Annotated in this window: 44 protein-coding genes, 1 pseudogene and 1 riboswitch; of the genes and pseudogenes, 32 read left to right on the top strand and 13 right to left on the bottom strand. The window is 48.4% G+C overall.

The window, feature by feature from the left end; translation table 11 throughout:
• Positions 1 to 45 precede the first annotated feature (45 nt).
• From I8U17_RS11540 to I8U17_RS11515, 6 genes are read left to right on the top strand one after another with little or no spacing between them, the layout of a single operon-like run.
• Positions 46 to 1,440: an aspartate aminotransferase family protein gene (locus I8U17_RS11540; protein WP_198059435.1), complete on the top strand. Its 1,395-nt coding sequence runs from the start codon at positions 46 to 48 to the stop codon at positions 1,438 to 1,440.
• A 45-nt stretch (positions 1,441 to 1,485) separates the two neighbouring features.
• Positions 1,486 to 3,006, top strand: a complete 1,521-nt coding sequence (locus I8U17_RS11535) for an NCS1 family nucleobase:cation symporter-1 (RefSeq protein ID WP_198059434.1) — start codon at positions 1,486 to 1,488, stop codon at positions 3,004 to 3,006.
• A 13-nt stretch (positions 3,007 to 3,019) separates the two neighbouring features.
• The gene (locus tag I8U17_RS11530; RefSeq protein ID WP_370589246.1) at positions 3,020 to 4,354 is read left to right on the top strand and encodes an NAD(P)-dependent oxidoreductase; all 1,335 of its coding nucleotides are present in this window, start codon (positions 3,020 to 3,022) and stop codon (positions 4,352 to 4,354) included.
• 21 nt (positions 4,355 to 4,375) lie between these two features.
• Positions 4,376 to 5,635 (top strand): NAD-dependent dihydropyrimidine dehydrogenase subunit PreA, encoded by a 1,260-nt coding sequence (preA, locus tag I8U17_RS11525; RefSeq protein WP_198056325.1) that lies wholly within the window; start codon positions 4,376 to 4,378, stop codon positions 5,633 to 5,635.
• A gap of 19 nt (positions 5,636 to 5,654) precedes the next feature.
• The gene (gene hydA, locus I8U17_RS11520) at positions 5,655 to 7,046 is read left to right on the top strand and encodes a dihydropyrimidinase (RefSeq protein WP_198059432.1); all 1,392 of its coding nucleotides are present in this window, start codon (positions 5,655 to 5,657) and stop codon (positions 7,044 to 7,046) included.
• Positions 7,047 to 7,081: 35 nt separating this feature from the next.
• Complete coding sequence (locus tag I8U17_RS11515) at positions 7,082 to 7,972, top strand: nitrilase-related carbon-nitrogen hydrolase (protein ID WP_198059431.1); 891 nt, start codon at positions 7,082 to 7,084, stop codon at positions 7,970 to 7,972.
• A 46-nt stretch (positions 7,973 to 8,018) separates the two neighbouring features.
• On the opposite strand, the gene I8U17_RS11510 is transcribed toward I8U17_RS11515, so the two are convergent.
• The 4 genes from I8U17_RS11510 to I8U17_RS11495 form a co-directional block, all read right to left on the bottom strand.
• On the bottom strand, positions 8,019 to 9,677 hold the full coding sequence (locus I8U17_RS11510; protein WP_198059430.1) for a PucR family transcriptional regulator: 1,659 nt from the start codon (positions 9,675 to 9,677) through the stop codon (positions 8,019 to 8,021).
• Positions 9,678 to 9,981: 304 nt separating this feature from the next.
• A complete protein-coding gene (locus I8U17_RS11505; RefSeq protein ID WP_198059429.1) occupies positions 9,982 to 10,362 on the bottom strand; it encodes a hypothetical protein in 381 nt (126 codons plus the stop codon).
• Between the two features lie 11 nt (positions 10,363 to 10,373).
• Positions 10,374 to 12,383 (bottom strand): DNA sulfur modification protein DndD, encoded by a 2,010-nt coding sequence (gene dndD, locus I8U17_RS11500; protein WP_198059428.1) that lies wholly within the window; start codon positions 12,381 to 12,383, stop codon positions 10,374 to 10,376.
• A complete protein-coding gene (locus tag I8U17_RS11495) occupies positions 12,380 to 12,574 on the bottom strand; it encodes a hypothetical protein (protein ID WP_198059427.1) in 195 nt (64 codons plus the stop codon). The genes dndD (I8U17_RS11500) and I8U17_RS11495 overlap by 4 nt, the downstream gene beginning before the upstream one ends.
• Positions 12,575 to 12,709: 135 nt before the next feature.
• Here I8U17_RS11495 and I8U17_RS11490 point away from each other — a divergent pair, with 135 nt between their 5' ends.
• The 10 genes from I8U17_RS11490 (at position 12,710) to I8U17_RS11450 (ending at position 28,090) form a co-directional block, all read left to right on the top strand.
• Positions 12,710 to 15,550, top strand: a complete 2,841-nt coding sequence (locus I8U17_RS11490; protein WP_198059426.1) for a PD-(D/E)XK nuclease family protein — start codon at positions 12,710 to 12,712, stop codon at positions 15,548 to 15,550.
• A complete protein-coding gene (locus I8U17_RS11485; protein ID WP_198059425.1) occupies positions 15,547 to 17,601 on the top strand; it encodes a UvrD-helicase domain-containing protein in 2,055 nt (684 codons plus the stop codon). The genes I8U17_RS11490 and I8U17_RS11485 overlap by 4 nt, the downstream gene beginning before the upstream one ends.
• Positions 17,602 to 17,852: 251 nt before the next feature.
• Positions 17,853 to 19,343 carry a DNA phosphorothioation system sulfurtransferase DndC gene (gene dndC / locus I8U17_RS11480; protein ID WP_198059424.1) on the top strand — a complete coding sequence of 497 codons (1,491 nt, stop codon included), beginning with the start codon at positions 17,853 to 17,855 and terminating at the stop codon, positions 19,341 to 19,343.
• Between the two features lie 20 nt (positions 19,344 to 19,363).
• Positions 19,364 to 21,358 carry a DNA sulfur modification protein DndD gene (gene dndD, locus I8U17_RS11475; RefSeq protein WP_198059423.1) on the top strand — a complete coding sequence of 665 codons (1,995 nt, stop codon included), beginning with the start codon at positions 19,364 to 19,366 and terminating at the stop codon, positions 21,356 to 21,358.
• Positions 21,355 to 21,732 carry a DndE family protein gene (locus tag I8U17_RS11470; RefSeq protein ID WP_198059422.1) on the top strand — a complete coding sequence of 126 codons (378 nt, stop codon included), beginning with the start codon at positions 21,355 to 21,357 and terminating at the stop codon, positions 21,730 to 21,732. The genes dndD (I8U17_RS11475) and I8U17_RS11470 overlap by 4 nt, the downstream gene beginning before the upstream one ends.
• 2 nt (positions 21,733 to 21,734) lie before the next feature.
• The gene (locus tag I8U17_RS11465) at positions 21,735 to 22,856 is read left to right on the top strand and encodes a cysteine desulfurase family protein (RefSeq protein WP_198059421.1); all 1,122 of its coding nucleotides are present in this window, start codon (positions 21,735 to 21,737) and stop codon (positions 22,854 to 22,856) included.
• A 176-nt stretch (positions 22,857 to 23,032) separates the two neighbouring features.
• Complete coding sequence (locus tag I8U17_RS18355; RefSeq protein ID WP_370589244.1) at positions 23,033 to 23,473, top strand: family 43 glycosylhydrolase; 441 nt, start codon at positions 23,033 to 23,035, stop codon at positions 23,471 to 23,473.
• A 163-nt stretch (positions 23,474 to 23,636) separates the two neighbouring features.
• Positions 23,637 to 24,452, top strand: a complete 816-nt coding sequence (locus I8U17_RS18350; protein WP_232331053.1) for a family 43 glycosylhydrolase — start codon at positions 23,637 to 23,639, stop codon at positions 24,450 to 24,452.
• A gap of 400 nt (positions 24,453 to 24,852) precedes the next feature.
• Positions 24,853 to 26,346, top strand: a complete 1,494-nt coding sequence (locus tag I8U17_RS11455; RefSeq protein ID WP_198059420.1) for a class I adenylate-forming enzyme family protein — start codon at positions 24,853 to 24,855, stop codon at positions 26,344 to 26,346.
• A gap of 28 nt (positions 26,347 to 26,374) precedes the next feature.
• Positions 26,375 to 28,090, top strand: a complete 1,716-nt coding sequence (locus I8U17_RS11450) for an acyl-CoA dehydrogenase family protein (protein WP_198056335.1) — start codon at positions 26,375 to 26,377, stop codon at positions 28,088 to 28,090.
• 172 nt (positions 28,091 to 28,262) lie between these two features.
• Here the strand turns inward: I8U17_RS11450 and I8U17_RS11445 are convergent, their stop codons facing one another.
• The 8 genes and pseudogenes from I8U17_RS11445 to I8U17_RS11410 form a co-directional block, all read right to left on the bottom strand.
• Positions 28,263 to 28,862 carry a class D sortase gene (locus I8U17_RS11445; protein ID WP_232331052.1) on the bottom strand — a complete coding sequence of 200 codons (600 nt, stop codon included), beginning with the start codon at positions 28,860 to 28,862 and terminating at the stop codon, positions 28,263 to 28,265.
• A gap of 196 nt (positions 28,863 to 29,058) precedes the next feature.
• Positions 29,059 to 29,310, bottom strand: a complete 252-nt coding sequence (locus I8U17_RS11440; protein WP_198059419.1) for a hypothetical protein — start codon at positions 29,308 to 29,310, stop codon at positions 29,059 to 29,061.
• 375 nt (positions 29,311 to 29,685) lie between these two features.
• Positions 29,686 to 31,530 carry a tetratricopeptide repeat protein gene (locus I8U17_RS11435; protein ID WP_198059418.1) on the bottom strand — a complete coding sequence of 615 codons (1,845 nt, stop codon included), beginning with the start codon at positions 31,528 to 31,530 and terminating at the stop codon, positions 29,686 to 29,688.
• Positions 31,531 to 31,751: 221 nt separating this feature from the next.
• Positions 31,752 to 32,906 (bottom strand): mannitol-1-phosphate 5-dehydrogenase, encoded by a 1,155-nt coding sequence (locus tag I8U17_RS11430; RefSeq protein ID WP_033101512.1) that lies wholly within the window; start codon positions 32,904 to 32,906, stop codon positions 31,752 to 31,754.
• Positions 32,907 to 32,908: 2 nt separating this feature from the next.
• Entirely contained in the window at positions 32,909 to 33,340 is a 432-nt protein-coding gene (locus I8U17_RS11425; protein WP_033101513.1) for a PTS mannitol transporter subunit IIA, read from the bottom strand.
• Positions 33,341 to 33,345: 5 nt separating this feature from the next.
• On the bottom strand, positions 33,346 to 35,442 hold the full coding sequence (locus I8U17_RS11420; RefSeq protein ID WP_033101514.1) for a BglG family transcription antiterminator: 2,097 nt from the start codon (positions 35,440 to 35,442) through the stop codon (positions 33,346 to 33,348).
• Positions 35,443 to 35,488: 46 nt separating this feature from the next.
• Positions 35,489 to 36,928 carry a PTS mannitol transporter subunit IIBC gene (locus tag I8U17_RS11415; protein WP_198059417.1) on the bottom strand — a complete coding sequence of 480 codons (1,440 nt, stop codon included), beginning with the start codon at positions 36,926 to 36,928 and terminating at the stop codon, positions 35,489 to 35,491.
• Between the two features lie 250 nt (positions 36,929 to 37,178).
• A pseudogene (locus tag I8U17_RS11410) lies at positions 37,179 to 37,433 on the bottom strand (DeoR/GlpR family DNA-binding transcription regulator); the annotation flags it as partial.
• 379 nt (positions 37,434 to 37,812) lie between these two features.
• Between I8U17_RS11410 and I8U17_RS11405 the strand changes: the two are divergent.
• From I8U17_RS11405 to I8U17_RS11330, 16 genes are all read left to right on the top strand, one after another.
• A complete protein-coding gene (locus tag I8U17_RS11405; protein ID WP_198056341.1) occupies positions 37,813 to 39,411 on the top strand; it encodes an APC family permease in 1,599 nt (532 codons plus the stop codon).
• A gap of 286 nt (positions 39,412 to 39,697) precedes the next feature.
• A riboswitch (cobalamin riboswitch) is annotated at positions 39,698 to 39,892 on the top strand.
• Between the two features lie 315 nt (positions 39,893 to 40,207).
• Complete coding sequence (cobJ, locus tag I8U17_RS11400; protein WP_370589243.1) at positions 40,208 to 41,851, top strand: precorrin-3B C(17)-methyltransferase; 1,644 nt, start codon at positions 40,208 to 40,210, stop codon at positions 41,849 to 41,851.
• Between the two features lie 33 nt (positions 41,852 to 41,884).
• Positions 41,885 to 42,772, top strand: a complete 888-nt coding sequence (locus I8U17_RS11395) for a sirohydrochlorin chelatase (RefSeq protein ID WP_198059415.1) — start codon at positions 41,885 to 41,887, stop codon at positions 42,770 to 42,772.
• A 69-nt stretch (positions 42,773 to 42,841) separates the two neighbouring features.
• On the top strand, positions 42,842 to 43,609 hold the full coding sequence (gene cobK / locus I8U17_RS11390) for a precorrin-6A reductase (RefSeq protein WP_198056344.1): 768 nt from the start codon (positions 42,842 to 42,844) through the stop codon (positions 43,607 to 43,609).
• Between the two features lie 5 nt (positions 43,610 to 43,614).
• Positions 43,615 to 44,292 (top strand): precorrin-8X methylmutase, encoded by a 678-nt coding sequence (locus tag I8U17_RS11385; RefSeq protein ID WP_033101518.1) that lies wholly within the window; start codon positions 43,615 to 43,617, stop codon positions 44,290 to 44,292.
• 52 nt (positions 44,293 to 44,344) lie between these two features.
• The gene (locus I8U17_RS11380) at positions 44,345 to 45,481 is read left to right on the top strand and encodes a cobalt-precorrin-5B (C(1))-methyltransferase (RefSeq protein ID WP_033101519.1); all 1,137 of its coding nucleotides are present in this window, start codon (positions 44,345 to 44,347) and stop codon (positions 45,479 to 45,481) included.
• On the top strand, positions 45,444 to 46,688 hold the full coding sequence (cbiE, locus tag I8U17_RS11375) for a precorrin-6y C5,15-methyltransferase (decarboxylating) subunit CbiE (protein WP_198056345.1): 1,245 nt from the start codon (positions 45,444 to 45,446) through the stop codon (positions 46,686 to 46,688). Before I8U17_RS11380 ends, cbiE begins: the two co-directional genes overlap by 38 nt.
• Positions 46,685 to 47,389, top strand: a complete 705-nt coding sequence (cobI, locus tag I8U17_RS11370; protein ID WP_033101521.1) for a precorrin-2 C(20)-methyltransferase — start codon at positions 46,685 to 46,687, stop codon at positions 47,387 to 47,389. The genes cbiE and cobI overlap by 4 nt, the downstream gene beginning before the upstream one ends.
• Complete coding sequence (gene cobM / locus I8U17_RS11365) at positions 47,386 to 48,183, top strand: precorrin-4 C(11)-methyltransferase (RefSeq protein WP_198059414.1); 798 nt, start codon at positions 47,386 to 47,388, stop codon at positions 48,181 to 48,183. Before cobI ends, cobM begins: the two co-directional genes overlap by 4 nt.
• Positions 48,180 to 49,292: a cobalt-precorrin 5A hydrolase gene (locus I8U17_RS11360; protein WP_198059413.1), complete on the top strand. Its 1,113-nt coding sequence runs from the start codon at positions 48,180 to 48,182 to the stop codon at positions 49,290 to 49,292. The genes cobM and I8U17_RS11360 overlap by 4 nt, the downstream gene beginning before the upstream one ends.
• On the top strand, positions 49,285 to 50,691 hold the full coding sequence (locus I8U17_RS11355; RefSeq protein WP_198059412.1) for a cobyrinic acid a,c-diamide synthase CobB: 1,407 nt from the start codon (positions 49,285 to 49,287) through the stop codon (positions 50,689 to 50,691). The genes I8U17_RS11360 and I8U17_RS11355 overlap by 8 nt, the downstream gene beginning before the upstream one ends.
• Positions 50,688 to 51,266: a cob(I)yrinic acid a,c-diamide adenosyltransferase gene (gene cobO, locus I8U17_RS11350; protein ID WP_033101524.1), complete on the top strand. Its 579-nt coding sequence runs from the start codon at positions 50,688 to 50,690 to the stop codon at positions 51,264 to 51,266. Before I8U17_RS11355 ends, cobO begins: the two co-directional genes overlap by 4 nt.
• Before the next feature lie 15 nt (positions 51,267 to 51,281).
• Positions 51,282 to 52,787: a cobyric acid synthase gene (locus I8U17_RS11345; protein ID WP_033101525.1), complete on the top strand. Its 1,506-nt coding sequence runs from the start codon at positions 51,282 to 51,284 to the stop codon at positions 52,785 to 52,787.
• Positions 52,788 to 52,846: 59 nt separating this feature from the next.
• Positions 52,847 to 53,632, top strand: coding sequence for a HoxN/HupN/NixA family nickel/cobalt transporter (locus I8U17_RS11340; protein ID WP_033101526.1), 786 nt, complete (start codon positions 52,847 to 52,849; stop codon positions 53,630 to 53,632).
• A 200-nt stretch (positions 53,633 to 53,832) separates the two neighbouring features.
• Positions 53,833 to 54,693, top strand: coding sequence for an alpha/beta fold hydrolase (locus I8U17_RS11335; RefSeq protein ID WP_033101527.1), 861 nt, complete (start codon positions 53,833 to 53,835; stop codon positions 54,691 to 54,693).
• Between the two features lie 240 nt (positions 54,694 to 54,933).
• The gene (locus I8U17_RS11330; protein ID WP_152568579.1) at positions 54,934 to 55,428 is read left to right on the top strand and encodes a DUF6843 domain-containing protein; all 495 of its coding nucleotides are present in this window, start codon (positions 54,934 to 54,936) and stop codon (positions 55,426 to 55,428) included.
• Positions 55,429 to 55,699: 271 nt separating this feature from the next.
• Here the strand turns inward: I8U17_RS11330 and I8U17_RS11325 are convergent, their stop codons facing one another.
• Complete coding sequence (locus I8U17_RS11325) at positions 55,700 to 57,232, bottom strand: Na+/H+ antiporter NhaC family protein (RefSeq protein ID WP_198059411.1); 1,533 nt, start codon at positions 57,230 to 57,232, stop codon at positions 55,700 to 55,702.
• Positions 57,233 to 57,671: the final 439 nt, after the last annotated feature.

Here is a 57,671-nt window from a genome sequence, read left to right as displayed (position 1 = left end):
AAGAACGGTTGCCATTATCGCCTTGAGCGGAGAGGAGAAGGCAAGATGGAGAATTATTCTTCCCGACCTGCGAAAGCGTTGGGGAAAGAAGAGCGGGAACGTTGGCTCGACAAGGATCGTCAGTATGTCTGGCATCAGATGCAACCCTATGCTTCCAGCCTGAATCCTTTGGTGATCACGCAAGGGGATGGGGCATGGGTGATTGATCTGGAAGGGAATCGTTATCTGGATGCGATGTCGGGCTTGTGGTGTGTCAATCTGGGGTATTCTGAGCACGAATTGGCGCAGGCAGCTTATGAGCAGCTTTGCCGGATGCCTTATTATCCTTTGACGCAAAGCCACCTTCCGGCGATCGCTCTGAGCGAGAAACTGAACGAGTGGCTGGGTGGGCCTTACCGTATTTTCTACTCCAACAGCGGCTCGGAAGCAAACGAGGCGGCTTTCAAGATCGTTCGCCAATATCATGCCCAAAACGGCCAGCCAACCCGTTGGAAGTTCATTTCCCGTTACCGGGCCTATCACGGGAATTCCTTCGGGGCATTGGCCGCTACGGGTCAGGCTGTGCGAAAACAGAATTACGAACCCCTCTCCCCGGGATTTGTCCATGTTCCCCCGCCGTATTGCTACCGTTGTCCTTTCGGGAAGACGCAGGAATCCTGCCGCCTTGAGTGTGCCTCCATCATTGAAGAGGTGATTCGTTGGGAAGGTCCGGACACGGTGGCGGCAGTGATCATGGAGCCGGTGATTACCGGAGGTGGTGTGATCGTTCCGCCCCCGGAGTACATGAAACAGGTTCGGGAGATTTGCGACCGATACGGGGTGCTGTTGATCGTGGACGAGGTGATTTGTGGTTTTGGGCGGTCAGGGCGCCGGTTCGGTCATCAAAACTTCGGGATCCGGCCGGATGTGGTCACCATGGCCAAAGGAATTACGAGTGCCTATTTACCTCTGTCGGCGACAGCGGTCTGGGCCGAATTGTTTGATGCGTTCAAGGAAGATCATCCTTACGCTCATTTCCGGCATGTCAATACCTTTGGGGGGAATGCAACAGCCTGTGCGCTTTCCCTGAAAACACTGGAATTGATGGATGAACGGAAGCTGGTGGAACGAAGCCGGGAATTGGGAGAAAAACTGCAAGCGTTGTTAAAGCCTCTTTGGGATCATGACAATGTCGGGGATATGCGTTTCTTTGGTTTCATGGCCGGAATTGAATTGGTCGGGAACCGTAAAGACAAAAAACCGGCTTCTGCCGAATTCGTCGGACGCGTCATTGCCGCTTGCAAAAAGAGAGGGGTGCTGATCGGAAAAAACAGCGATACCGTACCGGAAATGAACAACGTGTTAACCTTGTCTCCTCCCCTGATCATCAGCGACCGGGATCTGGAATTTTTGGCCCGGGTGGTGATCGAGTCGGTCCAAGAGGCCGGTGCCTCCGGTTAAGCCGAGTCTGTCTGTGCGAGCCATGAAATGGATGGAGGAGATCCGATGAAGTCGCAAACTGAGAAAGACGGCATTGTCACGCTGACCGGCGATATGGCCCGGCAACTGAGTGATAGCCCGCTGTGGAATGAGGATCTTCGCCCCACAACCCGCAAGGAGCACCATTGGACTGCATGGAACTTTGCCGCTTTGTGGATCAGCATGTGCCTTTGCATCCCCGCTTATGCCCTGGCGGGAGGCATGATCTCGCTGGGAATGAACTGGTGGCAGGCTGTCCTCACCGTCTTGATCGGCAATCTTATCGTCTTGATCCCCATTTTGTTAAACGCCCATGCCGGAACCAAGTTCGGCATTCCCTATCCTGTATATGCCCGGTTATGGTTTGGATCAAGAGGGGCGCACATTCCCGCGCTGGCCAGAGCCTTGATCGCCGCGGGCTGGTTTGGGATCAACTGCTGGATCGGGACAACGGCGATCGACGGATTGCTTCAGGCGGTTTTTAAAGGTTGGAAGGAGGTGCCCGGGCATACCCCGCTCGTTTTCCTCATCTTTTGGGGATTGAACGTCTTCGTGGCCTACAAGGGACCGGAGAGCATCAAGAATCTGATGCGGTTTTCGGCACCGCTGTTGATGGTCGCGGTGATGGGACTGTTCATCTGGGCGGTGATAAAAGCGGGCGGGTTCGGGCCGATGCTCTCCGCTCAGTCGAAACTGAACACTCCGGGAGAGTTTTTGAAGGTGTTTTTTCCGTCCCTGATGGGGTGTATCGCTTTTTGGGCCACCATGGCGTTGAACATTCCCGATTTCTGCCGCTACGCCAAAAGTCAAAAGGCGCAAGTGGTCGGGCAGTCCCTCTCGCTTCCGTTGACCATGGGGGTATTTTCCTTCATTGCCATCGCCGTCACTTCGGCAACGATCGTCATTTTCGGAGAAGCGCTCTGGGATCCCGTGGCCATTCTCAACCGCTTTTCCGCTCCGGTCGTTTTGATTGGCGCCGTCATCATAACCCTTTCCAGTCTGACCATCAATGTGGGTGCCAATGTTGTGGCCCCGGCGAGAGCGATCGAGAATTTGTGGCCGCGCCGGATCACTTTTGCCACAGGCGCATTGATCACCGGCTTGCTTGGGATCGTTATTCAACCCTGGTATATCATGGAGAATTTCGGAAACTACATTTTTGGCTGGCTTGGCACCTACGGGGCGCTGCTCGGCCCGATCGACGGGATTGCCATTGCCGACTACTGGCTGGTTCGGAGGAGGCGGTTGGCGCTGGCCGAGCTTTACATGGCCCGTGGCCGCTATCACTACGCCAAGGGGGTGAACTGGAACAGCGTCATCGCTTTGCTCGTTGGGGTGGCTGTGCCGATTCTGGGCCGTTTCCTCCCGGGATGGGACTGGCTCTGGTCCAACGCGCTGGTGGTCGGACTCGTCGTGGCCGCAGTGGTCTACACCTTTCTGATGCACCGCCATGAATCGCTGGTTTCTCCTGCGGAATATGCGCGGATTACCCAAATCGAATCCCGCACCCCGACATCTGCTGTGTCCTTGCCGGAGGAGACAGAATAAGGAGGGAAAAAGCTTGTCCCAGGGAAAAAACAGCAGGTTGAGCGAACCGATCTACCGGGAACTGACCCGGATGGACGTGGTGAACGAGGCGAATCGATGTTTGTTCTGCTACGATGCTCCCTGCACCCGCGCCTGTCCCACCCATATCGATGTTCCTTCTTTTATCCGCAAGATCGCCACGGGAAATTTGAAAGGAAGTGCCCGTGTCATCATGGAAGCCAACCCCGTGGGTGCCAGCTGTGCACGGGTTTGTCCAACGGAAGAGTTATGCGAGGGGGCTTGTGTTCTTAAAGATGAAGAATCTCCCATCCGGATCGGCGATTTGCAGCGCTATGTCACAGATTGGGCCCGGCAGAACGGTGTGCAGCTGTTTCGCCCCGGACCGGCAACCGGGTACAGGGTGGCCGTGGTCGGCGGAGGGCCGGCCGGTCTTTCGGCGGCTCGTGAACTGGCACGCATGGGGCATGACGTAACGATTTTTGAGGCCAAGCCGGAACTTGGGGGGTTAAACACGTACGGCATCGTGCCTTTCCGTTTGCCCGGGGAGATCGCCCTGTGGGAGGCTGAACAGGTAGTCAAGCTGGGCGTGAACGTGCACACCGGGGTTACGGTGGGAAAAGATGTTCCTGCACAGGAATTATTGGAACGTTTCCATGCCATCGTTTTGGCTTTTGGCATGGGAACCGTGCCGCGTCTCGGCATCCCCGGCGAGGAACTGGAGGGTGTGTGGGATGCGATCGATTTCATTGAGCGGGTCAAAACAGGGGATGGTGTCGGGGAAATCGGGAAGCGGGTGGTCGTTGTCGGGGCCGGAAACACCGCGATTGATGCGGCAACATGTTGCAAGCGTATGGGTGCGGAACAGGTGACCATGTTTTATCGCAGGACGGAAGCGGAAATGACAGCCTATCCTTTTGAGTATGAATTTGCCAAACAGGAAGGCGTGGAGTTCCGCTGGCTCTCTGTTCCCCGGCGGATTCTCGGAGAAAACGGCCGTGTCAGTGCAGTGGAGTTTATTTGCATGCGACTCGACGCACCGGATCATTCCGGACGCCCCCGACCGGTGCCGGTTCCCGGAACGCAATTCACAGTGGAAGTGGATACGGTGATCCGGGCGATTGGCCAGTCGCGCCTGACCCGGTTGCTGAACGAACTCCGGATCAAATGCCGGAACGGCGTGGTTCAGGTGGATGAATGTTTCCGGACAAACCGGGCCAACATTTTCGCCGCCGGTGACTGCACCTTTGAGCGGGGCAAAGGGGAGGCGATGGTGGTCGAGGCAGCGGAGCAGGGAAAAATCGTGGCCCGGAGCGTTCACCAGTACCTGAAGCAAGTCAAGAAGGTTTAATCTGCGGGGAGGTGTTCCGAGATGGCCGATCTGTCCATCGATTTGGCGGGGATTCAAAGCCCCAACCCCTTCTGGCTGGCTTCGGCTCCGCCCACCAACAGCGGTTACCAGGTGATGCGGGCCTTTGAGGCGGGCTGGGGCGGTGCGGTATGGAAAACGCTGGGTGACCCGATCGTCAATGTCTCTTCCCGGTTTGCCGCTTTCAATTTTGGCAACCGCCGCATGTTGGGAATGAACAACATCGAATTGATCACCGACCGTCCGCTGGAAGACAATCTGAAGGAGATCCGGGAAGTGAAGCGAAAATTTCCCGACCGAACCATCGTCGCTTCTCTCATGATGGAACCAAAGAGAGAGCGGTGGCACGAGCTGGTAAAACGGGTTCAAGATGTCGGCGTGGATGGATTTGAACTTAATTTCGGCTGTCCCCACGGCATGTCGGAAAGAGGAATGGGATCGGCTGTCGGCCAGGTTCCCGATCTCGTCCGGCAAAATACCGAATGGGTCAAAGAAGTGGCCGAGGTCCCGCTCATCGTCAAGCTGACCCCCAACATCACCGATATCCGTCACACCGCCCGGGCAGCGGTGCAGGGCGGAGCTGATGCCGTCAGCATGATCAACACCATCAACAGCCTGATGGGAGTGGATTTAACGACCTGGAATCCGATCCCCCATGTCGACGGAAAAGGTGCCCACGGGGGTTATTGCGGTCCCGCCGTTAAACCGATTGCCCTCCATATGGTGGCGGATTGTGCACGGGATCCGGATATAGGCGTGCCGATTTCAGGCATTGGCGGAATTTCCACTTGGCAGGACGTGGTCGAATTTCTGCTGATGGGTGCGACGGGCGTGCAGGTGTGCACCGCGGTCATGCACCACGGGTTCCGGATCGTGGAAGATATGATCGATGGGTTGAACAACTATCTCGATGAGAGGGGGCTCTCTTCGGTCAGCGAACTGATCGGCAAATCCGTCCATCGCTACACGGAATGGGGAAATCTCAATCTGGAGTATAAAGTGGTGGCGAGGATCGATCCGGATGTCTGTATCCATTGCAACAAATGCTATATTGCCTGCGAGGATACAGCTCATCAATGTATCGACCGGATTGAACGGGAGTCTGGTCCGCCTCGACTGGTCGTCCGGGAGGAAGATTGCGTGGGCTGTAACCTTTGTTCAATGGTTTGTCCAGTGGATGGTTGCATCACGATGGTTGAAGTGGAGACCGGAAGACCGCCGCAAACATGGCGGGAACGGGCAATGGAAGGCGGAAACCAATAACCAGCGGGAGGTTCGCTTTATGGGTACATTGATCCGGGGCGGAACGATTGTAACCGCCAGCGACGTGATGACCGCCGACGTCCTGATTGAAAACGGCAAGATTACCCACATCGGAGAACGGATTCTTTCCATTGGTCATGAGATGATCGATGCAACGGGCTGTTATCTGTTTCCGGGAGGCGTTGATCCCCACACCCATCTGGATATGCCTTTTGGCGGAACGATCACGGCGGATGATTTTCAAACGGGAACAATTGCCGCCGCTTTTGGCGGAACCACGACCATCGTGGATTTCGCTCTGCACCAAAAAGGGGACACACTGGCCAACTCCCTGCAAACCTGGCATGAGAAAGCAGAAGGAAAAGCGGCCATTGACTACAGTTTTCACATGATGGTCGGGGACATGCGGGAAGCGGTTATGAATGAGATTCCTCACTTGGTGGAAAAGGAAGGCATAATGTCCTTCAAGGTGTTCCTGGCGTACAAAAATAATCTGCAGGTGGACGATGAAACCCTGTTTCGCGTGCTGCAAAAAGCGGCCAAATGCGGAGCTCTGGTCCAGGTACACGCGGAAAACGGCGATGTGATCGATGTATTGGTGAAAGACGCTCTGGCCAAAGGAAAAACCGAACCCAAATACCATGCTTTGACGCGGCCGCCCGAAGCGGAAGGGGAGGCGACGGCACGGGCCATTCGCCTGGCGGAGATTGCCGGTGCTCCCTTGTATATCGTTCACGTCACCTGCGCCCAAGCGTCGGATGCCATCAGTGAAGCGAGAAAGCGGGGGTTGCCGATTTACGGGGAAACCTGTCCGCAGTACTTGGTCTGCGATGTTTCGGATTATGAACGTCCCGGTTTCGAGGGGGCTAAATACGTAATGTCCCCGCCGCTCAGGGAGAAATGGCACCAGGAAGTACTTTGGAACCGGCTTCGGAATCTCGAATTGCAAGTGCTTGGATCAGACCAGTGTTCCTTCAATTTCAAGGGACAAAAAGAACTGGGGCGGAACGACTTCACCAAAATCCCCAACGGAGCCCCCACCATTGAGAACCGCATGTCGATTCTTTACCACTGTGGAGTGAACGAAGGGCGAATCGGCCTGACGAAATTTGTTGCTCTCACTTCCACCAATGCGGCAAAACTGTTCGGTCTGTTTCCTGAAAAAGGGACGATTGCCGTAGGGAGTGACGGGGACATTGTCATTTGGGACCCTGAAACCGAGTGGACGATCTCGTCGAAAACTCACCATATGAACGTTGATTACAATCCGTTTGAAGGAATGAAGGTGAAGGGCAAACCCAAATGCGTTCTGCTCCGTGGACAGGTGATTGTCGAGCATGACCGGTTTACAGGCAAGCCGGGCATGGGGCAATTTCTCCGGGCCAAGCCGTTTTCTCAGGTCGATGTGTGAGGCAAAAAGCCGAAAAAAGAGGAAGGAGTGGGACGATGGGTTCCAAAGTCAAAATCGGTTTGATTCAAGCTCATCATCATGTGGACGGCCGGGAGCCGGTTGAGACTCACAAAAAGGCGGCCATCGAAAAACATCTTCCGTTGATCCGGCAAGCGGCGTCCAAGGGTGCACGGGTGATCTGTCTGCAAGAACTCTTTTACGGGCCTTATTTTTGCACGGAACAGAATCCCAAATGGTATGCGGCTGCGGAAAAAGTGCCCGACGGACCTACAACCCGCCTGATGCAAGAGCTGTCCAAAGAGCTTGGGGTGGTACTGATCGTTCCTTTATATGAGGAAGAATTGCCCGGCGTCTATTACAATACAGCCGCCGTGATCGACGCAGACGGCAAATTTCTGGGCAAATACCGCAAACAGCATATTCCCCAGGTACAGGCCGGTCCTGCCGGATGCGGTTTCTGGGAAAAATACTATTTCAAACCCGGTAATCTGGGTTATCCGGTGTTTGACACGGCTTTTGCCAAGGTGGGCGTCTATATCTGCTACGACCGCCATTTTCCGGAGGGAGCACGCCTGTTGGGATTAAACGGGGCGGAAATCGTGTTCAATCCCTCGGCGACAGTAGCCGGTCTTTCCGAATACCTTTGGAAGCTGGAGCAGCCGGCACATGCTGTAGCCAATGGTTATTACCTCGGGGCGATCAATCGGGTCGGCTGGGAAAAACCTTGGGATATGGGGGAGTTTTACGGACAATCGTATCTGGTGAGCCCCCGCGGTGAGTTTGTGGCAATCGGCGAACGGGATCGGGAGGAAGTGGTGATCGGGGAGATGGATCGGGAGGTAATCCGGGAAGTTCGGGACACCTGGCAGTTTTTCCGCGACCGCCGGCCTGAGACATATCGGGAAATGTTGGACCTCTTGCCCTGAAAACAAGGAAATACGGGGGCTGATCCGATTCAGCCCCCCCGATTTTTTATTTACTTATTCGATGGCTGGCATGCCGGTTTTCCTGGGATCTGAGAAAATTGCGGGCGGCCAGGGCGGTGTCCAAAGCGAGACGGCGGGAGGGTGAATCCCAGTTTTCCCCGAGAAGAGAGGAGATTTGCTCCAGCCGGTAATACAAGGTTTGCCGGTGGATAAACAGAGCCTTGGCCGTTTGCTGCTTGGACTGTCCGGAATTGAGGAATGTTTCCAGTGTATGAACCAATTCGGTTCCGTTTTCGCGGTCATAGTCCAAAAGCGGACCGATCTGGTGGCTGATGTAATCGGATAAAACAGCGGGATCCACCTGTAAAAACAACTGCCAGGTATGAAGGTCATCGTAGAAGACAAGGTGGAAAGGGCAATCAGGTGAGCGTTCGCCGTGCTTGCGGTCGGGCTTCCTTTTTGCCGCAAGGGCAGCGAACCGCGGTCGGATCTTCAGCGCCTGTTTCGCCTGTTGCCAAGCGGCGGGGGCCTCGGACAGGCTGGAAAAGATCCGGCTGATTCCGACTGTCCAGTGATATTGACAATTAAAGCAGGAGGAATCTGTTTGCCTGAACAAGTGGGTAAAACTTTCCCGGATCCGCTGAAGGAACGGAACAGGTGAGGAAGGTTGAGCATCCGCCAGCACGATGGACCACAGATCTCCATGAGAGGCAAACCATCCAAGAATGCCAAAACGCGCAAAGGTTGAATATGCACGACGCACCCATTGCAGAATGGCTATATCTTCATGAGACAGGGGACATTCTGTCGGCGAAGAGAGCGAGTGAAGATCCGTATGGACGGCGGCCAGGACGATCTTTCCGCCCGATGAGAGTACCGATGACAGAGGCGCAGGGATATCGGCCCGTCCGGAATGCAGGCAATCATCAATCCATTTTTGCACCTTTCTGAGACGGCGTTCTTCCAGGGAAAGTCGGCGAAGTAATTCCTGGGCGATGGCGATGGCTGCCTGGTCCAGAATCAGTTGGATGTATTCTTTGGCTTCCCCGCGATAGTCGAGGTACAGCTCCCCCACCTGCATGTCCAGGGCAATGATTGGCTGACGGCATGTTCCTTTTTTCAGGAACCGTTCTTTTTCGCATGACTCCGGAAAAGTGATGTCCGTTCCCCAATCGTCGCGAAGCCATACGGCGCATCCTGTTTCCTGATGCAGTAGTTTGAGGATCCCCAGAGTTCCTTGCGGCCGGAGCGTTAATTGGAGAAACCGGTTGGAAATCGCCTCCAGGGCAACGAGCCGGTGATGGTGCCGATTGATCAGACAGGCATGGATGTCCTGGGTGATCTCAATAAAGCGGACTTCTTCTTTAAAAACAATAATGGGAAAAGCACAGGTATCGGCGTATTGGAGGATGGAGCGGGGGATGTCCGTGAAGCGCTGAACCAGTTCGATGCATAATCCGGAAACTCCGCATTCCACCAACTGCTTGACGAAGTGAAACACTGACTCCTCTTTTCCGTCCAGACCGACACCGGTCGTCAGAATGAGTTCCTGCCCGTTGACAAAAGAGGCCGCATCGGAAACCTCCAACACGTGAACCCATCGGACCGGTCGGTTGAGACCGCGGGAGCCGGCCATCACTTTGGCTTTGGCAAAGGTGGGGCGTTTCAGCATATCCGCCACGGTGAAGGGCTGTTGAATTTGCATGCATTTCCCTCCCGGGTAGATTTTATTCATTTGTTTCATGCATCGGTGGTCTGCAAATGAAACTGGCGATCGCTTGCGGTGACATCAACAGGGACAAGCAAAATTGAGGGGAGCGGGACATCTTCCTTTGACAAAAGAATAAACAGGGGAATATTTTTGTGAATTTTCAATCTCAGTTTAATGCAATTCAGATCCGTGAGCAATATTTTTTGATGTGATCAGAAGGGACGGGGTTGGGGGGAGGAGAACTTTACGGTAATTGGAACCGCCCTTGTGATGTTTCAAAATCACAAGGGCGGTTTATTTAACTAACATTTGAGACAAGTTGGATTAAATAATTATCAAATTTGCTTTTTTCTTCTATTTCCGTGTTCATTGCTCTTAAACCTTCTTCGATAAAGCGGAGGAGATAGTTATCGATATCTTTATCATCTATCGTTTGCCCTATTTTGTTAATAATCAAGTGTTTAAATAGCAAATAATCATCATCGCGTGCAATGACTCCGGCCGGAATTGTCCAACCTCCGCCGCCGAAATTCCGAGGTTCACCCTCACAATGCAATAAACCTTTAGCAAATGCAATTCGCAGAATTAATGGACGATCATCAATATCTAGCTCTACTGAAACCTTTCTTAATAAGTTTTCTCCCTCTTTAGACATATTAATTCGGTTATTGGCTGCCATAAAAAACCTCCCTAGAACATAAAATACCCTTCCTTGATATCTGTACATTGTTGTTCCGGGTCATGTTCTAAGATGTATTTTCTTTGAATGTATTTTTCCAATAAAGAAGCGTGCTCTTTATTAATTTCCACGTCAGTCGATAAAATGATCACTTGTTCACTTAGTTTACTAAAATAATGCTCAACAAGATTATGACGATGAATGCTGTCTAGCCTTCCGAGTGGTGTATCAATAACAAATGGTAAGTTAAATCCTGCTGTTTTGGTCAACGCCCAGATAAAGGAGAGAGCAATAATTTGTTTTTCACCTTCTGACCGCTGTTCCAACTGTACTAGACGATTATCTCGATCATAGAGTTTTAAAATATATTTTTCTGAGTCAAACTCGACTCTCAGAAATTCTTGATCCTTCCGGAAAAGTTTATCTAAAATTTGCTTAAACTCTATTTGGATTCTATTTGCTTTCATTTTGGTAAGCTCATCTATGAATTCTTCGGTAGCCATTTGTAAACGTGTTATATAGTCAATTTTCTTTTTCAAAGGTTCAATATCTTTATATGCCTCTTCGGTATGAGAACGTTTGGTCTTCAAGCTCGATAATTCACCTAGGATTTCTTTGATTCGGATTTTGTTTTCTGTCAGTTTGTTTGTTTTTTCTCCGATTTCATGGTAAATTTTGGCTAGTTCTTCATCTTCTTTTGTTGTATCAACAGGATTAGGAGCATTTTCTAGTTTAATTTCCAACTTCTTCTTCTCTTCTTCTAAAGTGATTTTTTCTTCAATTAATTGTTTTAGATCAATCGAATTAGCGACTGGATACTCAATCAATTTATAGTAATCGCGATTAGAAAGATCGTGAATGATTTCTGATTGGTCGATTGTTTCGTTCTGAATTTGATTAATTTTAGCCCAAGATTTACGCCCAGCCTTTTTAAGTTGTTCAACGGAGATCATTTTTAAGAGGGGATTTAGTGTTTTTTCCAATTCAATAATGAGTTGTTCCATGAATTGTTCATATGTATCAAAACGGGTTTTTATTTCCAGTCGTTTTTTTTCAAGCTGTTTTTCATATCGCAACCGATCTTTCAGGCCTTTTATAGAAGGAGCGAGTAAGATCGCTAACAAATCCTTTTCAATAAACTGGTTTAATTGTTGATTGATAAGATTGATTCTCGTTTCTATATCATTTAATTTCTTTGTAATAGAAATTTTGGAATCTGTATTTTGTGCAATCTTGCGTCTACGTTCTTGATTGAGCAAATTTTTTTTGCTTTTTAAAACCTGAATTCTTTCATTCAATGATTGGTTTTCTCTTTGCAGAGTTTCTATTTCGTTATTGTAGTTCTGTATGTCTCTCGTGAGATTTTCTAACTCTTCATTTTTCGGGGCATCTTTAAGTTTATTTAATATTTCACGCCGTAAAGAATCGAGGTCAGGCTTTAATTTTTTAATTGCTTCCAAAGCGAAAATTTTTTGAATAGGTTCTTTTAAATGTTCCCGTCCTTGTTTTGCGATTATTTCTCCAATTTTTTCCGCATCAAAAAGAAAAAACTCTGATGCATCGAGCGGGATCCGCTCATCAATGAATCGATTAAACTCCTCGTTTGTTAGGGTACTTTCTTGTTCGGTTTGTTCTTTTTTGTTAAATACGTACAATTTTCTCTCTTCGCCAATGAGAACTTTTTTTTCGTCAAATTTCATAATGAATTCTAGTGTAATTTGGTCCTGTTCATCTTCAAGGGAAAGAGCAATTGAACAGCTCCGAACTCCTTCATTAAATGCGAGATTATTTATTGCTCCATCAAGATATTCGTGGTATTCTTTGTCTTTCATTCCTCTACGTGCAAAAAGAGCTAGTCTGATTGCCTTAAAAATTGTTGTTTTTCCGGCACCGTTTAGTCCACCAAAAAGGATAATGTTTTTACGATAAGGGGGTTTTTGATCATTCGGAATGTCCAAATTAATTTCTTTTGTTCCATAGTATGGACGATAGTTTATCATTTTTAGCTTGGTGAATTTCATACAATCTCTCCTTTTTGTGACCATTCATCTAGCTTGTTTTTGAGTTTATCTGTAAGTCCAGTTCTTCTTAGTTTTTCTCTGTATAGATAATTTTCTTCAATATTAATTAAGTCAAGTATATGTTCCTTCGTAATATTGTGCTTCTCGCAGATCTTTACTAATAGCTTTATTTCTTCGCTGGTTAATTTCACTATGATTCACCACCGGGAAACTTTTCGGAATTGCTGCTATTCAATTTTAACAAAAATATTATATAATGTGATACTGAAGATGCCAATCTGGTGTAACATATTTTCATTTTTTATGAAAAGGGAAAGGAGTATTTTATGAAACTTTTATATACTCCATTTACAGAAGATGCAAATGAAGAAATAGCCAAACGCATTTTGAAAGGAAAACGCATTTTACATATCACACCTACTTTAATTTTAGAAAGATACCGCTTTAGAAAGATAAATGAAATACTTGATTACACTTTACGGCAAAATGAAAAAAAGATGGTGCATAAAGTTTATAGTTTTGACAATTGGAAAAGGGTTTTGATAGATAACAAATGCAGTCAAAAGTATTTAACACGAATTGAGATCCTGGTGATACTAAAACGAGCAATTCAAAATGTTGCTCCTCAGCAATTGGAATGGGAATCGGTTGCGAGCAATTTGTTAGATTTGTTCTCGACTTTTCGCAGTAGTGGTATGGAATTTTATAAGATTCAATCTCTTAGTGAGGATGAATCTTGGGAAATGGTATGTAAAATTTACCAGGAGTTTTTAAAATTGACTGAGTCTCATTTGGAACCGGATACATGCTTTATCCGTGGTGTAAAGGAGTATTCCTTCAAAGAATATGATGAACTGGTCTTTGATGGGCCGTTTCTTTTTTTTAGTCATCTGCATGAATCTATGATCAATCGTTTTCAAGAATTAGGTAAAAAAATTACATTCATTGTACCTTATTATGATGAAGGTGAGAAGATTCAACCTGCATTTAATATTATTCGAAAGGTTTACAGCAATTACGTCCCCTTTTCTCAATGGGAAGCAATCGGTTTTTCAAATAGATCCAGGTCAACGTATGTTGAAGAAGTTCCACATATATTATTTACAGATAATGTTGGCTTTCTTGATCATTCAATTGAGTTTTACCAGTTTTCTTGCCTGGAACAGGAAATTATGCATGTAGTAAAACAAATTCAAAATCAAGTTGTAAAGAAAGAGTTGAGGGAAGTTGCGATTGTGAGTCCGCAATCGAGACGACTGCGTCCATTTTTTAATGAAGTGTTTGAGCAATATAGGATCGAATACGAAACTACGGAGAATAAAGTAAAGCAATTGCTACCTTTGGATCTAATTAAGATCCTCTATCAAAGCAGGATCGATTGGAGAAAGTTTGAAGAAGATAGCTATTTTGACACCATTTTTTTCAAGCGAATATTACAAAGCAACTGGTATAATTCAAATCAATCAATTCCTTCTTTTGAAAAAATCGAGCTGTTTTATGATGCACTGCCTACTATCGATGATTGGATTGACCAGTCTTTAAAACTGATACAACTATATGAGCAGATTGACTTTTCGAAATACCGTTATCACCCATTGAAAAGTGTAAAAAGAGAAAATCTCGAATTATGGCTTTTTATTCTTATGGAATTAAAGAGTTTTCAAGATGAATTATTTAGCCATGGAGAGGTCACGTTTAGTGAACATGGGAATAAATTATTGGATGTAATCCATAAGTTGAAGCAAAGATTCTCTCAATCTCAAAATGAAGATCCTTTCTTTGAGAAGACAAGGAATGTGATTAAGGAACAGATTGAACGTTTTAATGATACTGCTTTACTTCCGATCACAGCTGAGGAATTTGCAGAAGTTTTAATTGGATTATTATCAAGTGATATTTCACTTTCACAACAGGAAAACGATGAAATTGAAGTTCAAATTAAAAGAAGCAAAAGAAAAAATATACCAATGATCACAAGCTTGCATAACATTGCTTTTGCAGAATATCGGTTTGTTTATTTAACGCAGTTTACACAAGAGAATTATCCGTCTTTTTCCCCTGACTCATGGCCATGCAATTCAGAGATGGAGGCAAAGATTTTATCGGAAACAACTCGATTGAAAGTAAACAGCGGTTTGGAAATGGAAAAATTGAAAGCTGATTGTGCGCGATATTATTTCTTACTTGCATTTTTGGCAGCAAAAGATAAAGTGGTTATTACGTTTTCTGGAAATTCGACCAATATATATCCTTCACCGTACTTAATGGAAATTGCAAGGTCGGTAGGGATTGATCTAGACAGAAAGCCAGTGGATTTATTGAATCGGTTGAAAGAGGAGGGGATTTTAAAACTAGTGTCGGGGTATGATGCTCCATCATACCAATCGGGGGAAAAAACAGTTGAACTTACTGGTTCAATCGTACCAGGTGAAATTTTGCTGAATGAAATTGCATTGTATCGTTTATGTCCGAAACGTTATCACTATACCATTAGCAAGCCAGAGCAAAATGTGTTTGCCAGTGCATTTCAAATAGGGTTTTATTATGGTCGAAAAATATCTCAAAAGGCCATTAGTTTGATTGCTGAAGATTATAAAGTTGAAACAACATCCAATAATGCTAAGTCTCGTTTTACAGATTCAGTCATTCGAAACTACGTTCGACAAGCGATGCATACAGAGAGAGAATATTTCCCAGTTCGAAAAGAAATAGAGATTCAGGCTCAGTTTTTAGCAGAAATTTTCACGAAGAATTTGATCGATCACATTTTTAATTCCAGATGGAATAAGAGAGTAGTATTTACTACAGATTTCATAAGAGAAGAGTTGGAAATTCCATTTGATCATCGAGATGTAAAAGTTCACATGCCACTCGGTTTGAAACTTTTAGTGGATGGGAGACCAAATGTGTATTATCTTGATGATTATGAGCTTTTCCTCTCTATACTGGAAAAAAATTTGGATCCTGAAGTTGATGCTTTTTTTAAATGGTATATACAAGTTAGACAGAAAAGAAACAGCAAAGAGATTGGCATGTTAATGAATGATATCGTAACTCAACCAATTACGATAAAGGAGACGAAATTGTGTATTTATTGTCCATTTGTACAAAATTGCCGGGGCTATGAAGAAGAGAATAAAGACAACGGGAGTGGTAGAACTGTATGAAACTATCTGATCAACAACTTGAGATTGTGGAATCAGAGGAGAAATACATTTTAGTCAAAGCGGGAGCAGGTGCAGGAAAGACGGAGGTTCTTGTGAATAGAATTATCCGTCTTCTCGAGAAAGAACCTAAATTGTCAATAAAAGATTTTGCTATTATTACTTTTACAAATAATTCCACAGCCGAGATGAAAAGTCGTCTTCTTGGGGCAATGTTTAAAAAACTTCATTCTACTAAGGATCCTGTTCAAAAGGAGCGTTTCCATTATGAAATGGAGTTAATTGGACGGGTTCAGATTTCTACGATCCATAAATTTTGTAACGCAATCCTAAAGTTTGCTGGCCCCTTTCGCTTTGAAAATAAGGTATATTCTCCTGAATTTCATATTAGTACAACGAATATAAATAAAGTTATTTCGGTTGTTCTATCTCAATGGATGGAAGAATTATCTCAGGGAAGCCATCCGCTGTTAGAGATTATGCCACCGCATCAGATACGCAGGCAGATCGAGTATTTTTACAATCAATTGCGTTCAAAAGGGATTGATATTCAGGAAGTAGTAGAAAAAACAGATCAAGCTTTAATGTGGATGCAAACTGATCAGAAATCAAATATTAAACGGACATTAAAAGAACTTGTTTTACGCTTGGACGAGGAATATAGAAAACAAAAAGTTGGACGAATTGACGTAGATGATTTATTGGAATTCACTTATCTAGCATTAAAAGGTTTTCCAAGACTATTAAATCAAGTGAAATCACTTTATAAATACATTTTTGTAGATGAGTTTCAGGATACATCTTTCTATCAAACCGAGATAATCAAGCTAATTTGTGGAGGATCGAATTCGCCTTCTTTATTTGCTGTTGGAGATGTGAAGCAATCGATTTATCAGTTTCGAGGTGCCGATTTAAATTCTTATCAAGGATTTGAACGTTGGATCAATGATAGAGGTAAGGTGTATCACTTGCGAACCAACTATCGTTCCAGAGGGGAAATCGTAGAATTTGTAAATAGTATATTTCTTCGATTGGAGCGCAATTCAAAAAAGCCACATGTAGTTTATGAACCTATTGAACCTTATCAAACAGCGAAGGAACAAATAAGTCATGTAGTAAAATGGATTCCTTCCCATGAATTAGGAGAAAAACAAGCTGTCGCTTTTTTCTTACAAGAGGTTGATCCTGGGACATATAATAAGTATACGATTCTGTTTCGTACAAATAAATCAATGTTAGAATATGAGCAAAAGCTTAATCAAGTAGGAATCCCAACAAAAATATTGGGTGGCGGTGATTTTTTCAAAAGGCCAGAAATTAGATATGTATTCCATATTCTAAATTGGATCATGGCTCCAGATGATTTAATTCGAAAAAATGAAGTGTTGGGGATTCCTTGGGTTAATTTTGATCATGAGAAATTAGAGCGACTATATAAAGAATTAAAAAGGGTAATTCCTATTTATTCGGTTGCGCAAATTTTGGAAGAGATTTTTAAAAACAAGGATCTAAATATTCGTGGGTATTTGCAGCATTATAATCAAATTCAAACGAGAGCTAACTTGGAAAAATTAAAAGAGCTTACACGTACCAAATTTATTGGTGAAAAAATAGGACTCATTGAGTATGTGCAATGGCTTGGGAGTATGATTCAACATAATCAAGATGAGGAACAGGCTGAGATATTGGAAGAATTTAATGCGGTTCAATTAACCACTATTCATAATGCGAAAGGATTAGAGTTTGATCATGTTATTTTGGTTGAGTTGGAGCGTGGTCTAGATCATGATCTTTTGAATCCGACAATTTTGTTTCATCCTGAGACAGGAATTGAGTTTTCATTTCGCCGTTATTTAGAACCAACAACGATTACATCTGATAAATATCATGAGAGATTAGCTCAATATAAAGAAGAATATTTAGCTGAAGAGACGCGGATCTTGTATGTCGCTTTAACCCGTGCCAAACAAACTCTATACTTGGTGGGAGATCGCAACGCTCAACGAACAAAGAATAAGATCACATATTTATCATGGATTTTGGGAAATTTATAGCACGCTTCTTTGCCCCTCAAGGCAAGGAGGCGTTTTAAATGTGGTCTTTTCATATTCACGCTACAGATTCGTGGAAAAGTTTCATTGAACGAACATGTATTCAGATATAAACTAATGATATCGTTTCGTTTTTGTTGATTCGTCTGCCTGCGTATTGATTGAATTTCGAATTTAATATCGTTTTTGGTTAATATTTGTAGTTTAATAGAGATATGGCAATCAGAGAACTCGAAACATCGGAGGAACAAGATATGCTTAATATCTTTGGAGAAAATGAAAAGATTGTAAAAGCAAAAGAGCAAGTCAAAAAGGTTTACCTTGCTGATGATCGACCTTGGGTCGTTGGATATAGTGGTGGGAAAGATTCGACTGCTGTCGTACAATTAGTCTTTTCCGCTTTGTCTGAATTAGAAGCAAGCCAGCTAAAAAAGATGGTATATATAATTTCTTCCGATACATTAGTAGAAACTCCAATGATTATCTCATCCATTACAAATACACTTGGGATGATTCAAGATGAGGCGATGAGAAGAGGGCTACCAATCGAAACTCATAAAGTACGCCCGGAACTAAAAAACACATTTTGGGTCACTTTGATTGGTCGGGGGTACCCTTCTCCGCGCCAAAAGTTTCGTTGGTGTACTGATCGTTTAAAAATAGATCCGGCTAACCGCTTTATTCTTGATAAAGTCTCCAAATATGGCGAAGTAATCATGGTACTAGGCGTTCGGGAAACAGAGAGCAGTACTCGTGCTGGGGTGATCAAATCCCACAGTGTAGAGGGTAAGGTACTGATGAAGCATTCTTCTCTTCCCAACGCCTATGTATTTGCGCCAATTCGGGAATTTACTATGGAAGATGTTTGGCAATATTTGCTTGAATATGAGTCGCCATGGGGAGGAAACAACCATGATTTGTTGCAGCTTTACCAGGATTCGAGCAGTGAATGCCCATTGATTGTAGACAAAGAGATTAAAGAGAGTGCAGGTTCTTGTGGAAACAGTCGTTTTGGATGTTGGACTTGTACGGTTGTGAAAGAAGACAAGGCTCTCACAGGATTTATAAATAGTGGAGTTGAATGGTTAAAGCCGTTGCTTGAGTTTCGAAACTATTTGGCTAAAATTCGTTCTGATCGTTCCTTGCGGCAAAAACAGCGAACAAACGGACAAATTTATTTAGTTTCTGTTCCAAGTGATCAGCAAATTCCTGAAGACAAGATTAAGACATTAGAGGAACTGAAGGAGTATATTCAAAAAGAGAATATTGATTTGGCACATGTAGAGGAATTGGAATATTACATAAGAACAGAAGATGGATCAATTAAACAACTTGGCTTAGGACCTTTTACACTAAAAGCTCGCGAAGAAATTTTGCGTCGTTTATTACAAACACAAAAAAAAGTGCAAGAAATGAGACAGGATTCTACAGTAGAGTTAATATCTCTAGAAGAGTTGAAACTGATTCGTAGGCTTTGGAAAAGAGAGGGTGATTGGGAAGATCAGATTCCAAAGATTTATTATCAAGAGACAGGAATTGAGTTAGATTGGGAGCAAGATGACCGACCTCAATTCAAAAAGAATCAAATTACAGATCTAGAACGACTTTGTGAAGAGTACGGAGTGCCAATTTCATTGATAAAAAAATTAATTGCTGTAGAACGAGAATATTCAGGTTATAAGATTCGTAGGGGTTTATACCAAGAGTTTGATCGAATTCTTGATCAGGAAATTTTGCATTTATAATGGAGAGAAGAGGTAGTGGTATGTGGTTACATAGTCTTCGATTACAAAATGTAGGAGCTTACTATGGAAGTCATAAAATTGAATTCGATCATCCATTCAAAGATCGTAATTTAATTTTAATTGGTGGGAAAAATGGAGCAGGCAAAACAACTTTATTGGAATCGCTTCGCCTTGCATTATTTGGTCCTTTGGCTTTTGGATTTCGCACAGAGACCGAGGGGTATAGAGAAAAAATTCGTTCATTATTTAATCGAAAAGCAAGAGAAGAAGGAAAAATGCATTTCAAAGTCGCCGTGATGATCTCACAAATTGAGGATTTTGAAAAAAATGTGTATGAAATCGAACGAGATTGGGAATGGAAAAACGACCGGTTTAAAGAAGTCGTCACAGTACTTAAAAATGGTCGACCTTTAAGTCCTGTGCAAGCCGAAAATTTTCAAAATAAAATTCGTGAAGAGATTCCTCCGCGTTTATTTGAATTGACAATTTTTGATGGTGAGGAGATTTCTCGTATAGTTTCAGAGGGGCGCCTTTCCGCTTATTTACAAGAAATAAGCTCAGTTCTTTTTAATCTCGACTTATTTGAAAAAATGGAAGGAGATTTGGTTAATTATCACGAGTATTTATCATTGAAGAATGAACTAACGGATTTTGATAAAAAATTAAAATATATACAAGACAATCTATATGAACTACGTGCTGTCTATAATAACCGCCAAGATCATCTAAAAGAACTGGCTGATAATCTCAGAAATAAAGAAGAATTACTCCATTTAATAAGAGAAGAATTTACAAAGCATGGCGGAATTAATCAAGATCAACGCGAAAAACTTGTACTTCAAGAAAAAAGCTTGAAGCAGCGAAGGGGACATAACCTTGAACGAATCAAAAAGTTTATCTCTACTGATCTTCCCTTTTATCTAAATCGTCCTCTTATACACCAAATACTCAAGCAGATGGAAAAAGAAAAAGAGCTTGAAGTGATTGGTTACTTCATAAGAATGAGTGATTCTCCTGATTGGAAAGAAAAACTCAATACAAAACTCGCTTTGTCTGGAGTACAGATTGAGGAGTTTTTAACCCAATTTACTGACTTACTTCAAGAATCTATTGGTATCAATGAACAAAATGTGATTCACAGGGCATCTTCGGTTCAATATAATGAAGTCAATTATTTGTACCATCGAATTAAAAAAATAAAAGCGGATGACTATCTAGATTTATATGATGAGAATCAACAGCTGTTGAAAGAAGTGCAACAGATCCGGAAGCAGATTGAACTGAACGATGAAGCACTTGATCTTCGAAAATATGTATTGCAGATGGAAGAAACAACGAAGCAGATTGAACAAATTCGATTGCAAATGATAGAACTAGAAGAGGAAATAAAGCAGTTGGGAGAAAAAATAAATGTTCTTGAAAAAGAGAAAGAAAAGTTACTTCAGAAACGATATGATGTTGAACGCTCAGAAAGTATACTGGGGTTTTCTAATAAGATAATCGAGATCAGTAAAAGATTTCGTGAAATACAATTAAAGAAAAAGCTAAAACAGGTTGAAATCGAAGTGCAGAAGATGATTCAATTTGTATTTCGGAAAAAACAATTCATTCAAATTGTCAAGATCAATCCTGAAACATTTGATGTTATGCTCTTTGATCATTTATCTGAAGTGAAGAAAGAACGATTATCAGCTGGAGAAAAAGAGCTTTTGATGCTGTGCCTAGTTTGGGCTATGTTTTATGTATCTGGCAGAAATTTTCCTTTTGTATTTGATACTCTTCTTGGACGTCTAGATCAAGAACATCGCATATTGATGATGACAGAGTTATTGTCAAAGATGGGAAAACAAGTGATTATTCTGTCTACAGATACTGAAATTGATCAAGGATTATATGAGAAAATTCGCCCCCATATTGCCAAAGTGTTTACGTTAGAATACGATCCTTTTCAAAATCAATCCTTTATACAGCCAAATCAATATTTTTCTTTATCTAAAATGGGGATGACGATATGAATTATCGGTTAAAAACTTCAAAAAAAGTAGAGAAAGAGTTGAAAGAAGCTCAACGAGTTTTAAATTACACTCCAAATCTTATTGTTCGGATTGCAGTAGCATTATCCTTGAGAATACCCGAACCTATCGAAGTCAAAAATACTGACCATTTGGGGCAGGAATTTAATCGCAATACATTAACAGGAGAGTATGATTATATTTTCAAAGCAATGATTGCACATCATTTAGGAAGAGAAGTTTCGGATGAAGAATATTTCCCCGACTTATTCAACGCTCATTTAGAACGTGGTTTAACCATTTTAGCAAACGAGTATAAAATGGCTGGAAATGCAGAAAAGTTTTTCCGCACACTTATCCAAATGGGAGAGGAGTAAGTATGATCTACCTTGACAATAGTGCAACTACCAAAATTTCATCCGAAGTCTTGAAGGCAATGTTGCCTTATCTACAAGAGGAGTATGGGAATCCTTCGAGCAAATTTTATTCACTGGCAGAAAATTCGCGGAAGGCTGTTGAATGTGCTCGGCAGCAGGTAGCAACCTTTTTGGATTGTGAACCAGAGGAGCTGATTTTTACAAGTGGTTCAACAGAGAGTAATAATATGATCTTAAAAGGGGTTGTTGAAACTTATGGGCACTTGGGAAAAAAATTGCTTACAACGCAGTCGGAGCACTCTTCAGTTATGGAAACTTGTAAGTATCTTGAAACTAAAGGTGTAAAAGTAATTTATTTAAGAGTTGATAGATATGGAAGAATAGATATCAATGAGTTGGAAGAGATGATTCAAAATGAGCGTCCTTTGCTCGTAAGTGTAATTTGGGGAAATAACGAGGTAGGATCTTTAAATGACATAGATGCAATCTCTGAAATCTGCTTGAGGAATAATGTATTTCTTCATACCGATGCAACTCAAGTTTGTGGTAAGATCCCAATCTCATTAAAAAAACTTCCAGGAATAACATTCCTTTCTATGTCAGCACACAAAATCCATGGTCCTAAGGGAATCGGCGTGTGCTTTATAAAAAATGAGGCGCCAAATATTCGTAGAAAATTGGTTCCGTTGATTCACGGTACACAAGAAAATGGGTACCGTGGCGGTACATTAGCTGTCCATAATATTGTTGGATTAGGGAAAGCTGCACAACTAGCGAACCAGAAACTCGAAGAACACCATAAAAAGTTGAAGATGCTAGAAAAGACATTGGAAAGCATCTTAAAAGAAACTTTTGGGGATCGAATTCAGTTTTTCCACGATTCGGAGCGGAAAATTCCTGGAATACTAAGTGTGCGGTTTGTTGGCAAAAATAATGAGGTTTTATTAAAAAAGCTTTCTCCTTATCTTGCAATGTCTACTGGTTCTGCTTGTAGTTCTGGCAAACCAAGTCATGTTCTACAAGCAATGGGTAAATCGTTTGAAGAAATTAGACAAACAGTGCGAATCTCGCTTTCTCCCGAAAATACACTAGAAGAGTTAGAGTTTTTTCGAAAACTAGCTTAATTTATTTTGTCGTCGACCTTTAGCAGTGAAACCAGGCGAGGGTCGGCGATAATTTTTTTGAGCTGATCTGGGTTACATACAATATATAAAGGATACTTTAATTAGTTAACTTAATTAATGAATAACATTTCGTGATACAATCAGAATAGAAAGACAATATAAAGGGGATTCAACGGGTGAAGAAGGGATCTTTTTATCTTACCGTTTGCGCGGTTTTGATTGCATTGGTCTCCAGCATGTTCCATCTTCCGGCTCGCGTGGAAGCAAGCGGGTCCGAACAGGCCGTCAATAATTTTTATAACGTCATCATGCAAGATGGCGCAGATCCATGGATTTATAAGCATACCGATGGATGGTATTACTTTACCATGACGACGGGAAGCAATATTACCATTTGGCGTTCAAAATCAATTACCGGCTTGGATGCGGGGGAACAGACAGTGGTATGGACGCCTGACGGGTCGGGTGGGAATTGCCGGGATATCTGGGCTCCGGAGTTACATTATTTAAATGGCAAATGGTACATTTATTATGCTGCCACGACCTGTGATGGCAATAATGATAATCATCGCATGTTTGTTCTGGAAAATAGCAATGCCGACCCTTTCTCCGGTTGATTTGTGAAAAAAGGGCAGATCACGGATACGACGAATAAGTGGGCGATCGATGGAACAGTGATGCAATTGAATAATCAGTTGTATTTCATTTGGTCCGGTTGGGAAGGGGATACCAACGTGGCGCAAAACCTGTATATTGCGAATATGAGTAATCCCTGGACCATTGTCCAGAGTAAAACTATCGACGCCCACATATGGTTGGGAAATCAATCATACTCCTTATGTGAATGAAGGGCCGGAGGTACTCATTCATAACGGCAAATTTAATCTGGTTTATTCAGCCAGTGGCAGTTGGACCAATGATTATTGTTTGGGATTGATTACCGCCAGTACAGCGAGTGATCCGCTAAATCCACAGTCCTGGCACAAGCGAAGTGAACCGGTTTTTACAAGCGGAAACGGGGTGTATGGGCCCGGTCATGCTGGTTTTACCAAATCCCCGGATGGAAATGAGGACTGGATTCTTTATCATACGGCTCGTTATGAAGGCGCAGGGTGGATAAGGCAAATCCGCGCACAACGATTTGTATGGAATGCGGATGATACGCCAGACTTCGGAGTTCCGGCTGATCCGAATCAACCGATTTCGGTTACAAGCGGCGAAGTTGGTCGTCAGCGCTATGAAGTGGAGGCATCCACCTTGGCAAATGGTCCGTACGCTGTTTCAGAGCCTTCTGCTTCGACTGGGAGAAAGGTGGGGTATATCGATTATGACAACAGTTATGTCGAATTTACCGTAACCGTTAATGTCTTCGGCTATTACATTCTCGCCGCCCGTACGGGAAACGGGACAAGCGGAGGTAGTTGGGCGACCCATCGGTTGTCTGTCAATGGATCACAACCACAGCCCTTTTATGTGGCAAATTGGGGTATGTCTACGGCAAAAGTTTGGTTGAATCAGGGGCAAAACACGGTTCGTTTTACAAAAGGGGACCATTATGCTGAAATCGATTGTCTTGATGTGTTTGCGACTGAGTAGAAATGATGGTGAGAACAGAAAAACAATCTGAACCCTGCCTCATTTTTTACGGCAGGATTATTTTTATGCAAAAAATTCCAGACTCCTAATCTTCCGCGATCCGTTTCGTCAACAGGCGGACATCCGTGCATCCTAAAGACTTGAATTGATATCAAACGATCTGACTGCTTTTTGCCTGGAAGACGCTGAAGTTCTCAAACTGAAGATCCCCATGAATCTATTGTAAAAGTGAATGCAGTGACGCGGCACTCTTCCCCTCGGGTGAACAGTAGCGTGAAACTGTTTATCCGAAGGGGATTTTTTTAATTCAATAATAATTGATATTAGCGGAAAATAAATAATTGATATACTATTATAATAGAAAAATGTCAAGGGATTGAGACAGGAGGAGAGCAGTGGAATGAGCCAACCTTCACCCACCATCCACGGATTGCTGGAGCGAAACGCCAGAAAAGATCCGGACAAGGAGGCATTTATCAGTGCCACCAACCGCCTCACTTATGCGCAGATGAACCGGATGGCCAACCGGGTTGCCCGCTTGCTTCAGGCCACAGGCGTTGGGGGTGGCGACCGGATGGCGATTCTCGAACGCAATAATGAGCATTTTTTCTACGCGTATTTTGCCCTGCTCAAAGCAGGATGCATCGCGATGCCGGTCAATGTTCGCCTAACGCCTGCCGAACTTGCCGTGATTTTGCGAAATTCCCGGGCGAAGGGGGTTGTTTTTTCCGAGGAGTTTGCCAAAACGGCTGAAGCGGTGCACGAACATTATCCGCTGTCACACCGGATTTGCATTGAGAAGGCAGCGGTTTCCGCCTCGTCCTTTGCAGCGGACGATCTGGATCTCCCGATTTCTTCCCGTGAGGTTTGCGAGATTCTTTTCACTTCGGGGACAACCGGTGTTCCGAAGGGGGTTTTGTTCAATCATGAACGGATTCTTGCCCTGGCTTCGGCGATTTCCATCGAATTTCAACTCACGCGGGATGACCGGCTTTTGACTCTGATGCCTCTGTCCCATTCCGCCCCGCTGAACTGTTTCTTCATGAGCGGGCTGTATTGCGGAGTCTCGCACGTGTTGGGAGATTTTTCGCCGCGATCGTTCCTGAAGTGGATTCACGAAGAAAAAACCACGTTTACTTTTGCGGCTCCGGTCGCTTATTTGCTGGCGGCCAAAGAGCCTGACCTTCAACGGTTTGACCTGTCTGGCATGCGTGTCTTTGCCTATGGCGGAGGCCCGATGCCATTGGCTTCTTACCATCGGGTAAAGGAGGCGTTTCAAAACGGTAATTTCTATCAGGTGTACGGCCTGACGGAGGCGGGGCCCAACGGGTGTCTGTTGCGTCCGCATGAACATCAGACCAAAGCGGGGAGCATCGGCAAGTACCCGGTTGTCAATATGGAAATGCGTGTGGTGCGCGAAGATGGAAGCGATACCATACCGCACGAATACGGGGAAATCATCCTGAGAGGAGATAGCCTGATGCTCGGATACGACAACAACCCGCAGGCCACCGGTGAAGCGATTCGCGATGGTTGGCTTTATACCGGAGATATTGCTTGCCGTGATGAGGATGGCTACGTCTATATCGTTGACCGGAAAAAGGATGTGATCATCTCCGGCGGGGTTAATATTTATCCGCGGGAAGTGGAAGAAGTGCTGGCTCAGCATCCGAGAGTGCTCGAATCGTGCGTGGTCGGGGTTTCGCATGAAGAGTGGGGGGAAACCGTGAAGGCGGTGATCGTTCCCAAAGGCGAGGTAACGGAGGCGGAATTGCGGGAATTTGTAAGCACTCGTCTGGCCGATTACAAACGCCCCCGCATCTATTCGTTTGTAAAGGAACTGCCCCGCAATGCCAGTGGAAAGGTTCTCAAACAACAGGTCCGAAATCTGTAGGAGCAGGAGAAAAGGAGGAGAACACGGGATGATCAATTACGAAAAATGGGAAAGCGGCAATGATGTCAATTGGTATACGGACGATCCGATTCTCACGCGTTATGCGAAACGGTACCTGCCGAAAGGGGTTTACGAGTATGTGGAGCCCTCGTTTCAGCATACCGGGGGACTTGCGGCCGGAGTGATTGACCGGCGGGCAGTACATACGGATCGTGAAGGGGCACCCAGGCTGATCCGGTATAACCGGAAAGGGGAGGAAATAAACGAGGTCTGGTACAATGAAGGCTATTTGAAGACCGTTCAGGAAGGGTATGCCACCGGCGTGGTATCTTACCGTTATGACCGGAATGCCCCGGAAAAAATCCCGTTTTTGGTGAATTCCATTCTGATTTATTTGTTATCCGAAGCGGAGCCGGGATTTACCTGCCCGGTCGGCCTCACCCAGTCGGTCGCTTTTGTTCTGGAAAAATTCGGTTCAGACGAACAGAAAAAGAACATTTTGCCCCGCTTGGCTTCGACCGATCCAAAAACAATGGTTCAAGGCGGTACATTCCTGACGGAAATCCAGGGCGGGTCGGACGTGGGCGCAACGCAGACGGTGGCAGTCAAGAATGGGGACCATTATCTGCTGACGGGGGAAAAGTGGTTTGCCAGCAACTGCGATGCCGAAATTGCCATCACGCTCGCACGGGTGAATGACAAGCCTTCCACCAAGGGATTGGGGCTGTTTCTGTTGCCGAGGACGCTTCCCGACGGCAGCCGGAACCGTGTCTCGATCCGCAGGTTAAAGGACAAGCTGGGCGTGAGGGCAGTGGCCAGCGGTGAACTGATTTTAAACAACGCGGTCGGCTATCTCATCGGTGAAGAAGATCAAGGGTTTAAGTACATGGCAGAAGCACTGAACATGTCACGGCTCGGTACTGCATTTGCGGGGCTGGCCATCGCACGGAGGGCTTTTTTGGAGGCGGCCATTTACACCAGCCATCGTGAGGCATTCGGCAGCAAGATCAACCGCTTCCCCATGGTGCAGGAAACATTGGCCGACATGATCACGGAGATTGAAGCGGGATGGGCGGTTGTGGCGCAGATGGTTCACTGGTTTGACGTTATGCACACCTACAGAACGGGGACGGCGGAGGATTATAAACTGCTGCGCATCCTGCTCTCACTGGCGAAATACCGCTGCAGTGAGCTGGGAGTGTCAGCGGCGAAGCGTGCCCTCGAACTGCATGGAGGGAACGGATATATTGAAGAATACGTAACCCCCCGTTTGCTGCGCGATGCGGTTGTCAATCCGGTCTGGGAAGGAACAGCCAACATTCAGGCGCTCGAAGTGCTGAAAACCCTGGAAAAAGGAGGAGATGCTCCGTTCCTCCGCGATCTTCGCCGGACGTTGGAAAAAATCGAACATCCGCAACTGAAGGAACTGAAACAAACCTTTGCCGAAGCAGCCGGCCGCGTTGAGCACCTGATTACGCATGTCCTCTCCGGTGATGAGCAGACCCGGGCGGCGGTGGCGAAGAAACTGGCTGATGCGATGTACGATATATTCAGTGCGGTTCATCTCCTGGAGGAAGCCCAACACGATTTGCAGACGGATGGTGACGGCAGACGAATGCTGGCGGCACAACACTGGTCGCGGTTGAGCCTGCATCCCGACCGTGACCGGGATATTTTGGCGGGACGGGTGCTTTCCGACGAGGCTTTTCGGTCACTGGTGATGTTTGCAAAGTGGGATCGGTAGAATATCTTCGTTGATCAGGAACATAACGGAATAAAACCTGTAAGCCTGATCGAGTGAGAGGGTTTACAGGTTTCTTTATTTATTGAATCCAGGTATTTCCAAAGCGGTTGCCCATGATTTGCATAAAAAAACGGGCCGCAAGGCCCGAAAGAAGGAAGATGGGGAATGTCTTTTATTTCTGTTTGGTATCAATTTTAATTAATACGGCTTCAATAATATAACGTTTCGGTGCGCTTCCGATATAACCGAAAGGATAACAGGTTGTCAGTGTCAGTACCGGTGTCGGTTTGGAATCGAGTACCGAGATGTCCGTGGGCTTGGTGATCCACATTTTTGTCACCCTGTAGGTAAAGGTGCCGGCATCGGTTCTTACCACCAGCAGGTCGTTTTTTTTCACTTCGCCCAACCGGCGGAATACGGTGTCGCGATGTCCGGATAAGACGGAGTTGCCGGTGACGCCGGGAAGGGCGCTCCCGCGGAAGTGCCCCACCCCTTTTGCCAACTCATCTTCGTCTGTTCCTTCGATGATCGGCAAAATGGCACCGATGCGGGGAATCACCAACTGTCCCATCTCTTTGCCCACCTGCGGAACGGGATACGGCGCAATTCCTTTGGTTAACGCCGGATCGAGGGCATTGGTTCGGGGCGTGTATGCCAGAGCAGTTTTTGGATCATAAACGGCTACCTGGCTTTCCTTCCACCAATGGTATCCGCTCCAACCTACCAGCAAAAGACCTGCAACCATCAGTAAAAGCCCGAGTTTGCGTATCAAAGCTACTCAGCCTTTTTCAGACGGAACCGATACATCAGTGCACCGAAGACGAGCAGCAATCCACCTGCCAATGCCAGATTGGGGTATGGAGTTGACGTTTTTGGCAATTCTTTTGTTTCAGAAGGTGCCGCTTTATATAACTGGATTTCTTCTGGTTGCACCATGGTGGATGGATTGTAAGAAGGTTTTTCTACTTTTACAGGTTGCTCGGTGTCCTGTCCGCCATTACCCGGTTGATCTCCAGGCTGTTGATCTCCAGGAGGTTGGTCCCCGGGCGGCTGATCCCCAGGCGGCTGATCCCCAGGAGGTTGGTCCCCAGGAGGTTGGTCCCCAGGCGGCTGATCCCCAGGAGGTTGATCCCCGGGTGGCTGATCCCCAGGAGGTTGGTCCCCGGGCGGTTGATCTCCAGGAGGTTGATCCCCGGGCGGATCGACGACAGGCGGATCAATCACGGGAGGATCGATTACAGGCGGTTCCACAACAGGAGGTTCAACGACCGGAGGTTCATCTCCGGAAGGCTGGTCTCCGGAGGGTTGATCCCCAGGTAATTGAACGACGGATTGAACCGCGTCCGTTACACCTTTGACGCTCTCTTTTACTGTATCCGTTAGCGATTTTGAATTCGCGTTTTCGTTAGCGTCGAGTGGTGCGGCGTATGTAACGGGTAGGGAGACGAATAGAAAGGCTAATGTCAAAATTAACGTCCGCAATGGGATTTCACTCCCCATCTCATTGCAAATTTTGCCCATCTTCCCTATTTTTCTATAATATCATATCTCATTGAAATTGGAATATGTCGTCAAAAATATGTTAAAAGTTGCGGTTATTTTTTTTGAAATTGCGTGAGTGCCTGCTTATACAAAGGATTGTTCGCATCTAAGCGGGTTGCTTGCTGAAATTCGGCGATCGCCTCGTTTCTCTTGCCGGAGGAAGCAAGTACGACCCCGTATTGATAGTGATACAGTGCTTGCCGGTTATCCGTTTTCAGCGCCAGCTGGATGGCCTCAAGTGCCTGCGGAAGCTGGCCGGTGTAATAAAAAGCGACGGATGCATAATAATACTCACTCGCGTGCAGCACATGTTTTTTCAGCAGAGGACTAAAAATTTTGGCTGCTTCTTGCGCCCATTTCTGTTTTTGAGCTGTTCGCTCTTCCGCCAAAAGCGATGGATCTTCATTCACCAGATCGCGTTCTTTCAAGTACAGGATGGCGAGCATCGTCTGGTAACGGACATTTTGCCGATCCATGCTGATTGCGGTTTTGGCTGATTTGACGGCCTCGTCGATTTGCCCCAGGCGATACTGATATATGGAAAGATCATAATAATAATAGGACTGGTTCTTATCCAAAGAAATCGCTTTTTTCATTAACTCCACGGCGTCAGTGTATTTACCCTGCGCACTGAGAATTTTCGCTTCATGATGATAATAGCTGGATCGGGATGGATTCAGATGAACCGCTTTTTCACTGGCTGCCTTGGCCGTCGCGTAATCTTTGGCGTAATAGGCCTGCATGGCCAAACCATCTTGTATGGCCGGATTTTCGGGGAAGCGTTTGACCGCTTGTTTCATGATCTGAACCCCGTTTTTATAGTCTTGGCGGAGCTGGTACAGTTTGGCCAGATGAAGGTAGTATTTTTCTTTGCTCGGATCAGCTGCCAATGCTTTCTTGCCCAGATCCAGCGCACGGTCATATTGTTTGTCCTGATAGGCCGTCTGGGATTGGTCATACCAGTCAGCGGCTTGCTTCGCCTGATAAGGATCAACTGTTGTAGTGGGGGTATCCGATATCCACTCGGCGATTCCCCATCCCGCAACTGACAGCAGTATGTAGATACTCAGTGCGATTCCGATCCAACGAGCGGCTTTGCGTTTCCACCAGGGGAGCGGGACAGGCTGTGTGGTGATCCCGGTTTTCTTCGTTTGGGTGACAATCTTCGGTTTCTCTTCACTCAGATTTACAAGTGACTGTTCCGTCTTTTGCAATGAGGCCAATAGGTCATTCCAACTCACGGCGGATGCAGGCTGCCACGCTTGCCGGAGGAAAGGTTTCCAAGCAGAAGTTACTGCCGGCTCGTCCAGAAAAGAACGGAGGTTTTCAGGGGACACGTCGATTGGCGTGCGTTGCCCTGTCAGCAGGGAATAGGCAAGCAGACCGACACGGGGCCCCTCGTTTGCAGGGGAAAGAGGTGCTTCTGACAGCCAGGACGGCCCGCCGTGCAAAAAACGCACCTGTCCGTCTTTGTGCTGAAAAATGTTTTCAGCATGGAGCAAAGTCCATTCGTGATGTTGTTCGGCCTGCATCAAAGCGTGAATCACCTGCTGCAAAAGATGGACAATTTGCTTTTCCGGCAGACGATGGTCGGGCAGCAACCGGTGTGCAAGCCAGTTTTCCGGCAATTGGCGGTAAACCCAGTATAATGTCTCATTTTCCACAAATACCGCTTCTGCTGGTACAAAACGTGCTTCATCCCGTTGCAACAGCGTTTCCGGCGGCAGATCCGGCGGCAGGGTAACGCCTTGGACAGCCAGAAGAAAGCGGGTTGCTGTCCCGGTGTCATTCTCGCCGGAGTGCATCCGGGTGAAGTACATCGTTCCCTGATGAAGGGGAAATGTTTGCAACACTTCATATGTATCGCGAATCCATTTGCCCTTGCGTGCATTGCTCATCAGTCAATACTCCTTTATTTATCTTGTTTGGTATCTCTCATTTTACCATGCCTTGAGGCGGGAATATATCGGAAATCAGGGATGTTTTCCGGCTTTGAAACAGTTTTATGACTTATTATTCGGGATATTTTCGATAATCACAGACCAAGCATCATGACAGATGAGGAGTGCAGCACAAATTTAAAAAAAAGAGAGGCGCGAATCGCCTCTCACACGAAAGATTAGTTTTTACGGGCCTTCAGATCATCCAGTTTTTCCAAAATCAGCGGGAATAAAGGGGAATCCGGTTTGATTTTGGTATAGAGTTGAACGGTTTCAGCAAGCCCTTTTTCCTTGATGTCTTTCTGGATTTGAACGGCTTCCTCATCCCCCGCGTAATCAAACAGAAATGCGGAAGCAATGCCGATACACAGGTTTTCGGGAATGATTCCATAGTTTAAGGATTGTACGGCCGGACCGACCAAGCGGTCATCAGGGCCGAGTTTTCTTATGGGTGACCGGCCGATTCTTGTCACTTGATCAGCAAGATGGGGATTGGAGAAGCGATCCAGGATCTTGTTTCGATACTGCTCCTGTTGTTCCGGCTGAAAGGAATGTTTGGCAACGAGCAGGCGGCTTGTTTCTGCCATCGCCTGTTCGGTTACTTGCCGGATGTAAGGATCTTGCAATCCCTCCGCAATGGTCTGATAACCAAAATGATAGCTGAGATAAGCTGCGGTGGCGTGACCGGTATTAACCGTGTACAGCTTGCGTTCGATATAAGGCTGCAGATCATCGACATAAGTGATTCCTTTGATATCCGGGATTTCCCCGACAATTGCCGAGCGGTCAACCACCCATTCGTAAAAAGGTTCAACCGTGACAAGAAGTTTGTCTTCGTGCTTTTGCAATGGAACAATCCGGTCCACTGCGGCATTTGGAAAGCCGACCAGTTCATCTGCTTTTTTCCGATCCGCTTCGCTTAAATGATGGTAGACAGCTTCTTTTAAAAGGGAACTTCCGCCGACCATATTTTCACAGGCGATCAGATTGAGCGGTTGAGCATTTTTTTTGAACCGCTCGCTCAGTCCTTCCGCGATGGTTGGAGCAATCCGTTGCAAAACATTGGGGCCGACGGCGGTGGTGATCAGGTTGGCATCGAGCATTTCTGTTACGACGGTATGGAGATCCCGGCTGTTGATGGCCCGGACTCCCTTTACCCGGATCTGTTGGCGGGTGTGATCAGCCATTTCGACGATATATTCCCGCCTGCGATTGATTTCATCCACCAATTCCTGAACCACATCCGCAAAACAAACTTCATATCCGGAGTGGTTCAGCAACAAGCCGATAAAGCCCCGGCCGATATTTCCGGCACCGAAGTGCAATGCCTTCATTTTTAGATTCCCCCTTCCACAAGGGCGAGCAACTCATCGGCAGAATCAGCCTGAACCATTTTCTTTACATTTTCTTCTTCAGAAAAGAGGATGGCGAGGTTGGAGAGAATCTCCAGATGCTCGTCGCCGACAGCGGCAATGCCGATCACCAAATAAGCGGTATTGCCGTTGCCAAAATCGACTCCGTCCGGAATTTGAACGATGGAGATTCCGGTTGAACGAATCCATTTTTTGGAATCATTTGTGCCGTGCGGAATGGCAACGCCGTTGCCGAGATAAGTAGTGACTGCTTCCTCGCGCTCTATCATTTTCTCAATATATTCTGGTGTTACATGATTTCCTTGAACTAACAATTGTCCGGCGCATTCAATTGCTTCTTTCTTCGAATTTACTTTTTGGTTGATAAGAATTTTATCTTTGGATAAAATGCTCATTCTGCTCACTCCCGGGTGTTGATTTTTTTCAGAGAAAATGGGGTTAACTTTTCGACGAAATATTGCCGGATGAGGTCCTGATCATGGGTTTCAAGAAGTTTTACCGTTTCCGGCTCCATTAACAATGCGCTGATCTCACTCAGCACCTCTACTGCTTCACGGGAAATGGAAACAGGGCTTAACATGAAAAGAAGTTTATCAATTTCCACCATCCCTTCATCCATCGCTTTGATCAGGAATGGCCGGCTGAGTGGATAGAGGGAAAAAGAGATCCGAATTACCTGGTCGCTGCGGCAATGGAAAAAGCCCAGTTTGGCATCGGGAATTCCCAAACCGCCCAATTTCTCCCGTTCGAGCAGCTGACGGACGATTGGTTCACTCTGTTTGATGATTCCTTTGCTTTTCAGTGTTTCGGCTGCCTGAAGGAGGATCTCTTCCAAGCTCATCCCATGATTTTCGATTTCCATCACATGAAATTGCTTCAACAAATCAATCACATGCCCAAGTGTCGAGTGGACGGATTCCAGTTGGTCCAATTGATTGTTTTTTGGTGTATGACCGATTTTTTTTGCAATCGATGCAGGTTTGTATCGATGTAAAAAGGCATGGATTTTTTCAATTTCCTCTTTTGTCAGCATCGGGCTTACCCTGATGTATTCCTCAGGGCTTTTGGATGGAATCGGGATTGTCGAGAGAATAAAGTCGTATTCTTTTTCATCGATCTTGTTGATTTCAAACACCGAAACATTTCGCAGCACCTGGATTTCCGGAATGGCGCTTTTCAGGCGGCTCGCCAGCATTTTTGCCGATCCGATCCCGCTCGAGCATACGATCAGGACGCGAAAGCGTTTTTTGGCCCGCATTGTTTTTTCCAATGAGGACCCGATATGCATGACGAGATAACCGATTTCTTCTTCGGGTACATGCAGGCGGGGGAATGCTGCCCTCGCCGCCTGCTGTACGATCTGAAATAAGTCCGGGTAATCTTCTTTGATTTTGCCAAGCAGCGGATTCCGGATTTTCATGTTTCCCTTCATTCTGTGAAGAGCCGGTTCCAAATGGGTGATCAAGCCTTTGAGCAGCGAACGGTCTTCGCTGAGCATGACCCCCAGTTTTTCCTCGCAAAAGTGAATCAGCTTTTTGGCAGTGGCTGTCAATTCCGCGTTGCTTTCTTCCGGCAGGCCGGTCTGTGCAAGCCTCAGCTTGGCTCCTCTTAAGTGCATGGTGACATACCCGATTTCGTCTTTGGGAAAAGGAAGGGCAAAATGTGATTCCAATTGTGCGACGATCTGTTCCGCGATCCGAAACTCCGGTGTACTTTCCAGTTTTTTTAAATAAAGCGGGTCGATATCGATCTTTTCTCCCTTCGCAATCCGTTCAATCACCAAAGAAAGATGGATGACCAGCCCGATAAAGGCACTGTCCGCCAGAGGATGAGGAAGCTGTTCGTTCACATCCTGCAAGGCGTTTTCAATCGCCAACAGTTTTTCTTTAGGGATGAGATTGAGCAATCTCTCTGCCGCAGTATCGATGTTCTTAAGAGCCTTGTTTTGGATATTCTCCTTCAACAAACCGATCAGTTGCGATTCTTTCAGATTCTCGAAGATCAGTGCGCTGATCGCTTTTCTCTTCTGCGCTTCGGTTCCCGCGATCTCCACACCGTATCCGCGGCGACGGATCAGTTGAAGGTGAAACCGCTTGATCCAATCGCTCAATTGGTCAAGATCATGACTGATCGTTGCAGGTGTCACCTTCAGGTCATAGGCGAGCGAGATGATTTTCAGCGGTTCCGTCGCTTCCAACAACGTGCACAGGATAATCGTTTTTCTTTCATCCGGCGTGTATTCCGTAGGATCCGCCTGGAATAACATTTCTTTCAGTTCGTTCAGTTTCTTTTGCGATCCTTGAATGGAAAGCCCCGTTCCGGCTTTTTTTCTGAGAGTCAGTTCGTATTTTTTCAGTAACTTTTCGATCTCTTTCAATTCCCGGTGAATGGTGCGGGAACTGACCTGGATTTCTTCTGCTATTTTACCGATAGTGCTTTCTTCGTCATCTCTCAACAGAATTTCAAGAATATGACGCTGTCTTGATGAAATGTGCATTATTGGTTTACCTCAGACTTTCCGAAAGAGCTGAACACCTGAAGGATCACGAGTGTTTATTTTCATTTTGCTCTTTCAGCCGTTGAGTCAATTCGTCATATCTGGGGCTGTTCAAGAAATTATCGACCGAGATGTGCTCCGCATCGGGTAATTTAGTTTTTGCGCGATCGGTCAGCGTTTTTTGCGTCACTACGATATCCGCATCTTCGGGCAGATCATTGATGGCGGTATTGGTTACTTCGACGTCAATACCGGCATCTTTGAATTTTTTCCGCAAGATGGAAGCGCCCATGGCACTGGAACCCATTCCTGCATCACAAGCGAAGACCACTTTTTTAACGGATGCCGCTTTTGTTTGTGGCGCAATGGCCTGATTCATTACGCTGCTTTTCTTTCCTTTCATCTCCTGTACCTTATCGGCAGCTTTTGCCAAATCATCGTCATCTGCTGCCGAGGTTTTCAGGAATACAGCGGAGATCAGGAAAGATACCACCGTACTGACGACAATCCCGGCCAGTACGGGCAGAAGGCCGCCTTTGGGAGCCATTGCGATCAGCGCAAAGATACTTCCCGGCGATGGAACTGCCACCAGACCTGCATGCAGGATTTGGAAGGTGAATACACCGCTCATTCCCCCCGCGATCACGGCCAGAACCAAACGGGGTTTCATGAGGATATACGGGAAATAGATTTCGTGAATTCCTCCCAGGAAATGAATGATGGCTGCACCGGGGGCTGATTGTTTGGCGGTTCCACGGCCAAACAGCCAGTAGCCCAGCAGAATGCCCAGCCCGGGACCCGGATTTGGTTCCAGAAGGAAAAAGATGGATTTGCCGGCGGCTGATGCTTCCTTGAATCCCAAGGGGCTCAGGACGCCGTGGTTAATTGCATTGTTGAGGAACAGCACTTTGGCCGGTTCAATCACAATGCTGGCCAGCGGGAGCAGTCCGGCATGCACAATCCATTCCACACCGGAAGCCAAAGCCTGGGTTAAGGCAGCGACGATGGGTCCGATGGCGATAAAACCCAAAATGGTCAAAATCGCACCGACAATACCCGCGGAAAAGTTATTGACGAGCATTTCAAAACCCGTGGGAATTTTTTCTTTGAAAAGCCGGTCAACCAGTTTGATCACGAGACCGCCCAGAGGGCCCATGATCATCGCGCCCAAAAACATGGGAATATCTGTAGCAATAATAATTCCCATTGTGGCCAGGGCTCCGATCACTCCGCCACGCACATCGTAAACCATCTTGCCCCCGGTGTATCCGATGAGAAGGGGCAACAAGTATTTGATGATCGGATCAACCAGTTCAGCCAACTTTTCATTGGGGAACCAGCCTGTCGGAATAAATAATGCCGTAATCAATCCCCAAGCGATAAATGCCCCGATATTCGGCATCACCATGCCGCTTAAAAATCTCCCCAATTTCTGGATGCGAACGCGGAGATTCAGATCATTTTCCTGTTTAAGCGACTCATCCATGATCGATATCCTCCCTCTCTGTTAAATTTTTAAAAAGATGATAAGATCCGTTAACTCCATAGTAAAAAGAGATGGTTTTCGATTCAACAAAATGAAAATATAGTTTCGTCACAATAGATGTTGACAAAATTAAAATAGACAATGCTTGAAGTTCAGACAAAAGCACGCGAAGCGTTTTTTTAGCAATGAAAAAAAGTTGCCAGCATCGTGATCGCCGGCAACTTCGCAGAGGGGGAAAAGCGTTTTGACATCAGTCGGATTGGTCGGCGGCAACAAGGCGGATCTGATGTTGTTCGGCATAATCCCAACACGCTTTGCCTGAAGCGGTATCGGTGATAATACAATCGATCTCATCCAGACTGCAATAAGTGATCAATGCGTATTTGCTGAATGTATGATGGTCAATCAATAAATGGATTTCCGGTCTTCTTGTCACGATGGCTTTTTTACTTTCCCTTTCGAGCGGAGGGGAATGGGTTATCCCTTTTGTGATTGAGACTCCGGCCGAGCCATAAACGCTTGGTTTATATTATAGGATGTCAATAAATCCATGTTTTTAAAACGGATAAATGCGTTGGTTTCACGGTCGAGTACGCCCCCCAATGGCAAGGAGATTCAGATTTTGATCAGGGAAAGCGTTGACGATCAAATCGAGACTATCCTTCATAATGGTCGCATGTTTCGTTTGCAAGTACCCGGCTGTTTCCAATGAATTCGGATGAGGCGGACACCTGAAATTAAAATAATAATATTCTATTATTTATGTATTAACTAAACTATTTGATTTATTAGAAATATATATTATAATAAAATAGATTTATATATATACAAAAGTCCCAAGCGATGTCGGTTTATTTGCAAAAATATTCGAAAGGAGAGGCGGTATGGAAGGATCTTTTAAAAAGAAGTTAAATCTGATCGATTTGACGTTTTTGGGTCTTGGTTCCATTATCGGCTCCGGCTGGCTGCTGGCATCGATGAACGGAGCCAAGTATGCCGGCTCAATCGCATGGGTGGCCTGGATTGGCGGGGCCATCGCGGTCTTATTAATCGGTTTGGTGTACGGTGAGCTGGCTGCAGCGTTGCCGCGCGCGGGGGGATTTGTGAGGTACCCGGAGTATACGCATGGTTCGCTGGTCGGTTTTTTGTCGGGGACGGCTTCATTGCTAGCGTATTCCAGTGTGGCCGGAATTGAAGTTGAGGCGGTTGTCAGCCATGCCTCCTTTTACTGGCCGGCCCTGATGGACAATGCGGGTCCGTCGATCCTGGGGCGTGTGATTGAAATTTTGCTTCTTCTTCTGTTTTTCCTGTTAAACTATTGGAGCGTCAATGTGTTTGGCAAGATTAACACCATTATCACCTTTTTTAAATTTGTGGTTCCGTCTGTGACAATCATCACCTTGTTCTTCTTCTTCAAGGGAGGAAACTTCGCGACTGTTGGCGCGGTTCCGGGTGGTGCGGAAGGCGTGTTCAAGGCCATTGCCGGCGGAGGGATCGTTTTCGCGTTTCTTGGGTTCCGTCAGGCGGTCGACTTTGGGGCCGAAGCGAAGAATCCGCAACGGGATATTCCGCGAGCCATCATTTTGGCTGTCACACTCGGTACGATCGTCTATATCCTGCTGCAAGTGACGTTTCTCGGCGCTGTCCCGAGTGAAGCGCTGACACAGGGTTGGGGGCATATTGCCGACTTTATGCCGAAATCGGCAAACTACCCGTTTGTCTGGATTGCCGGTTCACTCGGTCTGACCTGGCTGTCGACGCTGCTGCTGATTGACGCCGTAATATCGCCTGCCGGCACGGGTAACATCTATCTGTCGGGGACTGGTCGCGTCCTTTATGCGTGGGCCAAAAACCGCCATTTCTATTCTTGGTTTGCGAAGATTGATCCTCGTACGGGTGTTCCGCGGGCAGCCCTTTGGCTCAGTTTCCTGCTGGCGATTGCCTGGATTTTGCCCCCCAGCACGGACACTTGGTCAAAACTGGTTGACGCGGTTACATCGGCCACCGTTATGACATACATGATCGGCCCCATTTCCATGACTTCGATGCGCAGAACAATGCCAAACATGAAACGCCCGTTTTTCTTGAAAGGGGGAGCGATTTTAAGTCCGTTGGCTTTTATTGCGGCCACCTGCATTATCTACTGGGCGGGCTGGACGACTGACAGCATGTTGATCGGAATCACGCTCGGTTCATTGATTTTGTACTTTGCCTTTATCGACAAGGACGAATCCACCCGAGCCAGTCTGAAGCAGGCCTGGAAGTCGGGTGCGTGGCTGATCGTCTACTATATCTTTATCCTGGTGATGTCGTACATCGGTTCATTCGGTCCGATGAAATCCCCGTTGATCCCGGGCGAGTGGGATACGCTGATCGTTGTCATCGGGGCAATCATCCTGTTTTACTGGGGCGTCAACTCGGCTCTGCCGAAACCGTCGTTTGAGACGGACACGGAGGGCGAAGCACCCCCGAAATTTGAGTAAACTCATCCGTTCATTTTCTCGCAACTGCAATGAGTGGCTGAGGAACTCTTGGGCTTGTCGGCAAAAATGCTTGTTAACACTTGTCGACAAGCTTCTTTTGTTTTTCTGCCAGGGTGTCGCTGGCCGAGTCAAAGGGCGCCACTCCCCTTTTGTGTTGGCTTCAGTTCCAAGGGGGATGGTTAAGCGGTGTTTGGACGGAATAATTTCTGATGATGGTATTTTCTTTAAAATGCTTGATATTTCGTATTCTTATAATATATAATTATTTTTAAAAATGTTGATAATTTCATATGAAGTGGGAAAAGGTGGAGTGTTAGACGACACTCCCGAAGAGGGAAGTCCGGTGAGAATCCGGCGCGGTCCCGCCACTGTGAATGGGGAGTCGGGTTCTGGTCACTGTTTAGACGATGGGAAGGCCAGAGCCAAAAATGATTGACGATGATCCATGAGCCAGGAGACCTGCCTTTTCTGACAGCACCGTTTGACCTACGCGGATAGGAAGGTGCTTATAGCGGTCCGGCGCTTGGTGTCCCTGTTTGTCCGGTTGGCAGGGACTCAATATCTGCTTGAGCAGCCGGGAAACGGTCTGCCTTGATTCTGCCGCCTATAAGCACTTTCCGTCCGTCGTGGTGGAAAGTGCTTTTTATATTGCCGATTCAGGGAGGTTGCATCCGGCTAAAGCTGTTCACTTTCTTGCATGAGTCCGGGTTTTGTTTGCTCGTCGCGACAGTTCTGTCAGGGGAAGAATCGTTACCGGGACATGAAAGTGAAGAGAAATGGCGAGGTGAATAGAGAAGTGAACAAAGGAAAACTGTTGATTGTCGGTTTTGGCCCCGGGCATTTCGACCATCTCACCGAGCGGGCGCGTGAAGCGATCCGGGAAAGTGAAGTCGTTGTCGGTTATAACACCTATGTGGATATCATACGCGATCTCCTGACTGATCAGGAGATTGTGCGTACCGGAATGACTGAAGAGGTGAGCCGGGCACAGGAAGCGGTGAGACAAGCGGAACAAGGGAAAAAGGTGGCCGTGATCTCCAGCGGGGATGCGGGGGTGTACGGAATGGCCGGGCTCGTTTACGAAGTGTTGATCGAAAAAGGGTGGCACCCCGATACCGGTGTCGAAGTGGAAGTGATTCCGGGGATTTCCGCGATCAATTCCTGCGCTTCTCTGCTCGGTTCACCGGTGATGCACGATGCCTGCATGATCAGTTTAAGCGACCATCTCACCCCTTGGGAGACGATCGCCAAACGGATCGAAGCGGCGGCTTCCGCAGATTTTGTCATTGCATTATACAATCCGAAGAGCGGGCGGCGAGTCCGGCAGATTGTCGAAACGCAGCGCATTTTATTGCAGTATCGTTCGCCAGGGACACCTGTCGGCCTGGTGAAAAGCGCATATCGCGAGCGGCAGCAGATTGTTTTGACCACACTGGGAGATATGTTGAACCATGAGATCGGGATGTTGACCACTGTGATAATTGGCAATTCGACCACCTTTGTTTATGAGGGTTTAATGATCACGCCGCGCGGTTACCAGCGCAAATACACGCTGAGCAAAGAGATCCAGGACCTGAAGCCTCACCAGCGTTTGCAAGTGGAGGCAGAACCGTGGTCGCTCAATGCCTTTGGCGAATCATCAGGAAAGTTCGTCAAAGAGCAGAACATCGCGACAGCCGATAAGAGAAAGGCATCCGTTCGTCTGGCCAGTCTGGCGCATGAAGCGCTTTCCGTTTTGCAGGCAAAGGGACTGGTTGAGACCGGGATCACCACGATTCCGTTCACAAAACCTGTTTCGATCTTTGAAGTGGCGGTCTCTCCCGGAGTGGCCAACAAAATAATCACGCCGGAACAACTTGTCCTGCTGGCGGAAATTGCCGGCGACCAGGGTGAAATCAAGTATACTCCCCACCACCAGCTCATTTTGCGCGTTCCGACCGATGAGCCGGCGGCAGTGACTGCGCGGTTGACCGAAGCCGGGTTGCTGTTGAGCCCCATCGGGGATGTGGTGCAACTGAAAGCCTGTGATTTTTGCGATGGAGAAAAAGGGGAGTCGATTCCGCTGGCGGAGGAACTCAACCGGCGTCTGGGCGGACTCAAGGTTCCCAAAGAACTGAAAATCGGGTTTAACGGCTGTGCGATGGCCTGTTATGGGGCCGTAACGGAAGAGATTGGCATTGTCTACCGCCGCGGGACTTATGACTTGTTTTTGGGTGGGAAAAAAATCGGACGCAACGCCCATCCGGCCCAGCGGGTCGCAGAAGGAATTTCGCCCGGGGAGCTGTTGGAGACGGTGGAACAGGTGGTACGGGAATATGCGGAACAGGGCCATCCCAATGAACGGTTTAACAAATTTTTCAAACGAGTGAAAGAAGTGGCCGGTTTTGCTTATTCCGACGAGAGAAAACCGGTTATTGAAGAGCTCGCCTGCGGGGATTAAACGGCAAGCAAAAAAGAAACGGGAGGAATCTGTTTGAACGCGATCCTGTTTGTCGGCCATGGGAGCCGGGACCCGGAAGGGAACAAAGAGTTGCTGCGTTTTACGGAAAAGCTTTCGCGCGTTATTGACGCACCGGTGAAAGAAACGTGTTTTTTGGAACTGGCATCGCCCGATATTCCGCAAGGCATTCAGCGGTGTGTGGAACAGGGGGCGAACCGGATTACGCTGATTCCCGTGATGTTGTTTGCTGCCGGACATGCCAAAATTCACATCCCTTTGGCGATTCAGGAAGCGCAGGAACAATATCCGGGCGTCCAATTCCGTTACGGCCGTCCGATTGAAGTGGATGAAGCCGTACTGGATCTGTTGGAACAGCGGGTGGCAGACATTAATCCGGGAGTGCGGGAGGAAACGGCGATTCTGCTCGTCGGCCGCGGTTCCAGCGATTTGTACGCCAACAGTGATCTATACAAGATTGCCCGCATGTTTTGGGAGAAAAATCGCTACAGATGGGTGGAAGTTTCTTTTATCGGGGTGACGGAGCCGCTTTTCGCCGAGGGATTGGAACGCTGCATCCGGCTGGGAGCCAAAAGGATTGTTACTTTGCCCTATTTTTTGTTTACCGGTGTGCTGATCAAGCGGATGCGGGCAATCTTGAATGAATATGAGCAGCGTCATCCTGAAATTGAGTTTCATATGGGCGCCTATCTCGGATTTGATGAAGGACTGATTCCGATTGTCCAAAAAAGAGTGAGCGAAGTGAGGCAGGGGGAAGGGGTAGCATGGAAAGCCCTGGCCGAAAAGGCAATCGCCGACGGGCATGACCATCACCATCACCACCATCATCATGATTGCGGGCATCATGATCACACCGCCGCTCACGGGACATCTCATCAGGCTGTCCGCAGCAAACGTTCATGAATTTCCCGGGATTGTCCGGGCCCGCGATCATGATCACACAGCAAAGAAGCATGGAAAGGAGTTCTCCAGATGGTTCTGTTTTTGGCCGGTACCAGTGATGCGAGGGACCTGGCTGTCCGTTTGAACCGCGCGCGGATTTCTCTGTTGGCCACCGTCGTCACGGAGAGTGCTGCCAAGAGTTTGCGGGAAGAGGGGATTCCCGTCAGGGTGGGAAGGCTCACCGCGGAGGAGATGGCCGGCCTGATCCGCGTGCAGGGGTGCAACCGGGTGGTGGATGCCAGTCACCCTTTTGCCGAAGAAGCGTCCAAAAATGCGATGGAGGCGGCGCGAATTTGCGGCATCCCTTATATTCGCTTTGAGCGGCCCGCCTGGATATACGGGAATCATCCGGGTATCTGCATCGTTTCTTCCTATGAAGAAGCTGCTGAAGAGGCGGCACGGCGTAAAGGGGTGATTATGCTGACCACGGGAAGCAAGACATTGGCCACTTTTACCAAACGGCTTTTGCCGGATCCGGAAATTCGCCTGGTCGCACGCATGTTGCCCCGCAAGGACAACATGGAAAAATGTGCGGAGCTGGGCATTGAGCAAAAAAATATCATTGCCATGCAAGGTCCGTTTGGCAAAGAGCTGAATATCGCCCTGTACCGACACTACGGGGTGACGACCGTGATCACCAAAGAAAGCGGCAAAGCGGGTTCTGTGGATGAAAAGGTGGAAGCGGCCCTGGACGAGGGAATTGGCGTGATTCTGATTGCAAGGCCGCATCTGGATTACGGCACCTCTTTTTCCAGCGCAGAAGAGGTGGTCGCTGCACTGAGCAAAGGAGGAGAGTGAACAATATGTCCCATCAATCTTTTAAACCGGTGACAACCCGGCCGCGGGAAATCGAGAATCTCAGTTTTGAAATGATCAAGGACGAACTGGGTGATCACCCGTTCACAGCAGAGCAATTTCCCATCGTACAGCGGGTGATTCATGCTTCCGCCGATTTTGACCTGGGACGCAGCCTGATTTTTCATCCGCAGGCGGTGGAGGCGGGAATCCGGGCGATTCAAAGCGGAAATACCATTGTCGCGGATGTGCAGATGGTTCAGGTGGGCATCAGTAAACCGAGAATCGCCAAATTTGGCGGCGATGTGCGCGTCTACATCTCGGATCCCGACGTGGTGGAAGAAGCCAAACGGCTGGGAACGACCCGGGCCATCATCTCCATGCGCAAAGCGGTGAAAGAGGCGGAAGGAGGCATTTTTGCCATCGGCAATGCACCGACGGCCCTGCTGGAATTAATCCGCCTCGTGAGGGAAGGAGTGGCCAAACCGGGATTGATCGTCGGCGTTCCGGTCGGGTTTGTCTCCGCTGCGGAATCCAAGGAAGAACTGAGCAAATGCGAAGTCCCTTTTATCACCAACCGTGGCCGGAAAGGCGGCAGCCCGACAGCGGTGGCTATCGTGAATGCCCTTTCCCTCTTGGCGGAAAAAGCGGGGCAAAACGGATCATCAACTTTTAGGACTCCGTGATCCCGGCATGCGATACAGTTTCACAGATGTTCATCAGTTAAGGAGTTTCGCAATGAAAAAGCAGGCGGAAGAGCAAGAACGAAAAGAATTGCGACATGGCTATACGACGGGAGCTTGCGCTGCTGCCGCCACAAAAGCGGCCCTGCTTTCCCTGATCACCGGACAGGCCGTCCATGAGGTGGAGATTGTGCTTCCGGTCGGCCAAATGGCGTCTTTTTCGGTCGATCAGGCGCAACTGCGGGAAGGGGAGGCAGAATGCAGCGTGATTAAGGATGCTGGTGATGATCCTGATGCCACGCATGGAGCACGTATTGTTTCCACCGTGACTTGGAGTGAAGAACCGGGAATCCGGCTCGATGGCGGACCGGGAGTGGGCCGGGTGACCAAACCGGGGCTGCCCGTGCCCGTGGGCGAAGCGGCCATCAATCCGGTTCCGCGGAAAATGATTCGTGAAACAGTGAGAGAAGTGCTTTCATCCTTTGCCATCAAGCGCGGTGTTCAGGTAAAGATCTCCGTGCCGGATGGAGAAGAGATTGCCAAAAAGACGCTGAACGAAAGGCTGGGGATTGTGGGTGGCATTTCGATCCTGGGGACGCGGGGCATCGTGGTTCCGTTCTCCACTGCAGCTTATCGGGCCAGCGTCGCCCAGGCAATCCAGGTGGCCAGAGCGAACGGTTGCCGGCATTTGGTGCTGACGACCGGGGGCAGCAGTGAAAAGGCGGCGATGAAAATGTACCCGGAGCTTCGCGAGGAGGCTTTTATCCAGATGGGGGACTTTGTCGGGTTTGCCTTGAAACACGCAAAGCGGGCCGGCGTCTCGAAAGTGACGCTGGTGGGGATGATGGGCAAGTTCTCCAAAGTGGCGCAAGGCGTGATGATGGTTCATTCCAAGAGCGCGCCCGTCGACTTCGACTTTTTGGCCCGCATCGCGGAAAAAGCCGGCGCTCCCCCCGCTTTGGCTGCGCAAGTCCGGGAGGCGAACAATGCCACCCATGCCGGGCAGCTGATGGAAGAGGCAGGGCATGACCGCTTTTTTACGCTGCTTTGCGAACAGATATGCCGGCAGTGTCTTTTGCAGGTTGAAGGCGGCATCCGGATTGAAACCATTTTAGTCAAGATGAAAGGTGCAGAGTTAGGGAGGGCGGAAATGAGTGGCGAAAAAGATGAAGGTGATTGGCATCGGCGATGACGGGCAAAACGGATTGTCTTCCCGCGTCAAGAAGTGGATTGAACAGGCGGACGTGTTGGCGGGCGGAGAACGGCAGCTCTCCTTTTTTCCGGATCATCCGGGCAGGCGGATCCTGATCAAAGGGGGGCTCGGCCCGGTTTTGGAGCAGTTGGAACGTGAAAGCCGTCAGCACGATGTCGTCGTCCTGGCTTCGGGAGATCCTCTTTTTTACGGGATTGCCAGCTTGATCGTGCGCAAGCTGGGACTGGAACGGGTGGTGATTCATCCCCATCCCAGTTCGCTTCAGCTGGCCTTTGCCCGCATGGGGGAAAGCTGGCAGCAAGTCCGGATCGAAAGTGTGCACGGGCGGCCGATGAAGGGACTGGCCCAGCGGATTGACGGGCAGGAAAAGGTGGCTCTGCTTACGGATGAAGTCCATTCTCCGGGGGAGATCGCCCGTTATCTGTTGCAGTTCGGAATGACCGAGTACCGGGCGTTTGTGGCCGAGAATCTGGGTGGCCCGGAAGAAAGATGCGGCTGGTGGGAATTGGACGAACTGGTGGATGCCGAGTTCTCCCCGCTCAACATTGTCGTTCTCAAGCGAAAAAAAGAGGTGCCAGTTCCGCGATGGAGTTTGGGGATCGAGGATGGGGAGTTTTTTCAGCGGAAGCCGGAAAAAGGATTGATCACCAAAAAAGAAGTGCGCGTGCTCAGCCTGGCAGAATTACGCTTGCAGAAGGACAGCACGGTTTGGGATATCGGTGCGGGGTCCGGCTCGGTTTCTGTGGAAGCGGCCAAACTGGCCCCGTTTGGAGAAGTGTTTGCCATTGAAAAAAATGAAGCGGATCTTGCCAACATTGAAGCCAACCGCAGGAAATTCCGTGCCGATTTCACCGTGATTCATGCCAAAGCCCCGGAAGGTCTGGACTCATTGCCTGACCCGGATGCGGTATTTATTGGCGGAAGCGGTGGTGAGCTGTGCGAGCTGCTCCGGGTTTGCTGTTTGCGCCTCAAGTCCGGCGGCCGAATTGTCGTCAACGCCGCCACGGTGGAAACATTGGCACAAACACGGGAAACGCTGGCAGCGCAAGGATTTTCCGTGAGAATCACTTTGCTGCAAACAGCCAGGAGCAGGCCAATCCTGCAGATGACCCGCTTTGAAGGGATGAATCCGATCAATGTCATTGTCGGCGAAAGAGATCACACTACAGGGGAGGGACGGGCATGATCGGACAACTGATCGGAATCGGCATGGGGCCGGGCGATCCGGAATTGATCACGGTAAAAGCTTATCGCGTGTTAAAAGAATCCCCGGTCATTGCTTATCCAAAGAAGCGGATGGGCGAAAAAAGCTATGCGTTGTCCATTGCCGAGACGTATATCAATCCGCTGGAAAAGGAGATGCTCGGGCTTGTTTTCCCCATGACGAGGGACCGGGAACAGTTGGAACGGGAATGGGAGCGAACTGTCGAAGCAGTCTGGCAAAGGCTGTCGCAAGGAAAAAACGTGGCATTTGTCACCGAAGGAGATCCGCTGCTGTACAGCACGTTTATTCATATGAGCCGGCGGATGCAGGAATTGCACCCACAGGTGGCGATTTCTTCCGTTCCGGGCATTTCATCGATCAACGGTGCTGCTTCCCGTTTAAATTTGCCTCTGGCGGACGGCGATGAGCAAATCGCCATCGTTCCGGCAACGGAAGACCGGCAGGCGATGAGAAAAGCGCTCACCGAACATGATGCGGTTGTCTTTCTCAAAGTGGCAAAAGTGCTGGATCTGATTATTGACCTTTTGGAAGAATTAAATCTCTCAGACAAGGCGATGGTCGTTTCCAAGGTGACTTCCGATCAGGAAATGGTCTGGAAGAACGTGGCCGAACTGAAAGGGCAGAAGCCGGGATATCTGACACTGATGGTGGTGAGAAAATGAAGCGATTGGAAGCAAAAGTCTACATCGTGGGAGCAGGTCCCGGAGATCCGGATCTGATCACGGTCAAGGGGCAGCAGGTTCTGCAAAATGCCGACGTGATCCTGTACACCGATTCACTCGTCAGTGAGGAGCTGATTGCCCGGGCCCGCCCGGATGCTTTGGTGTTGAAAAGTTCAGGGATGGATTTGCAGCAAATTGTCGGACTCATGGTTGCCCATGTCCGCGGAGGAAAAAGCGTCGCCCGCGTCCATACCGGTGACCCGGCCGTTTATGGAGCCGTTTTTGAACAGATGGCCATGTTAAAAAAAGAAAAGATTCCTGTTGAAATCATCCCGGGCGTCAGTTCCGTGTTTGCCGCTGCCGCCGTCTTGGGAGCGGAACTGACGATTCCCGAACTGACGCAGACGCTCATTCTCACCCGCGCCGAAGGCAGAACACCGGTGCCGGAAAAGGAAAAACTGCGGGAATTGGCAGCCCATCAGACTACGATTGCCTTGTTTTTAAGTGCCACGTTGACCAAAAAGGTGGTAAACGAGCTGCTGGAAGCGGGATGGTCCGAGGATACGCCTGTCGCTGTGGTGCAAAAAGCGACCTGGCCCGAGCAGAAAATCGTCCGTTCCACCCTGAAGCATCTGGATGAAGAGATGCGTAAAGCCGGCATTCGCAGCCACGCCATGATTCTGGCCGGATGGGCGCTCGACCCCGATCTCTATGAACAAAGCGAAGCATACCGTTCCAAGCTGTATGATCCTTCCTTTACTCACGGCTATCGCAAAGGAGGGAATGCTTCATGAACCGGATGTATGCAGTGGTTGCCATAACCAAGCACGGTGTCGAAATAGCCCGCCGCCTTGTCCGCCAGCTTCCGGGTTCCGATCTGTACTATATGGACAAATTTGCCCGCGGGGATGAGGAAGCGCTGGGTATTACCCTCTTTACCGGGTCGGTGCGGTTGATCCTTCCTGATTTGTTCCGGCGGTACAACGGCTTGATCATCCTGATATCTCTCGGCGCGGTGGTGCGCATGATCGCTCCCTTGCTCAAAGACAAGAAAACCGACCCGGCCGTGGTGGTGGTCGATGACCGTGGGGAGCATGTGATCAGCGTGCTGTCCGGCCATCTCGGCGGGGCCAATCAACTGACCCGGCGTGTGGCTTCCATTCTGGACGCGCGGCCGGTGATCACGACCGCTTCCGATGTGCAGCAAACAATCCCCGTCGACTTGTTCGGCAGTCAATTTGGCTGGGAAATCGAAAGTTTTGAACGGGCGACACCCGTAAGTGCGGCGGTGGTAAACGAGGAGAGGGTGATTGTCATTCAGGAGTCGGGCGAACCGGACTGGTGGGCCTATGACAAACCCCTGCCCGGCCATATTCAGGTGGTGGCTTCTGCCCGCGAGGCGGAGGAACAGGAATTTGATGTCGCCCTCGTGGTAACGCATCGTTTGTTGAGCCCGGATGAAGAGAAACGCTTTCTGCAAAACGGGGTTCTTTACCGTCCGAAAGTGCTGGTGCTCGGAATTGGCTGCAATCGGGGCACCACGCTGGAGGAGATCGAACAGACCGTGACGGAGACGCTTGCTGAACTGAAGCTCTCCATTAAAAGTGTCCGTAATATTGCCACCATCGACTTGAAAAAGGACGAGCCCGGCCTCCTCGCTTTGTGCCGAAAATACGGCTGGCGGATGGATGTATATTCTCCTGAAGAACTGAACACCGTTTCGCTGCCCAATCCTTCGGAAACGGTATATCGCTATACGGGGGCTTATGGCGTGAGCGAACCGGCAGCCCTGTTGTCTTCGGGGGCGGAAGATTGGCTCTTGCCCAAGAAAAAATCAGGAAATGTGACCCTGTCCGTTGCCCTTGTCCCACATCCCCGCGCAGGGAGGGAGAACAATGAGTGAAGCGAGACCGAGGATCGTGATTGCCGGAACCGGCAGCGGCGTGGGCAAGACGACCATTACGCTCGGCTTGATGGCCGCATTCAAAAAACGCGGGCTGCAAGTGCAAGGGTTTAAAGCAGGCCCCGATTACATCGACCCCAGCTATCACACTGCCGTTACCGGCCGTCCTTCCCGCAATCTGGATACCTGGATGATGGAGCCGGAGGGCATGCGGGAAATTTTTTTCCGCGGGAGCCGGGGGGCTGACATCTCCATCATTGAAGGAGTCATGGGGTTATATGATGGAAAAGATCCGCGCAGTGACAGGGGGAGTACGGCTGAAATCGCCATGATGCTGCAAAGCCCGGTCATACTCATCGTAAACGTTCACAGCATGGCGCGCAGTGCGGCGGCCGTGGTGAAAGGGTATCAGCTTCTGAATCCGGCCGTGCCGATTGCCGGAGTGATTGTCAACAGGGCAGGCAGCGAAGGACATTTTCGCCTGGTTCAGGCGGCGATTGAACAAGAATGCGGGATTCCTGTGGTCGGCTGGCTCTCCCGCGATCCGTCGATCGACATTCCGGAACGTCATCTCGGTTTAATTCCGGCGATTGAGCGGGGAGAAATCGCCCCGCTGTTTGCCCGCTTGGCGGAGCTCGTGGAAAAAGGGGTTGATTTGGATCGGCTGGAATCGCTGGCCAGTGCAGCCCCGCAGCTGGAAACGCCGGAAAAGCGAATTTTTGCGCCCGTGTCATCTGGGGAAGAAGAACCTGTCACCATCGCGGTGGCCAAGGATGCGGCTTTTAATTTTTACTACCCGGAAAATCTGGAACTGCTGACGCATCATGGCGCTTGCCTGCGTTTTTTCAGCCCTCTTCGCGGAGAAATCGTGCCGGAGGAAGTGGACGGTCTGTATATCGGGGGAGGCTTTCCCGAAGAGTTTGTCCGGGAATTATCGGGCAACGGCAAAGTGAAGGATTCCTTTCGTAGGAAAATCGCCGCAGGCCTGCCGACGTTTGCCGAATGCGGCGGGTATATGTACCTGACTGAGGCTATCATCGACTGGGAAGGAAACGCTCATCCGATGGTCGGGGTGATTCCGGCTGCCGTCCGGATGAAAGACCGGCTGGCGGCGCTCGGCTACCGGGAAGTGGAGGCGTTAAGCGACAATCTGTTGCTGAAGCGGGGCGAAAAAGCGCGTGGCCATGAATTTCATTATTCTGAGCTGACGGCACAGTCGGACCATTACCCGCCGGCTTACCAAACGAGCGGGCGCAGGGGAAAACACCGGGAAGGGTATGTGCGGGAAAATCTGCTGGCCGGCTATACCCATCTTCATTTTGCATCCCATCCGGAGATGGTGCCGCGCTTCATTTCCGCATGCCAACAATACCGACTGAGCAGGAGGGCTGACACATGAGCAACCTGGACAAAAGGGAGACAGCCGGAAAACAGGACAGTGGACGGCGCGGGCTCACACTGGTTTACACAGGTGAAGGCAAAGGAAAGACGACGGCGGCTCTCGGGCTGGCGTTAAGGGCAGCCGGCCGGGGGATGAAAGTGCTGATTCTGCAATTTATCAAATCACCGGAACGGACGTATGGCGAGAAAATCGCGCTGGAGCGTCTGGGAGTGGAGATCTGCCAGCTGGGGATCGGTTTCACCTGGACCAAAACCCCGGAAGAACACCGGGAGGCGCTGGCCCGTGCATGGAAGATCAGCAAAGAAAGGGTAATGAGCGGAGATTACGATCTGGTCATACTCGATGAGATTAACAACGCGCTTGCCATCAAATCCTTTCCCATCGACGATGTTTTGCCGATGGCGGAAGTGCTCAACCTGATTCAAAACCGCCCTCCGCACCTGCATCTCGTTTTAACCGGGCGAAATGCGCATGAAAAGGTGATGGAAGCCGCTGATCTCGTCTCCAGAGTGGAGGCGGTCAAACATTATTATCATGAAGGAATCCCGGCGGTGCGCGGAATCGAATTTTGAAAAGGAAGCGGAACCATGAAGGCGATCATGTTGCAAGGAACAGCTTCAGATGTAGGGAAAAGTGTGTTATGCACGGCTTTTTGCCGCTATTTTCATGAAGAAGGTTTCCGGGTTGCCCCGTTTAAATCGCAAAATATGGCCCTTAACTCCTATGTGACGTCGGACGGGGGAGAAATCGGGCGGGCTCAGGGCGTTCAGGCGGAAGCGTGCGGCATTGAAGCAAATGTCGATATGAACCCGATTCTCCTGAAACCGAAAGGGGATCTGGTCTCGGAAGTGATTGTGCACGGCCGCCATTTTGCCGATGTCGCCGCCGGCTCGTATCGCGGACCGCTGCTCGGCCAACTCCTCACCGCGGCTTCGGAGTCCCTGAAACGGTTATCGCGAAAATATGAAGTGCTTGTGATCGAAGGGGCAGGCAGCCCGGCGGAGATTAATCTGAAAGACCGCGATATTGCCAATATGAGAATTGCGCAAATGGCGGATGCCCCCGTTCTGCTGGTGGCGGACATCGACCGCGGCGGAGTGTTCGCCTCGATCGTGGGAACGCTGGAACTGCTCGAACCGGAGGAACGGGCGCGGGTAAAAGGATTGATTATCAACAAATTCCGGGGCAGCAAAGCATTGCTTGAGCCGGGAATCAAATGGCTGGAAAACCGGACGGGAATTCCGGTGCTGGGCATTCTCCCCTATGTCGAAATCGATGTTGATCCCGAAGATTCGATGTCGCTGGGGGCATTGGCCTTAAAAGGAAACAAACAGGGAGCAGACCTGGACGTGGCGGTCATCCGGCTCCCGCGCATTTCCAACTTCACTGATTTTCTTCCGTTGATGGATCAGGACGATCTCGCCGTTCGTTATGTAAAATCGGTCGACGAGCTGGGAAATCCCGATGTCATCATCCTGCCCGGCACAAAGAACACGATGGAAGATCTCGCCTGGCTGAAAGTGACGGGATTGGCCGGGGAAATCCTCCGATTAAAAGAGCGGGGCAGTTCAGTGGTCGGCATTTGCGGCGGATATCAAATGCTCGGACGAAAGTTGACTGATCCCGAAGGAGTCGAATCAAGCCAAACTGAACAGGATGGTTTGGGACTGCTCGCGATGGAGACCCGCTTCGTTCCCGGCAAGCAAACGGTAAGAGCTGTCGGGAGGCCCCTTGCCTCCTGGGGTGGTTCGGAGCTTGTCGAAGGGTATGAAATTCATTTGGGCCGAACCATATTGGCTGCCGGCACCTCTCCTCTTTTCAGGCTGGCGGACGGACGCCTGGACGGTGCTGTATCCGGGGAGGGGGAGGTATGGGGAAGCTATCTGCACGGCCTGTTTGATAATCCTTCCTTTCTCCGTCATTGGATCAATCATCTCCGCTTGAAAAAAGGTTTGCCCAAAAAAGAAGAAAGCGGGAGAAACAGGCGGGAGATCCGGGAAGCGGTTTATGCCTCTCTTGCCGGGTGGATTCGTGAACACATAGACATGCAAAAAGTGAAGGAAATCATGAAGCTGGAATCCGCGGATTCGTAATGTCGATGTACCCGATCTTATGCAATTCAAATACACGACATGAAGAAGGGAATGGTGGTATGGAGGTTTTTTCGCTGATTCTGTTCGTGTTCGTGCTGGGGTTGCGTCATGGTTTGGATGCTGACCATTTGGCCTGCATTGATGGGTTGGTCCGGTATAATTGGCGCAAAAAGAGCAAGGTGACACGCTGGGTGGGCACGCTGTTTTCATTTGGACACGGAACGGTGGTGGCGAGTGTTGCTGTCGTCCTTTCTGCATTCAGCCGAAATTTCAAGTTCCCGGACTATTTTGATACCCTGGTGACATGGGTGTCCGTTCTTTCACTGCTGCTGATCGGGACGTTGAATATCCGGAACCTTCTCATCCGCACGGAAGAAGAATACAAGTTGGGAGGAATCAGGGGGAGATTCATTCCTCGCTTCGCCCGGGAAACCTCCAATCCCATTCATATTGTCATTATTGGAGCCATCTTTGCCCTTGCTGCGGATACGGTCAGCCAGACCTCTGTCTGGGCGATAGCTGCCAGCCACGCAAGCCGGTGGATGCCGGCAATGTTGGGGCTTACCTTTATGGCAGGGATGATGCTCACCGATACCATTGATTCATTTATCACCTGCCGCATGCTGGAGCAGTCGGGGAAACTGGGAAAAGCGGCATCGCGAATCATGGGATGGATCATTGTGGTGCTGGCGTACGGTGTGGCTTGTTACGAAGCGATTATCTTTTTTGTTCCTTCGTTTGAAGTGGATTTTGAAATCATCGGGGCGATGATGTTTGCTTTGATTGTTTTGTGTTATGTGATAGTGCGTTTTGGAACGAAAGCAAAACCCGGGATCGGCGGATGATGCCCGGTCCGGTGAATGCGTCGAAAGAAAACCCTGCCGCATTGCAAAAGGAGCAGGGTTTTTTCCGTCGGCCGGCCTGTGGCTCCAGATGAATGGTATACTTGTGATGAAGGCAAAAACAAGACTCGATTTTTCGGAATTTTCGTGTTGATGTGCTGGATTGTTGACCATGACAACAGGAGAAAACAGGAGGGGTTATGATGAGGGCCGGAATGTCCCGATACCTGGAAGTCGACGGTGTGCAACTTCACATTTATGAGTGGGGTGATGCGGCAAAGCCGGCGGTGTTGTGCTGGCACGGACTGACCAGAAACGGCAGGGATTTTGATACCCTGGCCGCCCGACTGGCAAAATCCTTTCATGTGATTTGCCCCGACATGATCGGACGCGGACGGAGCGAATGGAGTGCGGATCCTGCCAAGGATTACTGTTTTGGGCGTTATGAGCGTTTGGTTGCCGCTTTGGTCGATGCTTTGGGAATTGAGGAAATGCGGTGGGTTGGCACTTCCATGGGCGGGGCGATCGGAATCCGCTTGGCCGGTTCGATCCTGCGAAACCGGATTACGCACCTTGTGCTGAATGATATTGGTGCCGGCCCGGCGGAGAAACAGCCGAACGGCGAACTTGCGGAAGGGGTTCAACGCATTCTTGCCTATACGGCCAATCCGCCCGAGTTCCGAACAATGACGGAGCTTATGGATTATTATCGTTCCACTTACCGAGACTTTGGCATCAACAGTGAGGAGGAATGGCTTCATTTTACGGAAACTTCGGCCCGCCGCAAAGACAATGGCAAATTCACTCCGGATTATGATCCGCAGATTGTTCACCAGTTTGCCCATCCGGAAGACTTGTTGCTGTGGGAGCAATGGAACGCGGTAAAAGCGAAAGTTCTGTTGATCAGAGGGGAACGGTCGGATATTTTGCCGGTTGAGACAGCTGAGGCAATGCGCAAGAGCGGACCCGGCTGTCAATTGGTTACCATTCCCGGACTGGGTCACGCCCCGGCGCTGAATACAGAAGAACAGCTGACTTGCATTGAGCGTTTTTTAAATAGTTGAAGGAACAAGTTCCCGCTGTTATCCGGTCCGTCAGAAAGTCTTTGGCTACAGCTGTTCTGACGGAGTCCGGACATTCTTTTTCCGTCCGGTCAGGCCGATTGTCGGCTCTGTTCGATTTGCGGGTTTTGCCCGGGGCCGGTGAAGCGGGTTGGATCCCGGAAAAATTCCATGGTGAAAGCGGCATCCGACTCAGCGCATCAAGAATGGTATCCTCTTTTTGGGATGAATGGGGGAATAACCGTGCGGACATGGAAGTATCCTGCCGGATTGCTGTTGTTATTAGTCATGGCTCTTTTGCTTTACGTTGCATGGTCTTTTTTTTCAATTCCAACCTATGTTTTTCTCGTACCGAAGAACTATCACGGTTGGGTTCAAGTATATATGGACATTCCCGACGCCAAAGAACCCCCGAAAGAATTTTGGAACAAATATATGATCAACGTTCCTCCAAACGGAATGGTTTACACACCGTTGCCGGATCAACCGGCACACTTGGAAACCTATTTTGTTGATCAGCATGGGCACCGAACCGAACTTTTGCTGAAAGAAGATCCCCGGGCCAAAGATCCAAATGCCTTATATGTTCAAGATTTTTTCACTCAGGGATTAGATCATCTTCCTGCTTGCGATGTACTGTTTATCGGAACATCCCAGGAATACGAAAAGGTATTGCGGGAAAATCGCTATCCGGATTACTCGGAAGAAATCAAAAAGAAATTTCATTATCCCTATTAATTAATGAAGATGGGATTCAATTTGTTGTGCGACTGTTGTGCAAATGGACTCTTTTGAAGCCTTTCCGGGCAAGATCGGCAAATATTACCCGGTTGTCTGTCCACTCTTGGGCCCAGGTCTGTTGTCTTGGATACGGAAGTGTCGGAATACCGCCGTGAGAGAAGATGCCATTCACCCCGGTCTAATAGATCTTTTCAATCTTTTTCGTTGCCACGGAAAATGACCCCCTTATTGTGACCGGGGTCATTTGATTCCTGCTTTTTTCGTGCCTTCACCTGCTCATCACCCAGCCGATCACCGCATACAAAATGGCGCTGGCGATTCCGACGATCAGGGAGGCAATCAGTTTTTGATGCGCATATTTCATCAAGGGCAGCTTCATGACCGTGGCCATGGCGACGGTATTGTCACTCAGGGGAGAGGCAAATCCGCCGAAGCTGCCGCTGGCAAAAACGGCCCCGGTGATGAGCGGGATCGGGGTATGGGTGCCGGCAGCCAGCGAAAAACCCAGAGGCATCAGGATTGCCCACGCTCCAAAGCTGGATCCGACGATATAGGAGATGACACAGCCCACCAGAAACAGGACAGGAGCCAACCACAGGGACGGAACCAGGTGTTCGATCAGTTTTTTCGTATAGGTGATAAAACCCAGATCCGTCGAGACAGCTGTCAAGGCCCAGACGAGAGCGAGCAGCACGTTTACGCCCATCATCTCATTGCCCCCTTGCAAAAATCCGAAGAGGAGTCGCTGGATCGGCTGCCGGTGAATCCCGTACCAGATAAAGGAGAGAATCAGCGTGATGAAGACAGCTTCCAGCATCGCTTTGCCCGCATCGGCTTTAGTGAGTGCCTCCCAGAAAGAGGGGGTTTTCGTATAACCGTCCCACCAGGTGAGAAAAAAGGTGAATCCCAACAGCAGACAGAGGGGGACGATCAGATGAATTGCCTTGGGCGCGGCTGATTCTGAAACGATTTCCACCGGATCGGGAAAGTCGCTGTCAGGTTCGTGTTCACTGCTGGCGCCGGTATTTTTTTTCCCGGCCAACGCTTTGTCCTGCTTGCACAAATCTTTAAAATAACCGACCTGGGGCGAGGTGCGGAAAGGAGTGCGAATGCCGGGAGGGCAATCATTGGGATCAACAGCTCCTTTTTCCTCGGATTTTCCTTTGAAAAAAGTGAGATAAAGGGTATAGACCAGCATCAGGATAGAGAAGAAGTTGAAAGGAATGCTTTGCAGCAAAACCTGATAAGGGGTGAGGCTGAACCCCTGATGATGGGCCGAATCGGCGATCAGCCCGACCATGTACCCGACGAACGCCGTTCCGATCGGAATCAGGGCGATTAAGGGAGTTGAGGTGGCATCGATGATGAAGGCCACTTTGGAACCGGAGATTTTCAATCGTTGAAATACTTCTTTCATCACGGGGCCGACGGTGATGATGCGAAAGTCGGGAGCCATAAAGGTGGCCAGTGAGGAGAGCCAGGTCAGCCCGAAAGCGCTGCGGGCCGATTTGATACGGCGATTCATCCACTGCGCGAACCCTGATACTCCCCCCGTAACGCGAACCAGTCCGATAAAGGCGCCAAAGCCGTACATAAAGAGAAGGAGGCGAAGATTGCCGGGCGAAGTGACTTCCTTGACCAGATAGTGGATTGCCACTTCAATACCCCCGAGCCAGGTGAATTTTTTCATGTAGGCTCCGACGAGCAGGCCCGCCATCAGGCCGATCAGTACCTGGCGTGTCCACATCGCCAGCGGGATTACAATCAGAAAAGGCAAAAGAGACCAGAAAGATGCGTGCATCAGGTCCACTCCCTGTGTGGAATATTTCGATCATAGGATGCACCAAGAAAAGGAAAATCATTCCGAGACAAGATCTTATTCATCTATACTTGGTATGCGGACAGCAGGAAGGCGGATCAGAGTGATGGAGGAATGGCTGTTATTTTGCTTTATCGGGAAGAAAATCCATCAGCAGCTTTTGGAAATATTTTCATTTGACGCAGCGCTCTCCGGGTGATATAGTAGTTAACGTCGCTTTTGCGAAGAGGAAATTATCAATCTCGTTTCTAAAAAACTATTGACATATGATGCGAGATGTGATAGCATTAAATTCCGTCGCGATAAGCGATTGATAAAAAACGTGTTCCTTGAAAACTAAAGAGTGAAGCATGACCTGTTGATTCTTTTTGAGCTAGATCTTTATCGGAGAGTTTGATCCTGGCTCAGGATGAACGCTGGC

The sequence above is a fragment of the Thermoactinomyces sp. CICC 10521 genome (genome assembly GCF_016055135.1).
GTDB lineage: Bacteria > Bacillota > Bacilli > Thermoactinomycetales > Thermoactinomycetaceae > Thermoactinomyces_A > Thermoactinomyces_A daqus.
Note: the sequence above shows the minus strand (reverse complement) of the source record. Positions and strands in the feature narration are given on the sequence as shown.

Coding starts and splice junctions, on each gene's coding strand:
- I8U17_RS11435 (WP_198059418.1), bottom strand. CDS start 31,530: ATGAGCAATGCACGCAAGGGCAAATGGATTCGCGATACATATGAAGTG.
- I8U17_RS11415 (WP_198059417.1), bottom strand. CDS start 36,928: ATGGATGAGTCGCTTAAACAGGAAAATGATCTGAATCTCCGCGTTCGC.
- cobM (WP_198059414.1), top strand. CDS start 47,386: ATGAAGCGATTGGAAGCAAAAGTCTACATCGTGGGAGCAGGTCCCGGA.
- cobI (WP_033101521.1), top strand. CDS start 46,685: ATGATCGGACAACTGATCGGAATCGGCATGGGGCCGGGCGATCCGGAA.
- I8U17_RS11340 (WP_033101526.1), top strand. CDS start 52,847: ATGGAGGTTTTTTCGCTGATTCTGTTCGTGTTCGTGCTGGGGTTGCGT.
- cobO (WP_033101524.1), top strand. CDS start 50,688: ATGAGCAACCTGGACAAAAGGGAGACAGCCGGAAAACAGGACAGTGGA.
- I8U17_RS11540 (WP_198059435.1), top strand. CDS start 46: ATGGAGAATTATTCTTCCCGACCTGCGAAAGCGTTGGGGAAAGAAGAG.
- dndC (WP_198059424.1), top strand. CDS start 17,853: ATGCTTAATATCTTTGGAGAAAATGAAAAGATTGTAAAAGCAAAAGAG.
- I8U17_RS11335 (WP_033101527.1), top strand. CDS start 53,833: ATGAGGGCCGGAATGTCCCGATACCTGGAAGTCGACGGTGTGCAACTT.
- I8U17_RS11465 (WP_198059421.1), top strand. CDS start 21,735: ATGATCTACCTTGACAATAGTGCAACTACCAAAATTTCATCCGAAGTC.
- I8U17_RS11380 (WP_033101519.1), top strand. CDS start 44,345: ATGAAAAAGCAGGCGGAAGAGCAAGAACGAAAAGAATTGCGACATGGC.
- I8U17_RS11425 (WP_033101513.1), bottom strand. CDS start 33,340: ATGAGCATTTTATCCAAAGATAAAATTCTTATCAACCAAAAAGTAAAT.
- I8U17_RS11510 (WP_198059430.1), bottom strand. CDS start 9,677: ATGCAAATTCAACAGCCCTTCACCGTGGCGGATATGCTGAAACGCCCC.
- I8U17_RS11420 (WP_033101514.1), bottom strand. CDS start 35,442: ATGCACATTTCATCAAGACAGCGTCATATTCTTGAAATTCTGTTGAGA.
- I8U17_RS11355 (WP_198059412.1), top strand. CDS start 49,285: ATGAGTGAAGCGAGACCGAGGATCGTGATTGCCGGAACCGGCAGCGGC.
- I8U17_RS11430 (WP_033101512.1), bottom strand. CDS start 32,906: ATGAAGGCATTGCACTTCGGTGCCGGAAATATCGGCCGGGGCTTTATC.
- I8U17_RS11405 (WP_198056341.1), top strand. CDS start 37,813: ATGGAAGGATCTTTTAAAAAGAAGTTAAATCTGATCGATTTGACGTTT.
- I8U17_RS11455 (WP_198059420.1), top strand. CDS start 24,853: ATGAGCCAACCTTCACCCACCATCCACGGATTGCTGGAGCGAAACGCC.
- I8U17_RS11535 (WP_198059434.1), top strand. CDS start 1,486: ATGAAGTCGCAAACTGAGAAAGACGGCATTGTCACGCTGACCGGCGAT.
- hydA (WP_198059432.1), top strand. CDS start 5,655: ATGGGTACATTGATCCGGGGCGGAACGATTGTAACCGCCAGCGACGTG.
- I8U17_RS11450 (WP_198056335.1), top strand. CDS start 26,375: ATGATCAATTACGAAAAATGGGAAAGCGGCAATGATGTCAATTGGTAT.
- I8U17_RS11385 (WP_033101518.1), top strand. CDS start 43,615: ATGTCCCATCAATCTTTTAAACCGGTGACAACCCGGCCGCGGGAAATC.
- I8U17_RS11485 (WP_198059425.1), top strand. CDS start 15,547: ATGAAACTATCTGATCAACAACTTGAGATTGTGGAATCAGAGGAGAAA.
- dndD (WP_198059428.1), bottom strand. CDS start 12,383: ATGAAATTCACCAAGCTAAAAATGATAAACTATCGTCCATACTATGGA.
- I8U17_RS11490 (WP_198059426.1), top strand. CDS start 12,710: ATGAAACTTTTATATACTCCATTTACAGAAGATGCAAATGAAGAAATA.
- cobK (WP_198056344.1), top strand. CDS start 42,842: ATGGTTCTGTTTTTGGCCGGTACCAGTGATGCGAGGGACCTGGCTGTC.
- I8U17_RS11515 (WP_198059431.1), top strand. CDS start 7,082: ATGGGTTCCAAAGTCAAAATCGGTTTGATTCAAGCTCATCATCATGTG.
- dndD (WP_198059423.1), top strand. CDS start 19,364: ATGTGGTTACATAGTCTTCGATTACAAAATGTAGGAGCTTACTATGGA.
- preA (WP_198056325.1), top strand. CDS start 4,376: ATGGCCGATCTGTCCATCGATTTGGCGGGGATTCAAAGCCCCAACCCC.
- I8U17_RS11505 (WP_198059429.1), bottom strand. CDS start 10,362: ATGGCAGCCAATAACCGAATTAATATGTCTAAAGAGGGAGAAAACTTA.
- I8U17_RS11360 (WP_198059413.1), top strand. CDS start 48,180: ATGAACCGGATGTATGCAGTGGTTGCCATAACCAAGCACGGTGTCGAA.
- I8U17_RS11345 (WP_033101525.1), top strand. CDS start 51,282: ATGAAGGCGATCATGTTGCAAGGAACAGCTTCAGATGTAGGGAAAAGT.
- I8U17_RS11325 (WP_198059411.1), bottom strand. CDS start 57,232: ATGCACGCATCTTTCTGGTCTCTTTTGCCTTTTCTGATTGTAATCCCG.
- I8U17_RS11470 (WP_198059422.1), top strand. CDS start 21,355: ATGAATTATCGGTTAAAAACTTCAAAAAAAGTAGAGAAAGAGTTGAAA.